This window comes from Streptomyces blastmyceticus (assembly GCF_039521185.1).
GTDB lineage: Bacteria > Actinomycetota > Actinomycetes > Streptomycetales > Streptomycetaceae > Streptomyces > Streptomyces blastmyceticus.
The window spans coordinates 1-42,618 of record NZ_BAAABW010000026.1; the positions used below are offsets into that span (position 1 = coordinate 1).

31 protein-coding genes, 1 pseudogene and 1 riboswitch are annotated in these 42,618 nt (G+C 72.5%); of the genes and pseudogenes, 18 read left to right on the plus strand and 14 right to left on the minus strand.

All coding sequences use genetic code 11. The features are described from left to right. Together ABD269_RS22900 and kdpC are read left to right on the plus strand one after the other, a co-directional pair. Window positions 1–412, plus strand: a pseudogene (locus tag ABD269_RS22900) (potassium-transporting ATPase subunit B); the annotation flags it as partial. A gap of 20 nt (window positions 413–432) precedes the next feature. Beyond that, complete coding sequence (gene kdpC / locus ABD269_RS22905; RefSeq protein ID WP_344120528.1) at window positions 433–1,083, plus strand: potassium-transporting ATPase subunit KdpC; 651 nt, start codon at window positions 433–435, stop codon at window positions 1,081–1,083. Between the two features lie 22 nt (window positions 1,084–1,105). Here the strand turns inward: kdpC and ABD269_RS22910 are convergent, their stop codons facing one another. Both ABD269_RS22910 and ABD269_RS22915 read right to left on the minus strand, forming a co-directional pair. Next, window positions 1,106–3,589, minus strand: coding sequence for a DUF4118 domain-containing protein (locus ABD269_RS22910; RefSeq protein ID WP_344120530.1), 2,484 nt, complete (start codon window positions 3,587–3,589; stop codon window positions 1,106–1,108). Window positions 3,590–3,719: 130 nt separating this feature from the next. Further along, window positions 3,720–6,323, minus strand: a complete 2,604-nt coding sequence (locus ABD269_RS22915; protein WP_344120532.1) for an MXAN_6230/SCO0854 family RING domain-containing protein — start codon at window positions 6,321–6,323, stop codon at window positions 3,720–3,722. A 338-nt stretch (window positions 6,324–6,661) separates the two neighbouring features. Here ABD269_RS22915 and ABD269_RS22920 point away from each other — a divergent pair, with 338 nt between their 5' ends. Further along, window positions 6,662–7,360, plus strand: a complete 699-nt coding sequence (locus ABD269_RS22920; RefSeq protein WP_344120534.1) for a metal-dependent hydrolase — start codon at window positions 6,662–6,664, stop codon at window positions 7,358–7,360. Between the two features lie 24 nt (window positions 7,361–7,384). On the opposite strand, the gene ABD269_RS22925 is transcribed toward ABD269_RS22920, so the two are convergent. Further along, entirely contained in the window at window positions 7,385–8,794 is a 1,410-nt protein-coding gene (locus ABD269_RS22925) for a short-chain fatty acyl-CoA regulator family protein (RefSeq protein WP_301890843.1), read from the minus strand. A gap of 270 nt (window positions 8,795–9,064) precedes the next feature. Between ABD269_RS22925 and aceA the strand changes: the two genes are divergently transcribed. Both aceA and ABD269_RS22935 read left to right on the plus strand, forming a co-directional pair. Further along, on the plus strand, window positions 9,065–10,390 hold the full coding sequence (gene aceA, locus ABD269_RS22930) for an isocitrate lyase (protein ID WP_344120539.1): 1,326 nt from the start codon (window positions 9,065–9,067) through the stop codon (window positions 10,388–10,390). Beyond that, the gene (locus ABD269_RS22935) at window positions 10,387–11,256 is read left to right on the plus strand and encodes a 3-hydroxybutyryl-CoA dehydrogenase (RefSeq protein ID WP_344122009.1); all 870 of its coding nucleotides are present in this window, start codon (window positions 10,387–10,389) and stop codon (window positions 11,254–11,256) included. Before aceA ends, ABD269_RS22935 begins: the two co-directional genes overlap by 4 nt. On the opposite strand, the gene ABD269_RS22940 is transcribed toward ABD269_RS22935, so the two are convergent. Both ABD269_RS22940 and ABD269_RS22945 read right to left on the minus strand, forming a co-directional pair. After that, window positions 11,241–11,852, minus strand: a complete 612-nt coding sequence (locus tag ABD269_RS22940; protein WP_344120541.1) for a GNAT family N-acetyltransferase — start codon at window positions 11,850–11,852, stop codon at window positions 11,241–11,243. The two genes, ABD269_RS22935 and ABD269_RS22940, sit on opposite strands and share 16 nt — an antisense overlap. After that, window positions 11,845–13,899 carry a penicillin acylase family protein gene (locus ABD269_RS22945; protein WP_344120543.1) on the minus strand — a complete coding sequence of 685 codons (2,055 nt, stop codon included), beginning with the start codon at window positions 13,897–13,899 and terminating at the stop codon, window positions 11,845–11,847. Before ABD269_RS22945 ends, ABD269_RS22940 begins: the two co-directional genes overlap by 8 nt. Before the next feature lie 217 nt (window positions 13,900–14,116). Between ABD269_RS22945 and ABD269_RS22950 the strand changes: the two genes are divergently transcribed. From ABD269_RS22950 to ABD269_RS22975, 6 genes are all read left to right on the plus strand, one after another. Continuing rightward, the gene (locus ABD269_RS22950; RefSeq protein WP_301890848.1) at window positions 14,117–15,691 is read left to right on the plus strand and encodes a pyridoxal phosphate-dependent decarboxylase family protein; all 1,575 of its coding nucleotides are present in this window, start codon (window positions 14,117–14,119) and stop codon (window positions 15,689–15,691) included. 37 nt (window positions 15,692–15,728) lie between these two features. Next, the gene (locus tag ABD269_RS22955; protein WP_344120546.1) at window positions 15,729–17,030 is read left to right on the plus strand and encodes a lysine N(6)-hydroxylase/L-ornithine N(5)-oxygenase family protein; all 1,302 of its coding nucleotides are present in this window, start codon (window positions 15,729–15,731) and stop codon (window positions 17,028–17,030) included. Continuing rightward, window positions 17,027–17,614: a GNAT family N-acetyltransferase gene (locus tag ABD269_RS22960; protein WP_344120549.1), complete on the plus strand. Its 588-nt coding sequence runs from the start codon at window positions 17,027–17,029 to the stop codon at window positions 17,612–17,614. Before ABD269_RS22955 ends, ABD269_RS22960 begins: the two co-directional genes overlap by 4 nt. Continuing rightward, window positions 17,611–19,395 (plus strand): IucA/IucC family protein, encoded by a 1,785-nt coding sequence (locus ABD269_RS22965; RefSeq protein ID WP_344120551.1) that lies wholly within the window; start codon window positions 17,611–17,613, stop codon window positions 19,393–19,395. The genes ABD269_RS22960 and ABD269_RS22965 overlap by 4 nt, the downstream gene beginning before the upstream one ends. Further along, on the plus strand, window positions 19,392–20,873 hold the full coding sequence (locus ABD269_RS22970) for an MFS transporter (RefSeq protein WP_344120553.1): 1,482 nt from the start codon (window positions 19,392–19,394) through the stop codon (window positions 20,871–20,873). Before ABD269_RS22965 ends, ABD269_RS22970 begins: the two co-directional genes overlap by 4 nt. Before the next feature lie 172 nt (window positions 20,874–21,045). Continuing rightward, window positions 21,046–22,449 carry an amino acid permease gene (locus ABD269_RS22975; RefSeq protein ID WP_344120555.1) on the plus strand — a complete coding sequence of 468 codons (1,404 nt, stop codon included), beginning with the start codon at window positions 21,046–21,048 and terminating at the stop codon, window positions 22,447–22,449. An 89-nt stretch (window positions 22,450–22,538) separates the two neighbouring features. On the opposite strand, the gene ABD269_RS22980 is transcribed toward ABD269_RS22975, so the two are convergent. Beyond that, the gene (locus ABD269_RS22980) at window positions 22,539–23,738 is read right to left on the minus strand and encodes an MFS transporter (protein WP_344120557.1); all 1,200 of its coding nucleotides are present in this window, start codon (window positions 23,736–23,738) and stop codon (window positions 22,539–22,541) included. Between the two features lie 143 nt (window positions 23,739–23,881). Here ABD269_RS22980 and ABD269_RS22985 point away from each other — a divergent pair, with 143 nt between their 5' ends. Both ABD269_RS22985 and ABD269_RS22990 read left to right on the plus strand, forming a co-directional pair. Beyond that, the gene (locus tag ABD269_RS22985) at window positions 23,882–24,358 is read left to right on the plus strand and encodes a luciferase domain-containing protein (protein WP_344120559.1); all 477 of its coding nucleotides are present in this window, start codon (window positions 23,882–23,884) and stop codon (window positions 24,356–24,358) included. Between the two features lie 216 nt (window positions 24,359–24,574). Further along, entirely contained in the window at window positions 24,575–25,468 is an 894-nt protein-coding gene (locus ABD269_RS22990; RefSeq protein WP_344120561.1) for a DMT family transporter, read from the plus strand. Window positions 25,469–25,487: 19 nt separating this feature from the next. Here ABD269_RS22990 and ABD269_RS22995 read toward each other — a convergent pair whose 3' ends face one another. After that, complete coding sequence (locus ABD269_RS22995) at window positions 25,488–25,946, minus strand: DUF4188 domain-containing protein (protein ID WP_344120562.1); 459 nt, start codon at window positions 25,944–25,946, stop codon at window positions 25,488–25,490. Between ABD269_RS22995 and ABD269_RS23000 the strand changes: the two genes are divergently transcribed. Then, window positions 25,939–26,520, plus strand: coding sequence for a transcriptional regulator (locus ABD269_RS23000; RefSeq protein WP_344120563.1), 582 nt, complete (start codon window positions 25,939–25,941; stop codon window positions 26,518–26,520). The two genes, ABD269_RS22995 and ABD269_RS23000, sit on opposite strands and share 8 nt — an antisense overlap. Window positions 26,521–26,607: 87 nt before the next feature. Here the strand turns inward: ABD269_RS23000 and ABD269_RS23005 are convergent, their stop codons facing one another. Continuing rightward, the gene (locus tag ABD269_RS23005) at window positions 26,608–28,212 is read right to left on the minus strand and encodes an ABC-F family ATP-binding cassette domain-containing protein (protein ID WP_344120565.1); all 1,605 of its coding nucleotides are present in this window, start codon (window positions 28,210–28,212) and stop codon (window positions 26,608–26,610) included. 406 nt (window positions 28,213–28,618) lie between these two features. Between ABD269_RS23005 and ABD269_RS23010 the strand changes: the two genes are divergently transcribed. After that, a complete protein-coding gene (locus tag ABD269_RS23010; RefSeq protein ID WP_425572981.1) occupies window positions 28,619–29,926 on the plus strand; it encodes a phosphatase PAP2 family protein in 1,308 nt (435 codons plus the stop codon). 19 nt (window positions 29,927–29,945) lie between these two features. On the opposite strand, the gene ABD269_RS23015 is transcribed toward ABD269_RS23010, so the two are convergent. The 5 genes from ABD269_RS23015 to ABD269_RS23035 form a co-directional block, all read right to left on the minus strand. Then, window positions 29,946–30,275 carry a hypothetical protein gene (locus ABD269_RS23015; protein WP_344120567.1) on the minus strand — a complete coding sequence of 110 codons (330 nt, stop codon included), beginning with the start codon at window positions 30,273–30,275 and terminating at the stop codon, window positions 29,946–29,948. 92 nt (window positions 30,276–30,367) lie between these two features. Further along, complete coding sequence (locus tag ABD269_RS23020; RefSeq protein ID WP_344120568.1) at window positions 30,368–32,029, minus strand: NRAMP family divalent metal transporter; 1,662 nt, start codon at window positions 32,027–32,029, stop codon at window positions 30,368–30,370. A gap of 299 nt (window positions 32,030–32,328) precedes the next feature. After that, window positions 32,329–32,502, minus strand: a riboswitch (M-box (ykoK) riboswitch). A gap of 137 nt (window positions 32,503–32,639) precedes the next feature. Next, the gene (locus tag ABD269_RS23025) at window positions 32,640–33,620 is read right to left on the minus strand and encodes an alpha/beta hydrolase (RefSeq protein ID WP_344120569.1); all 981 of its coding nucleotides are present in this window, start codon (window positions 33,618–33,620) and stop codon (window positions 32,640–32,642) included. A 283-nt stretch (window positions 33,621–33,903) separates the two neighbouring features. Then, window positions 33,904–35,373 (minus strand): serine/threonine-protein kinase, encoded by a 1,470-nt coding sequence (locus ABD269_RS23030; RefSeq protein ID WP_344120570.1) that lies wholly within the window; start codon window positions 35,371–35,373, stop codon window positions 33,904–33,906. Window positions 35,374–35,436: 63 nt separating this feature from the next. Then, window positions 35,437–36,243, minus strand: coding sequence for a serine/threonine protein kinase (locus ABD269_RS23035; RefSeq protein WP_301890866.1), 807 nt, complete (start codon window positions 36,241–36,243; stop codon window positions 35,437–35,439). Window positions 36,244–36,472: 229 nt separating this feature from the next. On the opposite strand from ABD269_RS23035, the gene ABD269_RS23040 reads away from it, so the two are divergent. Further along, entirely contained in the window at window positions 36,473–39,433 is a 2,961-nt protein-coding gene (locus ABD269_RS23040) for an AfsR/SARP family transcriptional regulator (RefSeq protein ID WP_344120573.1), read from the plus strand. Here the strand turns inward: ABD269_RS23040 and ABD269_RS23045 are convergent. Further along, window positions 39,430–40,803 carry an erythromycin esterase family protein gene (locus ABD269_RS23045; RefSeq protein ID WP_344120574.1) on the minus strand — a complete coding sequence of 458 codons (1,374 nt, stop codon included), beginning with the start codon at window positions 40,801–40,803 and terminating at the stop codon, window positions 39,430–39,432. The two genes, ABD269_RS23040 and ABD269_RS23045, sit on opposite strands and share 4 nt — an antisense overlap. A 141-nt stretch (window positions 40,804–40,944) precedes the next feature. Here ABD269_RS23045 and ABD269_RS23050 point away from each other — a divergent pair, with 141 nt between their 5' ends. Next, complete coding sequence (locus ABD269_RS23050; protein ID WP_344120576.1) at window positions 40,945–41,148, plus strand: lipase family protein; 204 nt, start codon at window positions 40,945–40,947, stop codon at window positions 41,146–41,148. A gap of 77 nt (window positions 41,149–41,225) precedes the next feature. Then, window positions 41,226–42,584: a phosphatase PAP2 family protein gene (locus ABD269_RS23055; RefSeq protein ID WP_344120578.1), complete on the plus strand. Its 1,359-nt coding sequence runs from the start codon at window positions 41,226–41,228 to the stop codon at window positions 42,582–42,584. Window positions 42,585–42,618: the final 34 nt, after the last annotated feature.

Here is a 42,618-nt window from a genome sequence, read left to right on the forward strand (position 1 = left end):
CATGGTGGACCTGGACTCCAACCCCACCAAGCTCATCGAGATCGTCGAGATCGGCAAGCAGCTCCTCATCACCCGCGGCGCACTCACCACCTTCTCGATCGCCAACGACGTCGCGAAGTACTTCGCGATCATCCCCGCGATGTTCGCGGTCGCCTACCCCGGCCTCGACAAGCTCAACATCATGAGCCTGCACAGCCCGGCCTCGGCGGTCTGCTCTGCGATTGTCTTCAACGCGCTGATCATCGTCGTGCTGATCCCGCTCGCGCTGCGCGGCGTCCGCTACCGCCCCTCGTCCGCGGCCTCGCTGCTCGGCCGGAACATCTGGGTCTACGGTCTCGGCGGCCTCGTCGCCCCGTTCATCGGCATCAAACTCATCGACCTGGCCGTCCAGTTCGTCCCCGGCTTCCGCTGACCGGAGAAGGAGAGGGATCCGTGCTCCCGCACCTCCCGCCGCTGTTGCGGCAGCACCTGTCGGCCCTGCGCATGCTCCTGGTGTTCACGGCCGTCACGGGCGTCGCCTACCCGCTGGCCGTCACCGGCATCGCGGTGGCGGCCTTCGGCCACCAGGCCGGCGGTTCCCTGATCACGGTCCACGGCACACCCGTGGCCTCCCGCCTCCTCGGCCAGAACTTCGCCCTGCCGAAGAAGAACCCCGACGACCCGCACGAGACACTCCGCCCCGACCCCATGTGGTTCCAGCCGCGCCCCTCCGCCGCCGACGCGGGCAAGGGCGCCGGGCCGTACGACCCGACGTACTCCGGCGCCTCCAACCTCGGCCCCGACAACCCCGCACTCGTCAAGGCCGTCGACGAGCGCCGCACCGCCGTGGCCGCCTTCGACGGCGTCGACGCGAGGGCGGTCCCCGTCGACGCCCTGACCGCGAGCGGCTCGGGCCTCGACCCCGACATCTCCCCCGCCTACGCGTACGAACAGGTCGCCCGCGTCGCCCGGGCCCGGGGGCTGCCGGCCCGGCGGGTCGGCGGGCTCGTCACCGGTCACGTACGCGGCCGCGACCTGGGCTTCCTGGGTCAGGAGCACGTCGACGTCGTCGAACTCAACCAGGACCTCGCGCATCTGACGTGACGGCGGGCACCGGCCGCCGGGCTCACCCCGCCGTGCCGGGTCCCGCCGTCGGGAGGGTGAGGGTCACCGAGAACCCGGCGTCGGGGGTGACCGCCGGTTCCAGGGTGCCTCCCATCGCCTCGGCGAGATCCCCGCTCAGCCTCAGGGACAGGCTCCCGGCCCGGTCACCCGGTCCTCCGGCGGAACCGCCCGCCCCGTCGGCCACGTGGACGGCCAGCCGGCCGGCGGTCACGTCGGCCGTGAGGGCGGGCGACCGGTCGGCCGGGCTGTGGCGCAGCGCGTCGGCGGCGAGGGCCGTGAGGACGCGGGTGAGGACGGCGGCATCGGCGATGACGTCGGGCAGATCCTCCGGCAGGGAGAGACGGATCGTGTGGCCGCCGGGCCCGAGGTCGTCCAGGGCCGTGGTCAGCGCCTCCCCGACGTCGACCGGCCGGAGGTAGAGGTCGAGTGCTCCGGCGTGCACGCGGCCGAGACCGTCGAGGTCCTCGACCAGCTGCTCGGCGCGGCCCACCGACGCCCGGGCAGCCGTCACCAGATGTGCCTTTTCCGGGGCGGAGGCGTCCCCGGCCCCCTCGCGCAGGCCCGCGAGGGATTCCGAGGCGGCTCCCAGGCAGGCCCGCAGATCGCGGACCGCCATGACGAGCACCGAGGCGCGCGTGCGCTCGGCGGCGGCCAGGGTGTCGTGCTCGGCGGCCTGCCGGGTGAGCCTGCCGTGGGTGTGCGCGATGCCCAGTTGGGCGGCGCACGCGGCGAGGACGCGCCGGTCGTCGGCGCTCAGTCCACGGCCCCGGGCGGCCAGGGTGAGGCTCTCGCCGACCGGGACTTCCAGATCCGCGTCGTAGGGGCGCTCCGGCGGGCGCTCCCCGGCGCCGGCCACGACGAACCAGCGCGGCTGTGTGCCGGAGTCCGGGTCCCGCTCCAGCAGGCTGACCGCGAAGAGCCCGAAGTTCTCCCGCAGTTGCTCGGCGAGCGCGGGGAGGTCCGCTCCGCGCATCATGGCCGTCGCCAGTCGGCTCAGGGCCTGCGCCTCGGCGCTCGCGCGGGCCGCCTGACGGGTGCGCCGGGCGACCGTCCCGGCCGCCGTGCCCACCAGCGCGGCGACGGTGACGAAGACGGCCAGGGCGAGGATGTCGTCGCCGCGTGCGACGTCGAGGGAGTGGGAGGGCAGGGTGAAGTAGTAGTCGGCGAGCAGTCCGGCGGCCACGGCGGTTGCGAGAGCCGGCCACAGTCCGCCGACGAGGGCGACCACCACGACGAGGAGGAGGTAGAGCGCCAGGTCGCTGGAGAGGTCGAGGTGGTCGCGCGATGCCGTCAGGACCCAGGTCAGCGCGGGCAGCGCGACGGCCGCCCCGGCGGCCGCGAGCCGGTACCGCCCGGCGCCGATGCCGCGGCCGGGGCGCGGCAGCCGGAAGGCGGCGGCACCGGCCGCTTCCTCGTGCGTGACGATGTGCACGTCGATGGGCCCGGACCCCTGGATCGTCCGCCGTCCCACTCCGGTCCGGAACAGCAAGGACAGTCTTCCCCTGCGGCTCGCGCCCAGGACGATCTGGGTGACGCTCTCCGCCCGGGCGAACTCCAGCAGGGCGTCCACGACGTCGTCGCCGGTCGTCTGGTGGTAGGTGCCGCCCAGTGACTCGACGAGCGAGCGCTGTCCGGCGAGCACCGCGGGGGCGCCGGCCGCGAATGCGTCCCCGGGGACGACGTGGAGGGCGAGCAGCTCGCTGCCCGGGGTGCGTGCGGTGATGCGCGCGGCCCGGCGGATGAGCGTCTCGCCCTCCTGGCCGCCGGTCAGGCCGACGAGAATGCGCTCCCGGGTCTCCCAGGGGGCGACGATGCCGTGTTCGGCGCGGTAGCGCTGGAGCCCCTCCTCCACCCGGTCGGCGAGCCACAGCAGCGCCAGCTCGCGGAGCGCGGTGAGGTTGCCGACGCGGAAGTAGTGCGTGAGAGCGGCCTCGATGCGGTCCGGCGGATAGATGTCGCCGTGCGTCATGCGCCGCCGCAGGACCTCGGGCGACAGATCGACCAGTTCGATCCGGTCGGCGCGCCGGGCCACCTCGTCCGGCAGCCGCTCGCGCTGCCGGACTCCCGTGATCTGCTCGACCACGTCGGTGAGCGACTCCAGGTGCTGGACGTTGAGAGTGGTGAGGACGTCGATCCCGGCGTCCAGCAGCTCCTCGACGTCCTGCCACCGCTTGGCGTGGCGGCTGCCGGGCACATTGGTGTGGGCCAGCTCGTCCACCAGGGCGACCTGGGGGCCGCGGGCCAGCACCGCGTCCAGGTCCAGCTCGGTGAACTCCGCGCCCCGGTGCACCAGGGTGCGGCGGGGCAGCGTCTCCAGGCCCTCGGCCATGGCCGCCGTCGGCCGCCGCCCGTGCGCCTCGGCGAGGGCGACGACCACGTCGGCTCCCTGGGCGCGCAGCCGCTGCCCCTCGGCGAGCATGGCGTAGGTCTTCCCCACCCCGGGGGCCGCCCCGAGGTGGATCCGCAGTCTTCCGCGCGCTGTCATCGACGGACTCCCGCCGGCCCATCGGTGTCCAGGCCGTCCCGGCATCCATGGTGCCACCGCGGTCCGGGGGGACCGGGGCGGCGCGGCGCGCGTTCTCGCACGAGGTGGCCCGCCCCGTGCGACGGTTCGCCTACGGGAGGGGCCCGAGCGCCGTCACGAGGTCGGAGGCGGTCAGGAGGCGGACGGAGGCGGCGTTCAGGCCCGCCGGGTGCAGGGCGTACGCCTCGCTTCCGGGCGGCAGGGCGAGGTCGCCGCGGAGCAGGTGTGCCAGTCGCGCCTGCGAGAGGTCCGGCGCCTCTCCCTCGTCCGTGGCCGGGGTGCCGATGCGGGCGGCGAATTCCGCGACCCCTTCGCCGGGGGCGCGCCGGTAGGTGCTCGTGGATCCGTCGAGGTGGCGTACGGCGACGGTGCCGGCGCGGGCCGCGGACCGCCAGGTGGCCAGTTCGCCCAGGGTGACCCGGGCGCCGGACGTGAACAGGCCGGTCAGGCCCCGCCCGAGGGCCGCCAGGTCGTCGCTGTGGCGGTGGACCGCGTGGTGCGTGCCGGTGACGCCCTTGACGACGTCGAGCCAGCGCATGGTGCGGCCCGCCACGTCGACGACCATCGGGACGCAGGCGTGGGCCCGGCCGGTCAGGTCGAAGCGCTGCTCGACCCGGCGCGGGTCGAACACCGGCCCGGTGCCGCCCGGTTCGTCGCGGACCATGAGCCCGGAGAACGCCTCCGCGAGGTCGTCGAAGGCCACGCTGTTGAAGGAGAAGACGACGGCCACCAGATACCGGACGCCGGCGGCGTCGAGCCGGTCCGGGTCGAGGTCGACGAACTCGCTCGCGCCCTGCGGCGCCGGGGCGCTCGTCAGGTCACCCGAGTGCACGGCCGCGTCGTGCCCGAAGCGGAGGTTCGTGTAGTCGCACGTCCCGACGTGCTCCCACTCGGCGTCGAACATGGCCAGCGACAGGTCGAGGTCGGCGCGGCCGGAGGTCTCGCTCTCCATCCAGTGGAGGAAGAGCCGTACCGTACGGCCGGCGGGCACCGGGAGCTCGCTGCCGCGCGGCAGCGTCACCAGGGAGCGCGAGGCGGTCCGCTCGGTGAACGGCGCGACGACACCGTCCAGGGCGGCGTCGATGACGGCGAGTTCCGCCTTCTCCAGGGTGCCCGCCCGGCGGAGGACCTCTCCGGTGAGGACGGCGACCGTGCGCTCCACGGCGTCGTCCGTGAGCAACACGCGCTCGTCCGGGGCGATATGGGCCTTCGCGTTGCCGCCCTTGGGGAAGAACACGCGGTCGCGCCCCTTGCGGGAGCGGGTGCGGATCTCGCCGAGCGCGGACAGCAGCACCGCGGGCGAGACCCGGGGCACGGCGGTGGCGAGCGCGGACAGCACCGTCTCCGTACTGTCCTTGTCTGCGAGGCGCAGCAGGTGGCCCAGGCGGCGCAGCAGTTCTCCGGGGCGCCGGGCGAGCAGGGCGGCCGCGGCTTCGACGTCGGCCGCGGCCAGTGCGGCCTCGACCCTGCCCGGCCAGTCGCGGACCCGGACCCTGGCGCCGGAGGCGTCGGCGGACGGCAGGCTCTCCGCTGTGGCGCGTATCCGCGCGGAGAGGCTGTCGTCGCCCAGGCGCAGGTCCCTCAACGCCGCCACGGCGAGCGCCGCGTTCGGGTAGCGCCGCGCGTACTCGAACGGGTGCAGGCGCTCCGCGGCGTGCTTCCACAGTCGCGGGTGACGGCGCATGTCCTCGGCCACCAGGGCCGAGTCGAGCCGGTCGAGGGCCGCCAGCAGGGCGCGGCGCAGCGGGCGCGGCACGGCGGACAGGCGGGGCACGTCGACGAGCCCGGCGTCGCCGCCCGAGAGCACGGCGAGCAGACGGAGCACGTCGGTCGCCGTGTCGATCAGGGCGGTGGCCGCCGGGAGCGTCACCTCGTACGCGGCCGGGTCCGCGAGCAGCCATGCCAGAACGCGGGCCTTGGTCTCGCGGCCCGGAACGGTCTCCGGCAGCCAGGAGACGTCGGTACGGTCGTGGACGGCGAGGAAGGTTTCGAGGTCGTCGGCGTCCTGCGGGCTCAGCGCGCCCGCGCGGCGGAGCAGGGTCTCCAGCTCGCGGCGGGCGTCGGCGGTACGGGCGGTGGGGTCGCCGCCGTGGGTGAGCACGCGCAGCCGGTTCGGCAGGGCCCGGTCGGTCCGGGCGGAGTCCCGGGGCCGCGCCGGGCGCAGGAACGGGTCCTCGGTGTCCACCCGGCGGTGGCAGATCGGGCAGGCGGAGAAGTCGCCGCCGTCGAAGCAGGCACCGCAGACCAGGTGGGCGCACGGCGAGACCGCGTGGGCGGTGCCCTCCGTGCCGCACAGGACGCACGGCTGCTCCGGGGCCTGGCACAGGAGGGTCAGGACGCGGTCGACGTAGAAGGCGAGGGTGTCGTCGGGGACGCTGTCCGGGAAGTCGCGGAAGAGCGGGGTGTGGTCGCGGTCCGCGCCGAGAGCCCGGTCGATGTCCGCCAGCAGGGCGGCGCCCGCCGCGGCCAGCGCCCCGGTGTCGAGCGTGGTGAGGGCCTGGCGCAGATCGCCGGCCAGCACATGGCCGCGCTCCAGCAGATCGGTCTCCAGCAGCGTGACTCCGGCGAGGCTCTCCAGCTGCGGCCGGGCGTGGGAGGCGGCGGGGAGATAGACGGCACCGCGGCGTGCCAGCAGGGCGGCATCGAGGCCGCGGCGGCCGCTGGTGGTGCCGGTCGAGATGGTCGTGGTGGTCATGGCCGTTCCTCCCGTGCCGTGCGGTGCGCTTCACCGGCTCGCTGCTTGCCGGTGTCGCGAAGCGCAGGAGAACGCCGGGTGGCGGCCGCGAAGTTGAGGGTGCGGGGCGGGAAGTGGACGCGCTGGATCTTTTACCAGAAAAAGGAGTTGAGAAGGAAGCACGTCGCGGAGCCGCCCCGCGCAAGCACCCTAACAAGCGGGTGCACGCCGACGCATCGCGTTTATCGCGTGCGATACATGCCGGCCCGTCGGGTCCCTCCGGATCTTGCTGGTAGCGTCTGCCGGGTTTGGATCGCGTCACCACCGTGGCGCCGGCACGGGAGAACACACACGCGATGATGGGCCACTCACATGCCGTCAGCGGAGCACTGCTCTTCGCAGGCACCGCCCCCTACCTGCCGCCCTTGGTGATGAACGCTCACCTGGCGCCGCAGGAGATACTGATGGGCACGGTGCTGTGCGCCGGTGCCGCGCTGCTGCCCGACCTGGACCACCACGACGGCACGATAGCCAACTTCCTCGGGCCGGTGTCCAAGACGCTGTGCCGCTTCGTCGCCTGGGCCTCGGGCGGGCACCGTCACGCCACGCATTCCCTGCTGTTCGTGGTCCTGATGACGCTCGGCAGCTGGGCGGGGGTGACGTATCTGGGCCGCCCGTTCACCCTCGGCATGACGTTCTTCCTGCTGGCCCTGGCGGTGCGGGCCCTCAACATCTGCCCACCCGGGCACGGCTTCCACGCCTGGGGCACGATCGTGGCCATGGCAGGCATCGGGACCGCCGTGATCGCCAAGTTCATCCCCTCCGCGCCGGGCTGGCTGCCGTACTCCGTAGGGCTGGGCTGCGTGGCCCACCTGCTCGGGGACTCCATCACCAAGAGGGGCGCGCCCTGGCTCTGGCCCATCAGGACCCGCTACGAAATAGTGGTCATCAAGCACAGCGGCAACAAGCTGGAGACCGAGATACTCACCCCGATCATGGGCGTGGCCACGGTCGCCCTGCTCTGGTTCACGGCGCTCTCCCCCCACGCCACCAGCTGACCGACCGGGCCTCTCGTGTGCCGGTCACACGGACCCGCTCGCGCCGTACGGCACGAACGTGCTGGTGTTCTCGTCCACGGTGAGGGCGCGGCCGAGCGGTGGTACGGCCCGTTGGGGGCAGTCGAGGCGTTCGCAGACGCGGCAGCCCATGCCGATCGGGGTCGCGGGCGCGCTCCGGCCGAGGTCGAGGCCGTCGGAGTAGACGAGGCGGGAGGCGTGGCGGATCTCGCAGCCCAGGCCGATGGCGAAGGTCTTGCCGGGTTCGCCCCAGCCTCCCCGGTGGCGGGTGACGGTGCGGGCGGTCCACAGGTGGCGCCCGCCGTCGGGCATGGCGGCGATCTGCACATGGACGCGGCCGGGGGCGGCGAACGCCTCGTAGACGTTCCACAGCGGGCAGGTGCCGCCGGCCCGGGAGAAGTGGAAGCCGGTGGCCGACTGGCGCTTGGACATGTTGCCCGCGCGGTCGACCCGTACGAAGGAGAACGGCACCCCGCGCAGCCGGGGGCGCTGGAGCGTGCTGAGCCGGTGGCAGACGGTCTCGTAGCCGAAGCCGAAGCGGTCGCTGAGCCGCTCGATGTCGTAGCGCAGTTCCTCCGCCGCGGCGTGGAACTCGCGGTACGGCAGGATCAGCGCGGCGGCGAAGTGGCTGGCGATGCCGATCCTGGTCAACGCCCAGGTCGTGGAGCCCTCTTCGTAGTCCTCGGCGGCGAGGCGTGAGAGCTCCTGGCCGTATTCGAGCAGGGCGAGCTGGGTGGCCATGCGGAAGGCCCGCTGGCCGGGGCGCAGCCGGTTCGACAGGTGCAGGACGCGCGCGGCGGGGTCGTAGTGGTGCAGCCGGTCGGCGTCGGTGGCGGTGGCGATCCGCACTCCGTGGCGTCCGGTGAGCCGGTCGGTGAGGACGCGCAGGGCGGCTCCGGGGCGGACGCCCGTCTCGGCGGCGAGTTCCTCGGCGGCGGTGTCGATGTCGTGGAGGTAGTTCTGCCTGCGGTGGAAGAACTCGCGGTTCTCCTCGTGCGGCGGGCGCGGCAGTGCCGGGTCGACGGTGCCGCGCCCGTCGGCGGCCTCGGCGAGGCGCTCGGTCAGGTCCTGGCAGCGGCGTCCGAGGCCGAGCAGGACGGTGGCGACGGCGGGCAGCCGGGAGGCGAGCTCGGACAGGTCGGAGGGCGACACCCGGCCGGCGGCGATCTCGTCGGCGAGGGCTTCCCGCAGGTCCGCCAGGACCCGGCTGGTGTCGCGCTCGGAGAAGAAGCCGGGGTCCACGCCGAACGTCTCGGTCAGGCGCAGCAGTACGGGCACGGTCAGCGGCCGTGAGTCGTGCTCCATCTGGTTGAGATAGCTGGGCGAGATGGCGAGCGCGCGGGCCAGTTCGGCCTGGCTGAGCCGCCGTTCCTCGCGCAGTCGGCGCAGTCGCGCTCCGGCGTATGTCTTGGCCACTCGCACAGCCTAGCCGTGTCCTTCGCAGAGTTGGCAGATCGGGCGGGGAAGATTCGCGGAACTTGGCATCGGGCCACGGTTGTTCGGCTCCGACCGCCCCTGGCAGAGTCGTCACCACGGCCCGCCGGAGCCCCGGCGATTCGCCTCTCCGCAGCGGCAGGGGCACGGCGGGCCGCGCTGCGACCGGAGGGTGCTTCCTCTTCGCACTCTTGGCAGACCTTTTGACGCACCATCCGATTTCACCCGATTCCACGACACCGGGAGACGCTGATGGCACGGACAGGTACGACGACGGCCGAGGAGCTGGCGCGGCGGTGGGCCACGGACCCGCGGTGGCGGGGCGTGCGGCGTACGTACGGCGCCGAGGACGTCGTACGGCTCGGGGGCAGCGTCCGCGAGGAGCACACCCTGGCCCGGCGGGGCGCCGAACGGCTGTGGCGCCAACTGCACGAGCTGGACTACGTGCACGCCCTGGGCGCGCTCACCGGCGGCCAGGCCGTGCAGATGGTGAAGGCCGGGCTGCAGGCGATCTACGTCTCCGGCTGGCAGGTCGCGGCGGATGCCAACCAGGCCGGGCACACCTACCCCGACCAGAGCCTGTACCCCGCCAACTCGGTGCCCACCGTGGTCCGCCGGATCAACAACGCGCTGCTGCGCGCCGACGAGATCGCCACCGCCGAGGGCGACGGCTCAGGGACCGACTGGCTCGCACCGATCGTGGCCGACGCCGAGGCCGGGTTCGGCGGGCCGCTCAACGCCTTCGAGCTCACCAAGGCGATGATCGCGGCGGGTGCGGCGGGCATCCACTACGAGGACCAGCTCGCCTCCGAGAAGAAGTGCGGCCACCTGGGCGGCAAGGTCCTCGTGCCCACCGCGCAGCACATCCGCACCCTCAACGCGGCCCGGCTCGCCGCCGACATCGCCGATGTGCCGACCGTCGTCGTGGCCCGTACGGACGCTCTCGCCGCGAATCTGCTGACCAGTGACGTCGACGAGCGCGACGCCCGGTTCTGCACCGGCGAGCGCACGGCCGAGGGCTTCTACCGGGTCGAGAACGGCATGGCCCCGGTCATCGCCCGCGGCCTCGCCTACGCCCCGTACGCCGACCTGCTGTGGATGGAGACGGGCACGCCGGACCTGGACCAGGCGCGGGAGTTCGCGGAGGCGATCCACGCGCAGTACCCGGACCGGCTGCTGGCCTACAACTGCTCGCCGTCCTTCAACTGGCGTGCCGCGCTGGACGACGACCGGATCGCGAAGTTCCAGCGGGAGCTGGGGGCGATGGGCTACCGCTTCCAGTTCATCACCCTGGCGGGCTTCCACTCCCTCAACCACGCGATGTTCGACCTGGCCCGGGGGTACGCGGAGCAGGGCATGACCGCGTATGTCGACCTCCAGGAGCGGGAGTTCGCGGCGCAGCGGCACGGCTTCACGGCGGTCCGCCACCAGCGGGAGGTCGGTACGGGCTATTTCGACCTGGTGAGCGCGGCCGTCAACCCGGAGGCGACGACGCTGGCCCTGCGGGGCTCGACGGAGGAAGAGCAGTTCCACTGGGCCCGGGGCGGTCCCGGACCCTCACGTGAAGGAGAACCCTGATGGCAACCATCCACCGAGTGGCAGTGATCGGCGGTGGCACCATGGGCGCCGGCATCGCCGAAGTCCTCGCCCGGGCCCGCCTCGACACCGTCGTCTGCGAGGTCGACGCCACCGCCGCGGGCCGTGCCCGCGAGCGCGTCACCCGCTCCCTGGAGCGCGCGGTCGAGCGCGGCAAGACGGACCGTCCCACCGCCGAGGGGGCGCTCGCCCGGATCGTCTTCACCGCCGATGCCGACGCCCTCGCCGACCGGCAGCTGGTCGTCGAGGCGGTCGTCGAGAACGCCGGCGTCAAGACCGAGGTCTTCGCCGCTCTCGACAAGGTCGTGGAGGATCCGGAGGCGATCCTGGCCACCAACACCTCCTCCCTCCCGGTGATGCGGCTCGGCATGGCGACCCGGCGCGCCGACCGCGTCGTGGGGCTGCACTTCTTCAATCCGGTGCCGGTGATGCCGCTGGTGGAGGTCGTCACCTCGCTGCACACGAGCGCGGGAACGGCGGCCGCCGTCGAGGAGTTCGCGACGGCGGTCCTCGGCAAGTCGGTGGTGCGGTCCCCGGACCGCGCGGGGTTCGTGGTCAACGCCCTGCTCGTCCCCTATCTCCTCGCGGCGGTCCGCATGGCGGAGTCCGGCTTCGCGACGGCCGCGGACATCGACGCCGGGATGGAGCTGGGCTGCGCCCATCCGATGGGGCCGCTGGCGCTGGCCGACCTGATCGGGCTGGACACCGTCGTCTCCATCGCGGAGTCGTTGTACGAGGAGTTCAAGGAGCCCCTCCACGCCCCGCCGCCGCTGTTGCGACGGATGGTCGAGGCGGGGCTGCTGGGGCGGAAGTCGGGGCAGGGCTTCCACTCCTACCCCCGGGGGTGAGGGTTCCCCTCGAACGTCTGCCGGTCGAGGAAGACCAGTCGTGCCCGCTTCTCGGGGAGTTCGATCTCGGGGCCGCGGACGAAGCCGGCCCCGGTGAGGCGGGCGACGGCCTTCGCGTTGCGGGCGTCCGGCTCGGCCACGATCCGCAGCCGGCCGGGGTCGGCCGCCAGGACGTAGGTGAGGAAGACGGAGAGGAGGGTGGCGGTGAAGCCCCGTTCGCTGCCGCCCGCCGGGGGGCCGATCATCAGGTGGATGCCGAAGTCCCCGGGTTGTACGTCGTAGCACTCGCCGACGGGGTCGGCCTCCGGCTCGTACGTCTGGAAGAGGGCGACGGGCCGGCCGTCCCGTTCGAGGAGATAGGCGTGGTGCGTGGGCAGGGAGTCGATATAGGTGTAGATCTCCAGGACCCGTTCACGGCCGGCGTCCCGCATACCCCAGAACCGGGCCCGCTCCTGGGTCACCCAACTGTGGATCAGCCCGGCGTCGGCTGCGGGGTCGACCGGGACGACCCGTACGGTCCCGAAGCCGTCGACCGCCTGCTCGTGCACGGCCGTCCGCGCCGGGCGGGATACGGATACAGCGGGGGAATCAGACATCGTCTCGCTCCTCGGTGAGGTTCCGCCAGTCGGTGACCACGGGGACGAGTCCGCCCCGGAGCCACAGCGGCAGCTGGTCGCGGTGGTGGGTGTCGCCGGGGACGCCCGAGGCGCCGAACGGCACCACCCAGAGGCTGTTCTCGCGGTCGGCGAGGTCCCAGACGTAGCGCGCGGCGGGCCCGCGCGCGCTGTGGTCGGTGACGCCGGGGACGCTGGAGGTGGACAGCACGCAGTCGTGGTCGCCCGACAGGCCGGGCCACTCCTCGTGCGTCTCGCCGGGCAGCGACTGCCATGGGGCGAGCCGGTGCACCTCGCCCCATGGCACGGTCGGCTCCCCCGCCGCCGTCACGTCGTCGAGCGCCGCACGGACGAGCGCGACGCGGTCCACGCCGGGCAGCAGTCCGTCCCGCAGCAGGTGTTCCAGGGCGAAGGCGATCCGGGGGGCCAGGGCGAGCCAGGGCAGGAAGATCTCGGGGTACGCGGGCGGTTCGGCCAGCCCCTCGAGCGCCGGGTGCGCCGCGAACCGGCGTACGACCGCCGTCCGCAGCGCGGCGTAGACGGTGGCGTCCGTGCTGCCGGCGTCCATCCGGCGGTCCCAGCGCAGGAGCCGGTCCCGCAGCCGTGCGGCGTCGGGGCCGAGGCCGTCCAGTCCGGCGAGCAGGTCCAGCAGGGGCCCGGCGGAGGCCAGGTGGGTGTCGGTGTGGACGGCGGCCATGTCCCCGGCGGACCACTGCCGCGACGCGTCCAGCAGGTGGCGGATGCGGTCGGCCCGGTGCGGCGGGGCGAATTCGATGCCGAGCGGTGCGGCGAGGCCCCGCTGGTTGGCCATCACCGCGGTGCCGTCGACGTCGGCGCGCGGCATCGGCGCGTGCCAGCCCTGCCAGGCGTGCCCGGGTTCCCAGGCGGGTACGACGCGCAGCCGGTTGTCGTGGTGGCGCAGCGGTACGCGTCCGGCGGCCCGGTGGAGGAGGCCGCCCGAAGTGTCGGCGGCCTGGACGACGTTGACGGGCTCGGCCCAGTGGTCGAAGGCCCGGTCGACGTCGGCGACCGTGGTGGCCCTGAGCAGCGCGGGCAGCGTGGCGAAGCCGAGGTCCTCGCTCACGCGCGGGGGGCAGCGCAGGCTGATCGCCCTCGGCTCGCCGGGGCCGCCGATCACGACGGGGCCGCGGTCGGTCTCGATGACCTCGACGTCGACCGGGTCGCCCCCGGCGACCTCGATGGTCTCGGTGTGGGCGGCGGCGGGCCGCCAGCCGTCGGGGCCGAGCGCCTCCACCGCGGTGCCGCGGCGGCGGAGCCGTTCGTCGTAGAGGTCCTGGTAGTCGGCCATGGCGTTGGTGATGGCCCAGGCCACCGTGCCGGTGTGGCCGAAGTGGGCGATGCCCGGGACGCCGGGTACGGCGAGCCCCACCACGTCGTAGTCCGGGCAGTTGAGGTGGATCTGCTGGTAGATGCCCGGGTCCTCGATGAAGCGGTGCGGGTCGCCGGCGATGACGGGGGCCCCGGTGGCGGTGCGGTCGCCGGTGACGAGCCAGCCGTTGCTCCCGGAGGTGGCGGGGCCGTCGGCGGCGAACAGCCCGATGGCCTCGGGGCCGAGCACGCGGGCGACCTCCTCGCGCCACAGCTTGGCGGGGAAGCCGGCGAAGAGGATGTGGTGGGAGAGCCAGACCCCGAGCGGGGTCCAGGGCCGCCACCGCCCGGGGGCGAGCCCCGCGGCCGCGAACTCCGGTGCGCGGCGCGCGCCCGCGGCGAGGCCGGAGTTGACCCCGTCGACGTAGGCGGTGACCCATGCCGCGGTGTCCGCGTCGAGGCCCTCGAAGCAGCGGCGGGCGGTGTCGTCCAGGCGGGACCGCCTCGCGAGCCGGTCCCAGCCGACGGCGCCGGGCCCCAGGAAGGCGGCCGTGGTGCCCTGGGAGCGGTGCCGCTCCACCTCGATCTGCCAGGCCCGGTCCAGGGCGGCGTTGCGGCCCTGGGCGCGGGCGAGTTCGTCCGGGCTTCCGGCCCGCAGGTGCGGGATGCCCCAGGCGTCCCGGTGGACCTCGATGCTCACAAAGTCTCCTTGTTCCGCGGCGGGTTGGCGCTGGTCGGGACGGGGCTTTGGGGGTGCCGTGGCGTCCCCGCCCGAGTGAAACTTAGGTTAGGTTAACCTAAGTTTCACCCCCTCCCCGCGATCACCTCCCACCCAAGCGGAGCCGACACTTCCGGTCCGTAGGTTAGGTTAGGCTCACCTAAGTTGATCGCGTCAGCGACGGAAGGACACCACGCTCATGAGTTTCCCGGGGCACATCGCCGAAGCCCCTTCGGCAGGCGACACATCGGCAGCCCCCGCGTCCGGTGCGGCACAGGCCCGGCCGCACCTGTTCAACCACCTCACGGTCGACAGCTACCGGCGCTCCCTCGCCGCCGGGATCGACCGGGTGGCGAGCCGGATAGCGGGCGCCGAACGCCCCTTCACCGGGATGTCCCCCGCCCGGCTCGCCCCGGAGATATCCGGCATCGACCTGGACCGGCCGCTGGAGGACCCCGCCGCCGCCCTCGACGAGCTGGAGGACGTCTATCTGCGGGACGCCGTCTACTTCCACCACCCGCGCTACCTCGCCCACCTCAACTGCCCCGTGGTGATCCCGGCGCTGCTCGGCGAGGCCGTCCTCACCGCCGTCAACTCCTCCCTCGACACCTGGGACCAGAGCGCGGGCGGCACCCTCATCGAGCGCCGCCTGATCGACTGGACGGCCGAGCGCATCGGACTCGGCCCGGACGCCGACGGCATCTTCACCAGCGGCGGCACCCAGTCCAACTTCCAGGCCCTGCTGCTCGCCCGCGAGGAGGCCCTGGAGCTCGCGGCCAAGAACGCCCCCACCCCGCTCGAACGGCACGAGATCCTGCCGCGGCTGCGCATCCTCACCTCCGAGGCCAGCCACTTCAGCGTCCAGAAGTCCGCCAAGCTGCTCGGCCTCGGCCGGGACGCCGTCATCGCCGTGGAGACGGGACCCGAGCGCCGCATGCGGCCCGCCGCCCTCGCCCGCGAGATCGAGCGCTGCCGCGCCGACGACCTGGTGGTCATGGCCGTCGTCGCCACGGCCGGCACCACCGACTTCGGTTCCATCGACCCGCTCCCCAAGATCGCCGACCTGTGCCGGTGGGCCGGGCTGTGGTTCCACGTGGACGCCGCGTACGGCTGCGGCCTGCTGGTCTCGCCCACCCGGCGCCACCTGCTCGACGGCATCGAGCGCGCGGACTCGGTGACGGTCGACTACCACAAGTCCTTCTTCCAGCCGGTCAGTTCCAGCGCGGTCCTGGTGCGCGACCGGGCCACGCTGCGGCACGCCACGTACTACGCCGACTACCTCAACCCGGCCCGCATGGCCGAGCAGCGCATCCCCAACCAGGTCGACAAGAGCATCCAGACCACCCGCCGCTTCGACGCGCTGAAGCTCTGGCTGACGCTGCGCATCATGGGCGCCGACGCGATCGGCTCGCTCTTCGACGAGGTCGTGGACCGCGCGGCCGAGGCGTGGGCCCTGCTGACCGAGGACCCGCGCTTCGAGGTGGTCACCAAGTCGCAGCTGAGCACCGTCGTCTTCCGCTACCTGCCCGCGGACCAGCGCGGCCGGGACCTGGCCGACGGGGCGAACCTGCACGCCCGCGAGGCGCTGGCCGCCTCCGGCGAGGCCGTGGTCGCGGGCACCAAGGTCGACGGCAGGCACTACCTGAAATTCACCCTGCTCAACCCGGAGACCTCGCTGGACGACATCGCGCACGTCCTCGACCTCCTCGCCGGGCACGCGGGCCGGTACGTGGACGAGCGGCTCACCGCCGAACTCCTCCACCGCGCCGGCTGAACCACCCCTCACCCCGCCCCTCGAACGGGAGACCTCCATGTCCACGCACGACTTCATCGCGATCGGGCTCGGGCCCTACAACCTCGGCCTCGCCTGCCTGACCGAGCCCGTCGACGAGCTCGACGGCCTCTTCCTGGAGAGCAAGCCGGACTTCGACTGGCACCCGGGGATGCTGCTGGACGCGGCCACGCTCCAGACCCCCTTCATGGCCGACCTCGTCACGCTGGCCGACCCCACCTCCCCGTACTCCTTCCTCAGCTACCTCAAGGAGTCCGGACGGCTGTACTCCTTCTACATCCGCGAGATCTTCTATCCCCTGCGCAACGAGTACAACGACTACTGCCGCTGGGCCGCCGCCAAGCTCCGCAGCGTCCGCTTCGGCCACGAGGTGACCTCCGTCGCGTACGACGAGGGCACCGGCCTCTACACCGTGCGCGCGCTGCGGACGGCCACCGGTGAGACGACCGAACACCGCGCCCGGCACCTCGTCCTCGGCACCGGCACCCCGCCCTACGTCCCCGAGGCCTGCCAGGGGCTCGGCGGCGACGTCCTGCACAACTCCCGCTACCTGGAGGGCAAGGCGGAGCTCCAGGCCAAGGACAGCATCACCGTCGTCGGCAGCGGCCAGAGCGCGGCCGAGATCTACTACGACCTGCTGGCCGACGCCGACGCCCTCGGCTACCGCCTGGACTGGGTGACCCGCTCCCCGCGGTTCTTCCCGCTGGAGTACACCAAGCTCACCCTGGAGATGACCTCCCCCGAGTACGTGGACTACTTCCACGCGCTCCCGGAGGACACCCGCTACCGCATGGAGACCGAGCAGAAGGGCCTGTTCAAGGGCATCGACGCGGAGCTCGTCAACAGCATCTTCGACCTGCTCTACCAGAAGAGCGTCACGGGCCCGGTCCCCACCCGGCTGATGACCAACACCGCGCTGGAGAGCGCCTCGTACGACGACATATCCGGGACGTACACCCTCGGCCTGCGCCAGGTCGAGCAGGAGCGGGACTTCTCGCTCACCACGCAGGGCCTCGTCCTGGCCACCGGCTACCGCTACCGCACCCCGGCCTTCCTGGAGCCCGTGCGCGACCGGATCCGCTGGGACCGGCACGGGCGCTTCGACGTCGCCCGCAACTACAGCATCGACACCACCGGCCGGGGCATCTTCCTCCAGAACGCCGGCACCCACACGCACAGCATCACCTCGCCCGACCTGGGCATGGGCCCCTACCGCAACTCGTGGATCATCCGCGAGCTGCTGGGCCGCGAGGTCTACCCGGTCGAGAAGTCCATCGCCTTCCAGCAGTTCGGCGCCCCCGAGGGCGGTGTCCTGCGATGACGGAGACCGTCTTCTCCCGCACCGACATGCACCTCGGCGAATTCAGCGTCCGCCCGCTCGACCCGGACGCCGACGCCACGATGCTGCACCGCTGGGTCACCCACCCCAAGGCGACGTTCTGGATGATGCAGGACGCCGACGTGGCCGAGGTGGCCCGCGCCTACCGCGAGATCGCCGCGCACCCGCACCACGACGCCTTCGTCGGCCTGCTGGACGGCCGTCCCGTCTTCCTGGCCGAGCGCTACGACCCCGCGCAGGTCGAGCTGGTGGGGCTGTACGAGCCGGAGGAGGGCGACGTCGGGATGCACTTCCTGTGCGCACCGGCCGACACCCCGGTCCACGGCTTCACCCGTGGTGTGATCACCACGGTCATGGCCTGGCTCTTCGCCGACCCGGCGACCCGGCGCGTCGTGGTCGAGCCCGACGTGCGCAACACCGCGGTGCACGCGCTCAACGCGGCCGTCGGCTTCGAGACCGTGCGCACCGTCGAGAAGCCCGAGAAAGAGGCGCTGCTGAGCGTCTGCACCCGCGACCGTTTTCTGCATGCGAGCGGCCCGGCCGCCACCCGAGGAGTATCCGCGTGAACCCCCGTGAAGCCGTCTCCCACCTGACCCCGGGCCACTGGGCGGCCGCCAACCGGCAGCTGATCCGCAAGGCGCTCGCGGAATTCGCCCACGAGCGGCTCCTCACCCCGGAGCCGACCGCGCCCGGCCACTACGCCGTCCGCAGCGACGACGGCACGCGGGAGTACCGGTTCGCCGCCCGCCTCCTCGCGCTCGACCACTGGCAGATCGACGCCGCGAGTATCACCCGGCACCGCGACGGGGACGAACTCCCCCTGGACGCGCTCGACTTCCTCATCGAACTGCGGGACACGCTCGGCCTGTCGGACGAGATCCTCCCGGTCTACCTGGAGGAGATCAGCTCCACCCTGTCGGGCACGGCCTACAAGCTCGCCAAGAAGCCGGTGAGCGCCGCCGAGCTCGCCGATGCGGACTTCCAGGCCGTCGAGACCGGCATGACCGAGGGCCACCCCGGATTCGTCGCCAACAACGGGCGCCTGGGCTTCGGGGTGCACGAGTACCACGCGTACGCCCCCGAGGCCGCGAGCCCCGTCCGGCTGATCTGGCTGGCCGCCCACCGCGACCACTCCACCTTCACCTCGGGCACGGACCTCGACTACGACGGCCTGATGCGCGACGAGCTGGGCGAGGAGCTGCTCGGCCGCTTCGCGGACACCATGTCCGGCCTCGGCCTCGACCTCGCCGACTACCACCTCATCCCCGTGCACCCCTGGCAGTGGTGGAACAAGCTGTCGGTCACCTTCGCCGCCGAGGTGGCACGGCAGCGGCTGGTGTGCCTCGGCCCGGGCGACGACGACTACCTCGCCCAGCAGTCGGTCCGCACCTTCTTCAACACCAGCGCACCGGCCAGGCACTATGTGAAGACCGCGCTGTCCGTGCTCAACATGGGCTTCATGCGGGGCCTGTCGGCCGCGTACATGGAGGCGACCCCGGCCATCAACGACTGGCTGGCCGACCTCGTCGCCAAGGACGACGTCCTGCGGCGGACGCGCCTGTCGATCATCCGGGAGCGGGCGGCCGTCGGCTACCACCACCGGCAGTACGAGGCGGCCACCGACCGCCACTCCCCCTACCGCAAGATGCTCGCCGCCCTGTGGCGCGAGAGCCCCGTCGCCGGGCTGGAGCCGGGCCGGCGCCTCGCCACGATGGCCTCCCTGCTCCACACCGACCACGAGGGCCGCTCCTTCGCGGCCGCGCTGATCGAGCGGTCGGGGCTGGCCCCCGAGGTGTGGCTGCGGGGCTACCTCGACGCCTACCTCACCCCGCTGCTGCACAGCTTCTACGCCTACGACCTGGCCTTCATGCCACACGGCGAGAATGTGATCATGGTGCTCGACGGCGGGGCGGTCGAGCGGGTGATCTTCAAGGACATCGCCGAGGAGATCGTCGTCATGGACCCCCTGGCGGACCTCCCCCCGGAGGTCAGGCGGGTGCGGGCGGAGGTCCCCGAGGACATGAAGCTGCTGTCGGTCTTCACCGACGTCTTCGACTGCTTCTTCCGCTATCTGAACGCGGTCCTGGTCACCGAGGGCGTCCTCGACGAGGAGGCGTTCTGGCGGACGGTCGCCGTGTGTGTGACGGACTATCAGGCGTCCGTGCCGCAGTTCGCGGACAGGTTCCGGCAGTACGACATGTTCGCCGAGGAGTTCGCGCTGTCCTGCCTCAACCGGCTCCAGCTGCGCAACAACCAGCAGATGGTCGACCTCGCCGACCCGTCGGGCGCCCTCCAGCTCGTGGGCCGCCTGCAAAACCCCATCGCGCGTTACGCCCCGCCGGCATGAGCGTGACCGCGGACGCCACCCGGGCCGGGGCCAGGCTCCCCACCCGGTGGCTGATCCTCGGCGTGATCTGTCTCGCCCAGCTCACCGTGGTGCTGGACAACACCGTCCTGAACGTGGCGGTGCCCTCCCTCACCCGGGAGCTGGACGCGACGACCTCGGACGTCCAGTGGATGATCAACGCCTACTCGCTCGTGCAGTCCGGCCTGCTGCTCGCCGGGGGCAGCGCCGCCGACCGCTACGGCCGCAGGAAGATGCTGCTGGCGGGGCTCGCCCTGTTCGGCGTCGGTTCGCTGGCGGCCGGGCTCTCCACCTCCACCGGGGAGCTGATCGCCGCCCGCGCGGGCATGGGCGTGGGCGGCGCCCTGCTGCTGACCACCACGCTCGCGGTGGTCATGCAGGTCTTCGACGCCGAGGAGCGCCTGCGGGCGATCGGGATCTGGGCGGCGGTGAACGCCCTGGGCTTCGCCGCGGGGCCGCTGATCGGCGGTGTCGTGCTCGGCCACTTCCATTGGGGCGCGATCTTCCTGATCAACATCCCCGTGGTGCTGCTCGGTCTCGTCGCGGCCTGGACCCTGGTGCCGGAGTCCAGGAACCCCGAGGGGCACCGGCCCGACCTGCTCGGCGCCCTGCTCTCCACCGTCGGCATGGCGGCGGTCGTCTTCGCGGTCGTCTCGGGGCCCGAACACGGCTGGGGCGCGGGCCGGGTGCTGCTTCCCGCGCTGGGCGGCGTGCTCGCCCTCGGGGCGTTCGCGCTCTGGGAGAGCCGGATCCCGCACCCCATGCTGGACATGGGCTTCTTCCGCGACCGCCGGTTCGTGGGGGCCGTGGTCGGGGTGGTGCTGATCACCTTCGGCAGCGCCGGCGCGCTGTTCCTGCTCTCCCAGCAGCTGCAGTTCGTCCGCGGCTACTCACCGCTGGAGGCTGGGCTGCGCACGGCGCCGTTCGCGCTCACCGTCGTCGCCCTCAACTTCACCGGGGTCTCCACCCGGCTGCTGCGGCGGCTGCGGCTGCCGCTCGCGGTCGCCGTCGGCGTCGGGCTGCTGGCGGCCGGGTTCGCGGTCGTCGCGGCCTTCGCCTCGGACGGCTACGGGGTGCTGCTGCTCGGCCTCGTCCTCATGGGCACGGGCTGCGCGCTCGCCAACCCGGCGATCGCGGAGGCGGTCATGGGGGCGATCCCGCCCGAGAAGGCCGGGGCGGGCGCCGGGGTCGACGGCACGATGGCGGAACTGGGCGGCAGCCTGGGCGTCGCCGTCCTGGGCGCCGTCATGAACTCCCGCTTCACGGCCCTGCTCCCGGCGGCGGTCACCGGCGCGGCGTCCCTCCCCACCGCCCTCGCGGGCGCCCGCACGGGAGCGGACCGGGCGGCAGTCGTGGACGCATTCGCCTCCGGCGTCCGGACCGGCCAGCTGGCGGGCGCGGCGGTGGTACTCCTCGGCGGCTGCGCGTCGGCGTGGCTGCTGCGCAGGGCGGAACGGTAACGCGAGGGGCCGGGGCCCGGAGGGGCGGTGCGGGGTCACTTCACGTCATGATCCCGCACTATCCCGGTCACCCTGCGTGAGGCGAACGTCCGAATATCGGACGACTGCGGCGGATCTTCACCGGCTTGCTCATACTCGTACCTTCGATCTCGCATATTGGACAGGTACGACCATGAGCCGGACACTCACGTCTCCTCCCCCGCTGCACGAGGATGCTCCACAGCAGGGTTCCCCGCTGTCGAACGGACTCAAGCAGCGGCACCTCTCGATGATCGCCCTCGGCGGCGTCATCGGGGCGGGCCTCTTCGTGGGTTCCGGCGCCGGCATCGCCGCGGCGGGCCCGTCGATCGTGCTGGCCTACGCCGCGTCGGGCCTGCTCGTGATGTTCGTGATGCGGATGCTCGGCGAGATGTCCGCCGCGAATCCGGCATCCGGCTCCTTCTCGGTGCACGCCGACCGCGCGATCGGCCGGTGGGCGGGCTTCACCGCCGGATGGATGTTCTGGACCCTGCTGGTGGTGGGGGTGGCGATCGAGGCGATCGGCGCGGCCCACATCGTGCAGGGCTGGCTGCCCGGCACCCCGTCGTGGCTGTGGGTGCTCGTCTTCATGGCGCTCTTCTGCGGCACCAATCTGGGCGCGGTCTCCAACTTCGGCGAGTTCGAGTTCTGGTTCGCCGCCCTGAAGATCGGCGCCATCGCCCTCTTCCTGATCCTCGGCACGCTCGCTGTCCTGGGCGTCCTGCCGGGCAGCGACTCCCCCGGCGCGGCGCACCTCGTCCACGACGGCGGTTTCCTGCCCAACGGCGCCAACGGGCTGATGATCGGGCTCCTGGCCTCGCTCGCCGCGTACGGCGGCCTGGAGACGGTGACCATCGCGGCCGCCGAGTCCGAGAACCCGGTGCGCGGCGTGGCCAAGGCCGTGCGGACGACGATGTGGCGGATCGGCATCGTCTACGTCGGCTCGATGCTGGTGATCGTCACCCTGATCCCGTGGAACGACAAGGCCGTCACGGAGCACGGCCCGTACGCCGCCGTGCTCGACCGCCTCGGTGTCCCCGGCGGCGGCCAGATCATGAACGTGGTCGTCCTGATCGCCCTGCTGTCCGCGATGAACGCCAACATCTACGGCTCCTCGCGCATGGCCTACTCGCTGGTGTCGCGCGGCCAGGGCCCCAAGGCCCTGGGCAAGGTCTCGCGCGGGGTGCCGCGCCGCGCGGTGCTCGCGTCGTCCGCGTTCGGCTTCTTCGCCGTCCTGCTCTCGTACTGGTATCCCACCACCGTCTTCGCCTGGCTGCTGAACATGGTCGGCGGGGTCGTGCTGGTGGTGTGGGGCTTCATCGCCGCCTCGCAGCTGCTGCTGCGCCGCCGACTGGAGCGCGAGGCGCCCGAGCAGCTGGTGGTGCGGATGTGGGGCTTCCCGTATCTGACGTGGGTGACGCTGGCGGGTGTGGCCGGGGCGCTGGTGCTCATGACCCTCGACGCCGACACCCGGGTGCAGCTGTACTTCACCGGTGGCCTGGCGCTGGCGCTGGCCTTGGTCGGCTACGTCCGGCAGCAGGCGACGGCGGCACACTGAGCATCCGCCGGGAACGGTGAAGGGGCGCAGGTCGGAACCGGACCTGCGCCCCTTCGCCGTTCCCGGTAGCCAGCGAGTCGGACGGGATGTCAGTCCGTCCGCGGGGGCCGGCGCAGGAGGAACACGCCCACGCCGGTCGACAGCAGGACCACGCACCCCGCGAAGACCAGGCCCGCGCCGCGCAGCCCCAGCGCCATGGTGAGGGCCCCGACCCCGACCACCGGCAAGGAGATCCCGACGTAGGCGACGACGAAGAAGGCCGAGATCGTCGCGCCGCGGTGCTCGTCCGGGGCCACCGCGCTCACGCCGGTCAGGGCCGCGCGGAAGGCCAGGCCCTGGCCGAGGCCCCCGACCACGGCGCCCACGACGAGCACCGGCAGGGACTCCATCAGGAGTGAGGACGCCACGAGGGCCATTCCGGCCGTGAGTACCAGGCAGCCGGCGGGCAGGGCGCGTCGCACGCCCACCCGGCCCATCAGGAACTGGCCGGCCGTCGAGGAGCAGAACACCGTGAAGACGACCGCGCCGGAGACGGCCAGATTGTGCACCCCGAGGGTCCGCGAGACGAAGCTCGGCGCCACCGCGGTGAACAGCCCCAGCAGGGAGAAGCCGGCGAACGCGGCGAGCCCGGCCGGCACGAACGCTCCGCGCACCTCCTGCGGCACGACCATGCCCTGAGGGCGCAGCGGCGGACGGGGCGTGCGGCGCGTCACCGTCTCCGGCAGCGCGCGGGTGACGGCGAGCGCGGCCACGAGCAGCGCGATGTGTACGAGGAACGGCAGCCGGAGCGGCCACGGCGCGTACTGCGCCAGGACCCCCGACAGCAGCGGGCCGCAGCCCAGGCCGCCCATGTTGGCGGCCGTGGCGGCGAACCCCGCCCGCCCGCGCGGGTCCGGGGGCGCGAGCTCCAGTACGGCGGCTGTGGCGGCCCCGCTGAAGAGCCCCGCGGAGAATCCGGAGAGCAGCCGTCCCAGGAACAGCAGCGGCAGCCCGCTCTCGCACAGGAAGCACACCGCGCTCAGGACCGACAGCCCCAGGGCGGCCAGCAGCACGGGGCGCCGGCCCAGCACGTCGGAGAAGTCGCCGGCGACCAGCAGCGCGGCGATCACGCCGAGCGCGTAGACGGCGAAGACGACCGTCACCGTCAGGTCGGAGAAGCCGATCCGTTCCCGGTAGAGGCCGTACAGCGGTGTCGGCAGCGTGGTCCCCGCCATGCCGACGGCGAACACCCCGGCGGCCGCGAGGTATGGGCCACGGGTACGACGTTCCCCTTCGCCTTGAACGATCATGCTCCCAACCTAGCTGCCTGTACTGTCACAGCGAGGGCGAATCGAGCACGCTTGCGGCAACTCCCCGTTGACCGCCGCGCACATGCCCGGAACGCGATGCCCGGGCTGGTCCCGGGCGGGGCGAGCACGTAAGGATGGGAGCCATGACCGCGGCTCACCGTGCCATGGACCGGCTGGAGACCTGGCCGGACCTCGCGCGTGGCACACCCAGCTGCCGCGTCGGTGAGGCCCTGCGCACGGCGGAGTCCGAGGTCTTGCACTTCCACTCCGGGCGCGAGGCGGACCTCCACCTCACCCGCGCCGTCCTGGGCGATCTCCTGCCCGTGCTCCGGCAGAGCAGTGCGATCCGGCCGTTTCCGGGGGCGGCGTGGGTCACCGTCCTTCTGGAGTGCGACGCGGACGTGGACCTCCTGATCAGTCTGGTCAGCGTCGCGCTCAAGGCACTTGTCGACACGTGGCCGCATCCGGCGCCGCAGCCCTGCAACAGATTCCGCGTTCTGCTCCTGCCCGGTGAACGGGCCCCGGTGGAGGCCGCGCCGCCGACGCTCGCGGCACGGCTCGGGTCCGTACGGAAGGCCGTAAGCAGGCGGCCGGTGCCCCGCCTGCGGCCGTCGGCCTGACGGCCCCGCGCCCGGCCCACCGACGGACACGGGAAGTTCGCTCACCCCATCGCGCCCCTTCGGGTGAATCGGTCCGGCGGGATGCCCGTTCGGGTGATCACCATTTCCCGTCAGGGGTCCTGGCGGGGCAGAGTCCACTGCGGTTGCGCGGTGCCCCGCCCCGACCGGGTTCCAGGCAGCCTGCCGGCCTCACGACGACGCACCGGGAGGCGGCACGTGGACACGGCAGCGGCTCTGTTCTTCGCGTTGCTGACCACCGCGAGCAATGCGCTGGCGACGGTGCTGCAGCGCAAGGCGGCCAGTCAAGTGCCCGCGGCCGACGGCCTGCGGTGGAGCCTGATCGCCCGCCTGGCGCGGCAGCGGGTCTGGCTTGCGGGGATCGCGGCGGTCCCCGCCGCGGCCTGCTTCCAGGCGCTGGCGCTGGGGTACGGGCCGCTGTCCGTGGTGCAGCCGGTGTTCGTGCTGGAACTCCCGGCGGCGCTGCTGCTCGCCGGGGTGATCCTCAGCCGGCGCCCGCCCGCCGGGGTGTGGTGGGCGGCGGCGTGCATCACGGCCGGGCTGGGGATCGCGCTGTGGGCGGCCGCTCCGGACGCCGGGCACGCGGCGGTGCCGCCGGGCCGCTGGCCGCTGGTCCTGGGCTGCTGCCTGTCCGCGGTCGCCGTCCTGGTCGCCGTCGCGGCGGTGCGGGCGCCCGGACCCGTCCGGGCCTCCTGCTTCGCGACGGCCGCCGCGATCTGCTATGCGCTGACGGCGGCTCTGCTCAAGACGTCGGTCCTGCGGTGGGAGGCGTCGGGTGCGGGCGGTTTCTTCTCCGCCTGGCAGACGTACGGCTTCGCCGCGGCGGGCGTCGCCGCGCTCTTCCTGCTGCAGAACGCGTTGCAGTCCGGTTCCCTGGTCTTCTCCCAGCCGGCCCTGACCCTGGGCGACGCCGGTACGAGCGTGGCGCTGGGTGTCGCCCTGTACGGGGAGCGGATCCGCGGCGGCTGGTGGACCGTGGCCGAACTGGCGGGCGCGGCGCTGATCCTCACCGGACTCGTCCTGCTCAGCCGCTCACCCCTGGCCCGCGAACTCACCGGACCGGCCGGGCAGTCAGGCGCGCGGAACCGGTGAGGCGCCGCCCCGCCGGCGGTCACCCCGTGGATGCCGGGGATCCGCCGGAGGCCCGCGCGGCTCCGTATGCGTAGCGGTCGGCCGCGTATCGGCCGCGGCTCTCGACGGGCAGTACACCGGTGGCGGCGGCCAGTCCGTGGGTCGGCATGTCGGCGTAGACCGACTCGTACGACCCCTCGGGCACGATGTACGCCTCGTGCCACAGCCCCACGTGCTGCCGCGTCTTCGACTTGCGCTCCTTGCGGTTCATCATCGCCCACGCCCGGTGGTGGAACATGTCCGGTGCGGCGGCGTACGCGTAGAGCTTCTCCTTGGACTCCCAGTACTGGACCACGTAGTACGTGCGCGGCGATCCGGTCAGCAGCCTGTGTCCCAGCAGCCCCCGGCTCCTGTCCCCGGCCAGTTCGCGAAGCATGCGCGGCATGGCCAGGAGCACCGGCGCCCAGTGGTGGACCGCCCAGAAATGATTGATGCGCATTCCGATCAGCAGTACCACCACGTCCCCTTCGGCCGCCGCGGTGGTGCGGCCCGAGAGCCACCTGCGCCGCCTGCGCCTGGTACGCGCGCTGATCGAGGTCGGCCGGCTCCCCGTGGCGGCGGCCAAGGAGGTGCTCGGACACGTCGACGACGACTCGCTGGGGCGGACGATCCGCCTGGGCGCCGCCCTGTGGGCGCTGCCGCACGGGCCCGACCCGGACGACACGGACGAGTGCGTGGCCACCGCCCGCCGCGAGGTCGACGAACTCCTCCGGGTCGTGGGCTGGTCGACCGCCCACGAACTCGGCGAACTGTCCCCCGACCACCGCTCACTGGTGGTGGCGGTGGCCACCCTCATCCGGCTCGGCCACCCATGGGACGCCGAACGGATGACGCCGTACGCCCGGCTCATGCACCAAGTGGCCGTCCACGACCTGGACTTCGTGGAGAGCCACCCGTCCGATGCGGAGAAGGCCGAGAGCGCCGTCGCGGCGACGATCCTCTTCGAACCGGTGCTGAGCGCGCTGCGCCGACTGGCCCAGGAGGAGGAATCGGCCCGGCGGTACGGGCTGTAGGCCCGCCGCTCCGTCTTTACGGCGCCGCGGCCCCCGCCCGGCCGGTGCGGCGGAACGCGCGCGGTCCGGGCGGGCAGGGGTGAGCGGTCAGGCGAGGGTGACCAGGTCGCGGTAGTCCTCGCTCCACAGGTCCTCGTCCGCGTCCGGCAGCAGCAGGACGCGGTCGGGGCGCAGGGCGTCGATGGCGCCCGCGTCGTGGGTGACCATCACGATGGCGCCGGGGTAGGAGCCGACCGCGGCCAGGACCTCGCCACGGGAGGCGGGGTCGAGGTTGTTGGTCGGCTCGTCCAGCAACAGCACGTTCGCACCGGAGTGGACCAGCCCGGCGAGCGCCAGGCGGGTCTTCTCCCCGCCGGAGAGCACTCCCGCGGGCTTGTCCGCGTCGTCCCCGGTGAACAGGAAAGCGCCCAGCACGCGCCGCACCTCACCGTCCGTCAGATGCGGGGCGGCACCGGCCAGGTTCTCCCGGACCGAGCGTTCCCGGGCGAGGGTGTCGTGCTCCTGGGCGAAGTAGCCCAGCCGCAGCCCGTGCCCGTGCACCACCCGCCCGGAGTCCGGTTCCTGCTCGCCGGCCAGGATGCGCAGCAGGGTGGTCTTCCCGGCGCCGTTGAGGCCGAGGACCACCAGGCGGCTGCCCCGGTCCACGGCCAGGTCCACCCCGTCGAGGACCTGGTGGCCGCCGTAGGACTTGGTCAGGGCGACCGCGCCGAGCGGCATCCGCCCGCACGGCTGCGGTTCGGGCAGCCGGATCCTCGCGACCTTCTCCGTGCGGCGGGCCGGTTCCAGCTCGGCCAGCATTCGGTCGGCGCGCCGGGCCATGCTCTTGGCCACCACGGCGGTGGCCACCCGGGCCTTCATCCTGTCGGCCTGTGCGTGCAAGGCCGCGGCCTTGCGTTCGGCGTTGGCCCGCTCCCGGGAGCGGCGCCGCTCGTCCGCCCGCCGCTGGTCCAGATACGTCTGCCAGCCGGTGTTGTGGATGTCGATCGTGGCGCGGCCGGCGTCGAGGTGGAAGACGCGGTTGACGACGTCGGCGAGCAGGTCCGTGTCGTGGCTGATCACCACCAGGCCGCCCCGGTGCCCCTGGAGGAAGGTGCGCAGCCAGGCGACGGAGTCGGCGTCGAGGTGGTTGGTGGGCTCGTCGAGCAGCAGGGTGCCGTCGTGCCCGGCGAACAGGATCCGTGCCAGCTCCGCCCGGCGCCGCTGCCCGCCGGAGAGGGTCCCGACGGGTTGGCCGAGCACCCGGTCGGGCAGCCCGAGTCCGGCCGCGACACGGGCGGCCTCGGCCTCGGCGGCGTATCCGCCGCCCGCCTGGAAGACGGCCTCGGCGCGGGCGTAGGCGTTCATCGCCCGCTCCAGCGCGGCGGGCCCGCCGGCGCCCGCCATGGCGGCCTCGGCCGCGCGCAGGTGTCGCAGGGCCCGGTCCAGGCCGCGGGCGGAGAGGATGCGGTCGGTGACGGTGACGGCCGGGTCGGCCGCGCGGGAGTCCTGGGCGAGGAACCCGGCCGGCCCGGTCCGCGTGACCGTCCCGGCCGCGGGCCGGGCCCGCCCGGCGAGGGCGGTCATCAGGGTGGTCTTGCCGGCACCGTTGCGGCCGACCAGGCCGATGCGGTCGCCGGGAGAGACAGTGAAGGAGATGTCGGACAGCAGCAGGCGGGCGCCCGCGCGCAGCTCGACACCACGAACGGTGATCATGGGATGACGCTCCGAAATAGCGAAAGGACACACTTCTGGCGTGGAAGCGGGTCCTCGGCTAGGAAATTCGGGGCGTAGACATGCGGCCACCGTAACCGACGCCCCGCGCGCGGCGCAGCTCCATTTCTCCGCCACATCGGAGCGACGGCGGTGCGGACCGCCGGCGCGGCCGGAGAGCTCGCCCGCGCACTGGCCCCGTGGCCGCGCCCGTCGGCCCAGGGCACCCGCAAAGCCCGCTCACAGCGCTTCGATAGCATGATCGGGCTCATGACGAGCACCCCCATCGCCCGCCCCGCACCGGAAACCCATCCGGCACGAAGAGTGAATCAGCCAACCAATACCTAACAAATCGGCCAAACAATTGATATCTATAGCGTCACGGGTGTTTTCGCGAATAAATTGCAGAATTACGCTCGCCGAATTGCGTAAACCACGGGCAATTCTCTGGGCCACGGCGGGTGCGGTGGCCCTCGGATTCCTTATCGCATTGGAGATCACCGCACGTCACTACGGCCTGCCGGGGCCGATCACCAACCAGGCGCGAGAGGTGGTATTCGCCCCCAAATCGGGGCCGCTGCTGTACGCCGGTATGGCGTTGATGATGGTGGTGCTCACCTGGCGGCAACGGTTCGTCGCGGCCGGGATCGCGGTCGGCATCGACATCGTTTTCTTTCTGGTGCGGTGGGCGTTCGACGCCAAGATGATGTTCGGCAACGGCGCGTTGTGGGTGGTGCTCGGCTGTGCGGTCATCGCCGTCACGCGCCGTACCGGCCGGGAACGTGCCCTGCTGCTGAAGGGTGTCGGGCTGGGTCTGCTGCTGGTGACCGGCCGTAAGACCGGAGACACCTGGCTGCTGATCACCGCGAAGGCCCGCCCGATGGTGCTCGACCAGTACGTGGCGACCGCCGATCACGCGCTGGGCGATCCGTCGTGGCTGGTGGGCCGGATGGTCAGGGCCACCGGCCCGATCGGCACCCACATTCTCGACTACGTCTACATCCAGCTCGCGGTGGCCGCGGTCGTCGTCGCGCTGTACCAGCTGCGCGACGTGGCGTCCGAGCGCCGCTTCCCGGGCCATCACCTGGTGCGCACCTTCCTGGTGATAGGCCTCCTCGGGCCGGGCATCTACATGATCTTCCCGGTGGTCGGACCGATCTTCGCCTACGGCGCTGCCGACGGCGGGCACTGGGCGGTGGCCGACCTGTGGCCCCACACGCCGCCGGTGGGCGTGCCGCACCATATGCCGTTCAACGAGATCACCCCGCGCAACTGCATGCCCAGCCTGCACACGGCGTGGGCCACTGCGATCTTCCTCCATTCCCGCAAGGCCCCCAGAATTCTGCAATTCTTCGGCGCGTTCTGGCTGATCGCCACGCTCGGCGCGACGCTGGGATTCGGCTACCACTACGGCACGGACATCATCGCCGGCGTGGTGTTCACGCTCACGATCGAGGCGGGACTGCGCTCGCTCGACCGCGGCTGGGACCGGTCGGGAATCCAGCTGGTCGCCTACGGCACGACCGTCTTCGCCGCACTCCTGGTGGCATATCGCTACCTGCCGGTGGAAATGGCCGACCACCCGTGGGTGTTCGGTCCGCTTCTCATCCTGGCGATGGCCTCGGTGATCCACCTCTACATACGCACCACCAAACTGTGGGAGCCGAAGGCCGCACACCCGGTGCGGCAGCCGGAACCCCAACCCGAACTGGTCTGAGTCATGTCGCGCCCGACGGTCAGGCGTGGGCCAGGGCCGCGGCTTCGACGATGCGGTGCGCGGCGGGCAGCGGCAGGTCGGTGAAGCGGGCGAGCCAGTGGGCGTCGTGGCCCTGCCGGGCGAGGATGTAGGCCAGGTGCACGCGCGGGTCGTAGACGGCGTGCGCGGTGCCAGGCCGGGGGCAGGTGCCCGGGTCGTCGAGCAGGTAGTCCCGCCCGGCCCCGCCGGACAGGGACAAGTGCACGCGCGGACAGGCGTGTTCGGCAGTGTGCGGCCGGCCTCCGCCGGAGGCGTGCAGGTGCCTCTGGGCCGGTGCGGTGAGCTTGGTGAGGTGTGGAAGGAGGCGCACGGTGCCCTCCCTTCTCCCGGAGGGGAGTCGGTGGTGGGTCCGGTCGCGGGGGGGGGGGGGGGGGNNNNCCCCCGCCACCGGAGGCGGAACGGTCAGTGGCCGAGCGCGAGCTGCACGATGCGGACGATCACCAGGACCATCGCGACGAACAGGTACGTGCGCAGGGCGGACAGCCCGACCTTGCGGCCGGTGGAGATGACGGGTTTGGGCAGCTGGTCCAGCGGGGGCATCCGCCAGTCGTGCTTGCCCGTGCGGTCGACGGGACCGGCCAGGGACCAGCCCTTGCGCCGGCGGCGGAGTTCCGCGTAGCCGAGGGCGAGGATGCCCGCGACGCCGCAGACGGCCATGATGTCGAGAATCGCGGTGGTGGTGATGCCGGGGAAGAGGACGGCCGCCGTCAGGATGACGGAGAGGGTGACGAGGACCGCGACGACGACGGAGGTGAAGACGTTCATGGCCCGGCCGTTGACCCATGGACCCAGCACCGTACGGTCGTTGCACAGCAGCAGGAGGAAGACCGAGGCCGAGGGCAGCAGCACGCCGGCCAGGGTCTGGACGCCCTCGGTGAGCAGGCCGAGCGGTGAGCCGGGAATGATCACGATGACCGCGGCGGCCAGGACGACGCCGGCGAAGATCGCGTAGAAGGCCTTGGCGCCGGCCACGCCCCGGTGCAGGGAGTGCTTGAGGCCGAGGACGTCGCCCAGGGCGTATGCCGTGGACAGCGACACGGCGGAGGCGCCGATGATCGAGGCGTCGAGCAGCGCGACGGCGAACAGGGCTCCCGCGACCTTGCCCGCGCTCGCCTCCAGGCCGTGGGCGATCCCCGCGGCGTCGTCGAAGTTGCCGTAGCCACTGGTGCCGGTGAACGCGGCGGCGGCGAAGCCCATCATCGCCGCCGCTCCGACGATCACGATGACGATGCCGAGCCACAGGTCGGCCTTCTCGTAGCGCATGAAGCGCGGGGTGATGCGCTTGTCGATGACGTAGGACTGCTGGAAGAACAGCTGCCATGGGGCGACGGTCGTGCCGACGATCGCGATGATCAGCAGCATCACGTCGGAGAGCTGCGAGCCGTGCGGCATGCCGGGGACGACGAGGTCGTGCGCCATCGTTCCGGCGCTCGGGTGGATGATGAAGTAGATCGGTACGAGCAGCAGCGAGCCCAGGCAGAGGAAGACCGCGGTGCGCTCGAAGCGGCGGAACGACCCGGTCGAGGCGGCGGCGATGACCACGGCCGCGGCGACGAGCACGCTCACCGTCTTCGGCAGCCCGAGGTAGCCGACCGCGAGGGTGACGCCGATGAACTCGGTGACGATGGTCAGGGCGTTGAGCAGGAACAGGTCGATGACCGAGAACGCGCCCCAGAACTTCCCGAACCGCTCCAGGATCAGTCGGGCGTGCCCGACGCCGGTCACGGCGCCGAGGCGCAGCACCATCTCCTGGTTGACGTACAGCACGGGGACGAGCAGGAGCAGGGTCCACAGCAGGCGGGTGCCGTAGTTCTGTCCGGCCTGGCCGTAGGTGGCGAAGGCGCCGGCGTCGTTGTCGCCGACCATCACGATCAAACCCGGACCGATGATGGCCAGGAGCGTCTTCAACTTGGCGGGTATGCCGTTGCGCGGGGCGGTGTCGCCCTGCTTGATGGTGCCGAGCGCGCCGCGGATGTCGCCGACGTGGGCGTCGTCCAGGACCGCGGTGCGCGGCTCGGGGGCAGGCGTGGGAGCGGTGGAGTCGATGAGTGCGGTGTCGGTCATGGTGGACCTCCCGGCCCCCCGGCAGGGGGAGGTGGTGGGGCACGCGGCAGCAATCCCCCCTGCGAGCGCGCAGCCCGACGGCCCGGGGCGGCATCAGGCCGCACGGGTGTCGTGGCGATCGCGCGAGTGCGCGCAGAGAAGGTGGTTACCGCATGCCGGGCAGAGGCGAGGAAGGACGGGGACGGGGCCGATGACGACCCGGACTACTGTGACTGCGGTCCATCTCTCTCGCCTCCTCCCGGCCGTGGCGCGCGTGGGCGCCGTACCACTCGGCAACGAGCGGACCGGCCCCTGCGGCCGGCTCACCCCTACTCGTCAGAGCTTTGGCACTGCACGGCGTAATCCCCTTTGCGGGGAAGCCACTTGGGATCACCCCTTAGGCCGGGGAGATCTGTCCTGAACCTGGGCGTCTCTCGACGTCGTGGGGTCAGTGGCCTGTGTCCGTGCAGACGCCTCACCGAACGAGGTGTCTTCTTCAAACGTCTAGCAGTCTGCCCTGTACTTGCGCATCGACGCAACTACTTGACCCAACCTTGACACCGCCGGTCCGCTCCGGACACACCGCAAGGCGCGGGGACGCCGGGTCCCCGCGCCTTGCGCACAGCCGGTGCTACGCCTTGCGGAGGCGGCCGATGATGCCGTCCAGGTCCTGCCTGAAGCGCTCCGGGCGGACCCAGTGGCCGCCGCTCTCCTCATACGCCTCGTACGGAATGCCGGCCCGGTCGAGAAGGCCGCGGAACTCCCGCTGGCCGCTGAGCACATGGGTCTCGTTGACCCAGTTCCAGATGCCCTGGGGACTGGTGCCGGCGACCATGAAGATCCGCTTGTTCCGGTAGCTCTCGATACGCTCGCACGGGTTGTCGTCCCTGACCCTGTTCTGGTCCCACGGCACGCCGTAGACGGTGCCGCCGCCCAGGTCCAGGGCAGAGGTCGCGTTGGCCCAGTGGACGACCGCACCGCCGCTGCCGCGCAGGCTGCCCGGGCCGGAATGGGCGCTGACCGAGGCGAAGTGACCCCAGTACTTGGCGGCGTACTTCAGCGCGCCGAAACCACCCATCGAGAATCCCGAGACGGCGCGCCCGTCGTACTCGGCGAACGTCCGGAAGTTCGCGTCGACCCACGGGATCAACTGGTTGATGTGGAAGGACTCCCAGTTCCTGGGGCCCACGTTGGAGCTGACCGGGTTGGAGTACCAGCCCGTGTGCCCGCCGTCGGGCATCACGACGATCATGGGCTTCCCGGCGGTCCACGCGCGGATGCCGCCCTCGGGCAGGCGGTCGAACTCGATGAAATCGCCCCCGCCGCCGTGGAGCAGGTACAGAACGGGGTAGGTGCGCCCGCTGGTGTGGTAGTCGTCGGGGAGCAGGACGTTGACGGCGGGCTGCCAGCCGATCTCGGCGGTCTGGAAGCGGTACCACCACATGCGGGGGTCGGCCTCACCGCGGTCCACGATGCGCAGCCCGAAGCCGTCGCCCGCCGCACTGGCCGACGTCGCCGACGCAAGGACTCCCCCGGCGCCCAGGGCCATCGCCGCGGACAACCCGCCGACGGCCTTCAAGACACCTCTGCGGGTGGGACGGTGCTCGCTCAAAATGGCCTCCTGGTCGGTAAGTGAGCGGTAGCTCGACGGCGCGGTCCGGGACCGACGGCCCGCAAGGTAGCCGCAGGGCGCCGCGGCACGGCATCCGGAACGCTCCGGAGTGACGGCGCCCGACGATCCCCGGTAGAACTTGCCGTGCCGTGAATCCCGGCATCCGCCGCCGAGTCGAGGGAGAGGCGTGCGCGTCGCGCAGTGTGCCCGGACCCGTGCCACAGCCCGCCCGGCCGCGGCACGGCGCAGGCATGACGGTGGGTCCGGTGGCCCGGAGGCCCGCTCACCGTACGGGCGTGGGACGCGGGCACTGCGGGATCTCGGGGCGGTCCTTCGTGCGCACGGCGGGCAGCCACGCGGTGGGCCGTGCGGAGCCGAGCGGGAGCCGGATGCGGAACCACTCCTCGGACCACGTGCCCACCTCGTCGACGATGGGCACCCCATGGGGGAGCCGGCAGTCGACGGCGAGGACGTCGCCGTGCCACACGCGTGTCGGTACGACGTTGTCGATGGTGTAGGGCCGCAGGGGGTCGATCGCCAGGCCGAGGCTGCACTGCGGGTCCCGGTCCGTACGGCCGGCGCAGCGCTGCTCGGTGTTGAACACCCGGATCCGGCCCGCGGCATCGGCCATCGTGCCGGCCGATGCCGTGGCGGGCTCGCGGGATCCGGCGGGCGCGGCGGATCCGCCGTCGCGCACGGCGTACGACAAGCCCGCCGCGACCGCCCCGCACACCGCGACGGCCACGAGCGCGGCACGGATCCTTCCGCGCCGCTTCGCCGCCTGCCGCGCGGGCTCGCCCGCTTCCTCGGCAGGCTCCGGTTCCGTGTCCTGCCGGGTGGTGGCGATGCGCGCCAGCAGGCTCTCCGCGGTGTGCGCGGCCCGCGCGGCGTGGGTGGGTGCCAGGCAGTCGGCGGCCAGCGCGCGCCAGAACGGCGGTACCGCGTTGTCCATGCGCAGCGGTGCGCGTCCGTCGGCGTACTCCTGTGTCGCGGCGGCGCGCGAGACAGGAGTGGCACCGGGGAACGGCGAGGCGCCGGAGGCGAACACTTCGTGGATCATGATGCCCAGGGCCCAGATGTCGGCGCTCGGCCGGACCCGTACGCCCTGGTCACCGAGCGGGGCCTTCCAGCGCTCGGGCGGGAGGTAGTCGAAGGTGCCCATCGGGGGCGCGTATCCGTGGGTGCCCGTCAGTTCCGTGGCGAGCCCGAAGTCCGAGAGTTTGACCGAACCGTCCGCCATGAGCAGGACGTTGTCCGGTTTGAGGTCGCCGTGCACCCAGCCGGCGCCGTGCAGGAAGGCCAGGCCCTCGCAGACCTCGGTGATCAGCCGGGCGCCCTCGGCCTCGGTCACTCCGGCGTCGAGGCGGTCGCGCAGGCTGCACTCGGCCCGCTCCATGACCAGGACGATCGCGCCGTCCAGGAGTGGGTGGCCCGGTTCGCCGAGCACGACGGAGTCCAGCAGGCGGATCAGCCTCGGGTGGCGGGTCCGCCGGCCGAACTCCACTTCGCGCCGGGCGGTTTCCGCGACCATGCGGGCCTGACGCGGTGCGAGCCCCTCGGTCAGTAGGAACTTGAGCGCGACGCCCTCCCGGCCCTCGGTCCCGCCCGGGCCTTCGCTAATCGGCCGTCCGGCATGGACCGTTGCCCAGCCGCCGGCCGCGATCGGCCCGGTGACCTCCCAGTCACCGACGCGGTAGCCACGCGGGAGCGCTTCCAGGGGGTCACTTCCCGAGGTGTCTCCAGGACCCTGCACCGTCCCCTCCTCCGGTCCTCCGGCCGTGCCGGGACAAGCCGCCGCTCCTCGTGGGTCTGCGGCTCATCTCGCCGTCTCCCGCTCCTGTGTGCCCGCTCCGGCCCGGGGCGGCAGCAGCGCGAGGTGCTCCTCCCGTACGAGGCCGAACCGCAGCGCGAGTCCGACGATCGCCTCCCGCTTGCCGTTGCGGCGGGCCTCCCTGCGGGGTTCGCCCCCGGCCGGATCGCCGATCCGCATCTTCTCCTCGGCGAGGTAGTCGATGTGCGAGCTGACGGCCCGGGCCGTCAGCCGGCCTCCGGCGGGGTGGCCCCTGAGCCGTTCGACGATCTGGGGAGTGGTCGGCACCGCGACCGGCGACTCGTCGCGCAGCCGCGGTTCGCAGAGCGCGACGAGGACGAGGAAGTACGTGGCCGTCTCGTCCAGGGAATACGCGGTGACCGTGCGGCTCCCCCACTGGCCGCCCACGCCGTCCGGGTCGAGGTAGACGTGGTCGGGCGCGAACACCTGGAAGGCGACCGTGGCGCTGCCGCGGGTGGGCAGCACCACCCGGGAGAACTCGAAGGGGATGGGCGCCCCGGCCCGTCGTGGCGGCACCCTCAGGTACTCCCCCGCCCCCTCCGGGTTCTCCACCAGATAGCTCTGGGTCGCGCTGTGGTTGGTGAGCTGCCAATGATCGTCGGTGACCCGGATCTCCCCCGCCAGCCGGGAGATCGCCGCGTCGGCGAGGCGGAGTTCGACCGGCGTCCTCGCGGACCCCCGCCCGAAGCGGGCCGCCTCCCCCGGGCCGAGCCGCAGCGTCACCGCGTCGCCGCACGGCTCCCCGCCGGCATCGCCGCCCGCCTGCGGCAGATAGATCACTATCCCGCTCACGTCCCCCTCCTCACACCCCCGTCAACGGCCGTCACACACGGCGAACGTTACACATCCCTTACGGGAATGTCCTTCGCCGTCCTGCCGGCCCGACGGGACGGCATGCCGTCGAAGTTCGCCCGGGGCGACGGACGGCGCCGGCGCTCCCCCTCGGGGCCGGACGCGCCCTATGATCATCAACCAATCCGTCGGGGTAGGGGAGACGTCGCAATTGCCCACGCTGCACGAGGTGACTCGCATCCGCCTGCTCGGTCCCGTCCAGTTCGTCTCGGTTCACGGGGTGGCCACCCGCCCCGGAGCACCGGGGCCGCAGGCCGTACTGGCGGCCCTGGCGCTGCGCGCGGGAAACCTGGTGACCATGGACGAGTTGATCGACGGGCTGTACGACGATCCGCCGTCCTCCGCCCGGCGCGTGGTCGTGAACTACGTGCACCGGCTGCGGACCCACTTCGACCGGGCGGACGCGGACCGCGGCGAGAACCCGTCGTCGCTCATCACGACCACGGCCGACGGGTATGTGCTGCGACTCGCCGAGGAGTGCGTCGACGCGCTGCGGTTCGGCCTGCTCGCCGCACGGGCCAGGCAGCGGGCCCGGGGCGGCGACCCGCTGACCGCCGTGGCCTGTCTCGAGGAGGCGCTCGGGATGTGGCGCGGCCCCGCCCTGGCGGGCCTGCCCGGGCCCGGTGCCGAGGACCAGCGCCGCGCGCTGACCGAGCAGCGCGCGTCCGCGGTGGAGCACCGCCTGGAGCTGCTGCTGGAGTGCGGGCGGAACGCGGAGCTGGTGCCGGACATCCTGCGCGCCCTGGAGGCGTACCCGTACCGGGAGCGGCTGCACGGCGCGCTGATGCTGGCGCTCTACCGCTCCGGGCGCGGCGCCGAGGCGCTGCTGGCCTATGACAACGCCCGTCGGGTGCTCGCGGACGAGCTGGGCATCGACGCGGGTCCGGCCCTCCGGGAGCTGCACGCCGCCATCCTGGCGGAGGACCGGACGCTCCTCGCCGCCCCTCGCGCGGTGGACGCGGGGGCACCGCCGCGGGCCGAGCGGGTGCGGCCGGGCGTCCAGGGCCCGCGGGAGCCGGCTCAGCTGCCGCCCGTGCCCTGCGACTTCACCGGCCGTCAGGAGCAGATATCGGCGCTGGTCTCCGCGCTCACCCGCGGTGCCGAGCACGCCGTCGCGGTCATCACGGGGATGGGCGGGGTCGGCAAGACCGCACTGGCCCTGCGCGCGGCGCACGCCGTCGCCGGGACGTATCCCGACGGGCAGCTGTACGCGAATCTGCGCGGGCCCGACGGGGCTCCGTGCGACCCGGCCGGGATCCTGACGGGCTTCCTGACGGCACTGGGCGTTCCGCACGAGCGCTTCCCGGGGTCGCTCGCCGACCGCACGGCGCTGTTCCGCACGCTGCTGTCGCAACGGGCCGTGCTGGTCGTGCTGGACAACGCCACCAGCGTGGCGCAGGTCGAACCGTTGCTGCCGGGCGCGGCCCGGTGCGCCGTGCTGGTCACGGCCCGGGCCCTGGCGGCGATGCCCGCCACCCTCACCGTGCCCCTGGTGGGTCTGGGCCCCGACGACGCCATGGAGCTGATCGGCAAGGTCGCGGGGGCGCGGCGGCCGGCGGAGGAGCCGGATGCAGTAGCCGCGCTGGCGGCGGCCTGCGGGTACCTGCCGCTCGCGCTGCGCGCGGCCGGGGCCCGCCTCGCGGCCCGGCCCGCGTGGACGGTCGCCACGCTGCTGGAACGCGTGTCGGACCAGGCGCGGCTGCTCGGAGAGCTCCGGGTGGGAGAGCTGACGGTGGAGGCGGTCTTCGAACTGTCGGCCTCTCAGCTGACTCCCCGCCAGGCCCATGCGTTCATGGCGCTGTCCATCCCGCACTGCGCGGAGTTCGACGTCATGGGCGCGGCCGCCGTTCTCGAACTGCCGGAGCAGGACACCGAGACGGTGCTGGAGGCACTGGTCGACGCCGTGCTCCTGGAGACCCGCGCACCGGGCCGCTACCACTTCCACGACCTGGTCGGCGCGTACGCGCGGGCGAAGGCGCAGACGGAGCTGACCGAGCGGGAACGCCGCACGGTGGTGCGCAACGCGGCCGACTACATGTGTGCCAGCGTCGTGGCCGCGGTCCGGGCCTCCCAGCCGCTGGCCGGGCCGCTGACCGCGGAGATCCACCCGCGGCGGTCGGCAGGCGCGGATGTGGGCACCGGGCTCCATGCCATGGTGTGGATGCGGGACGCGCTGCCCACGGTGGCCGCGGTCGTCGAGCAGGCGGCGGCCAGCGGCGACCCCGACGCGGTGGCGCTGGCCGTGGACATCGTCACGCTCGTGCCGTGCTTCGAGGAGATCGTGCCGCTGGGACCGCTCATGAAGGCCGCGACCGCCCTGGTCCCGGCCGCCCTGGCACTGTGCGGCCGGGACATCGCCGCCACCGCCTACTACGCGGCGGGGGTGATCCTCAAGAAGCACTCCTCCCCCGAGTCCCTCCACCGCTCACGGACCCACCTGGCGCAGGTCCTGGAGATCATCGGGGACGCCCACGCGCCGGGCGGCGGACCGCGGCCGTTCCTGCTGGTGCTGTTCACTCTGGCGATGCTCTCCCAAGTGGAGCTCCAGTTCGGCAACTTCGCGGCGGCCCGCGCCTATGCGGAGCGGTCGGTGGCCCTGGCGGCGGCCAGCGGCGACCGGGAGCTGGTCGCGCGGCGGCGCACCATCCTGCTCCAGATCGAGGTCGAGGATCCGGACCGGCGGTTGGACCTGGACCTCATCGCGGCACAGTGCCGGGAGCTGACGGGGGTCTTCACCCGGAGCGAGGACGAGAAGTGGCTCATCAGGGTGCTGATGACGGAGGCGGACAGTCTGCTGCGCGGCGGCAGCCACGCGGCGGCGGCGCGGTTGTACCGCCGGGTGCTGGAACGCGCCCGGTTCAGCTGCCATGCCCGCAACGAAACGGAGTGTCTGTTCCGGCTCGCCGAGGCGCTCCTGGCGACCGGGGACACCGAGGCCGCCGTCGACACCGCGCGGGATGCCCTGGCCGGCGCCCGGCTGACCCAGGAACCGCTGCTGATAGCGCGTAGCCACCAGGCGCTCGGCAGAGCACTGCGGGCGGTGCGCGAGGACGCGGGCGCCGACGCGCACCTGGCGCAGGCCGAGGAGCTGTTCCGGGGTCTGCGGGAGCCCTGTCCGGCCTCCCGCTAGCGGGTCGTGACCGGGTCCGCCGGTGGCACCGGGACGGATGCGTGCACCTTGTGCAGGTGGACCAGGACGTCGAAGGCGCGGCCCAGCGCCAGCGGCGGTGTGGGCCGGTTCGGGTACCGCCCGGGGATGACGAACGTCGAACGTGCCGTGTTCAGCCAGTCCCGCACGGCCGGATCCCGGCCCGCCGCACGCAGGTCGACGTAGAAGTCGCGGTGGCGGACCTTGTCGAGGGTGTACTCGTTGCTGCCCGGTGCGGCGGGTCCGACGGAGAAGGTCCCCGCAGCACTCGCCGACGTCCGGGCGCGGTAGTCGCCTTCGTAGAGAGACGTGCCGACGGCCAGGTACTTGCCGCCGATGAGTTCGCGCAGGACCGCGCCCGTCGTGACGGGGTAGTACGCGGGCATCACCGTCTCGTAGGAGACGTGGCCGTCATGGGCCGACAGGACGACGCGGTCACCTGTCTGACGCTGCCACCACACGGCGATCTCCGCCATGGTCCGGTCGCGTTGCCGGCCGGCTGCGGCCAGCTGGGCCGGGTCGTCCGTGTCGAAGGTGTACGACTCGGCCATCCGGAAGATGATCCAGGCCTCCTGGAGCACCCGGGGATCCTGCCTGCCGGCCCGGGCCAGCAACTGATAGGCGGCCTCGGCGTCCTCCGCGATGACCTTCCGTCCGGCGAGCGGCAGCGCGTTGTACGCGGCCAGGCGCGTGGCGACCCCGCCGGGCAGGGCGCGCAGCGCCGTGTAGTGGCGGCGCAGTTCGGGGACGAGGGCGGGTTCATTGGTGCCCGCCCAGGCGAGGATGCGCTCGTACTGCTCCGGACCGGCGTCGGAGACGTCCATGCCCACGATCCGGACCTTGTGCGTGCTGGTGCGGTTGTGTTCCCTGATCCAGCCGAACATCCGCAGGAGTTCCTCGGTGTCGAGCAGGGAGTACCCGTCCTGGAGCTCCTCGCGCATGATCTGCCGCGGATCGCCCTCGCCGGTGAGGACGTAGGTGTCCAGCCGGGCCGCCGCGGACCAGCTCATCTCCGTGGCGAGGGCGGAGAACCCCTCCCGTTCGACCAGGTGCCTGAACAACCGGTCCTTCACGGTGAACAGTTCCTTCGAGCCGTGCGAGGCCTCGCCGAGGCCGACGACCGTCGCGCCCCGGGTCATCGAGGCGAACGCGGCCAGGTCCGCCCCGGACCCGCCGGGCTCCGTGCTGCGCAGCGGGTGGGCGGACCGCTGCAGTCCGGCCACCACGGCACGGTCCGGAGCCGAGGCCGGGGAGGACGGGGCGGCCGCCGCGTCGGCGACGGCCGGGATCAGGAGCGCTGCCAGGGAGAGCGCCAGGGCCGCCGAGCGGCGCCGTAAAGTCACATGCTTCATGCACGCGTTATATCCGGTGGCGAAGCCCGGAGATCCAGGCCCCTACCCGATCGGCGCGCCCGCGACGAACTATCGTGCGGCACAGCCGGAAGAACCCGTCGACTTGACCGTTCGCTTCGCCAGACCGCAAGGAGCACCGTCGTGTCCAACGCCCCGGTCAGCCCGTCCTTCCTCCTCGTCCACGGCGCCTGGCGCCAGCCCACGTGCTGGAGCGCCCTGCAGGACGCCCTCGCCGCCGACGGCCTACAGTCCCGTACGGCCGACCTGCCCAGCTCCGGCCCGCAGCGCACGCCCACGGCCGAACTGGCCGCCCTCCTCGGCAAGATCGCTGCCACCGAAACTTGACTGGCCGGAACAAAATGGACCATTTTGTAAGAATCCAACAAATAGGTGTTACCTAATTGACACCTATAGTGTGGCGGGTGCTTTCGCGAATAAACGCCAGAATTACGTTCGCCACGTGGCGTCGGCCACGGGCGATCCTGTGGGCCGCGGCGGGCGTGGTGACCCTCGGGTTCCTCGTCGCGCTGGAGATCGCCGCGCGTCGCTACGGCGGCGTGCCGGGGCCGATGGCCACCCTGGCGGAAGGGGTGGTCTTCGCCCCCAAACCGGGGCCGCTGTACGGCGGTCTGGCGTTGACGATGGTGGTGCTCACCTGGCGGCAGCGGTTCATCGCGGCCGGTGTCGCGGTCGGCATCGACGTCGTCTTCGTGCTGGTGCGGTGGGCGGTCGGTGCCAAGGTGCCCGAGGGGCATTTCTTCGGCAATGGCGCGTTGTGGGTGATGCTGGGCTGTGCGGTCATCGCCGTCACACGCCGCACCGGCCCGGAACGTGCCCTGCTGCTGAAGGGCGTCGGGCTGGGGCTGCTGCTGGTGGCCGGCCGCAAGATCGGAGACACCTGGCTGCTCATCACGGCGAAGACCCGGCCCATGGTGCTCGACCAGTACGTGGCGACCGCCGATCACGCGCTGGGCAACCCGTCGTGGCTGGCGGGCCGGATGCTCAAGGCCACCGCGCCGGTCGGCACCCACCTTCTCGACCTGGTCTACGCGCAGCTCGCGGTGGCCGCGATCGTCGTCGCGCTGTACCAGCTGCGCAACGTGGCGGCCGAGCGCCGCTTCCCGCGCCATCATCTGGTGCGCACCTTTCTGGTGATCGGCCTGCTCGGGCCGGCCATCTACATGATCTTCCCGGTGGTCGGACCGGTCTTCGCCTACGGCCCGGGCACCTCGGGCACCGGCGGCGTGCAGTGGGCGGTGGCCGACCTGTGGCCTCACACGCTGCCGCCGGTCTCCGCCCCGCACCCGGTGCTGTACGACGGGATCACCCCTCGCAACTGCATGCCCAGCCTGCACACGGCGTGGGCCACCGCGATCTTCATCCATACCCGCAAGGGCTCCCGGATCGTGCGATACGCGGGGGCGTTCTGGCTGATCGCCACCCTCAGCGCGACGCTGGGCTTCGGCTACCACTACGGCTCGGATCTCGTGGCCGGCGTGGTGTTCACGCTCACGATCGAGGCAGGGCTGCGCTCGCTCGACCGCGGCTGGGACCGGTCGGGAATCCGGCTGGTCGCCTACGGCACGACGGTCTTCGCCGCACTCCTGCTGGCATACCGCTATCTGCCGATGGAGATGGCCGACCACCCGTGGGTGTTCGGCCCGCTTCTCATTCTGGCGTTGGCCTCGGTGATCCTCCTCTACGTGCGGACCACCAAACTGTGGGAGCCGAAGGCCGCACACCCGGTGCGGCAGCCGGAACCCCAACCCGAACTGGTCTGAGTCATGTCGCGCCCGACGGTCAGGCGTGGGCCAG

What these genes read in the sequence shown, in the direction of transcription:
- ABD269_RS23000 (WP_344120563.1), top strand. Translation starts at nt 25,939, where the DNA reads ATGCGCATTCCGATCAGCAGTACCACCACGTCCCCTTCGGCCGCCGCG.
- ABD269_RS23005 (WP_344120565.1), bottom strand. Translation starts at nt 28,212, where the DNA reads ATGATCACCGTTCGTGGTGTCGAGCTGCGCGCGGGCGCCCGCCTGCTG.
- ABD269_RS22985 (WP_344120559.1), top strand. Translation starts at nt 23,882, where the DNA reads ATGACCGCGGCTCACCGTGCCATGGACCGGCTGGAGACCTGGCCGGAC.
- ABD269_RS22960 (WP_344120549.1), top strand. Translation starts at nt 17,027, where the DNA reads ATGACGGAGACCGTCTTCTCCCGCACCGACATGCACCTCGGCGAATTC.
- ABD269_RS22995 (WP_344120562.1), bottom strand. Translation starts at nt 25,946, where the DNA reads ATGCGCATCAATCATTTCTGGGCGGTCCACCACTGGGCGCCGGTGCTC.
- ABD269_RS22950 (WP_301890848.1), top strand. Translation starts at nt 14,117, where the DNA reads ATGAGTTTCCCGGGGCACATCGCCGAAGCCCCTTCGGCAGGCGACACA.
- ABD269_RS22940 (WP_344120541.1), bottom strand. Translation starts at nt 11,852, where the DNA reads ATGTCTGATTCCCCCGCTGTATCCGTATCCCGCCCGGCGCGGACGGCC.
- ABD269_RS22910 (WP_344120530.1), bottom strand. Translation starts at nt 3,589, where the DNA reads ATGACAGCGCGCGGAAGACTGCGGATCCACCTCGGGGCGGCCCCCGGG.
- aceA (WP_344120539.1), top strand. Translation starts at nt 9,065, where the DNA reads ATGGCACGGACAGGTACGACGACGGCCGAGGAGCTGGCGCGGCGGTGG.
- ABD269_RS22915 (WP_344120532.1), bottom strand. Translation starts at nt 6,323, where the DNA reads ATGACCACCACGACCATCTCGACCGGCACCACCAGCGGCCGCCGCGGC.
- ABD269_RS22975 (WP_344120555.1), top strand. Translation starts at nt 21,046, where the DNA reads ATGAGCCGGACACTCACGTCTCCTCCCCCGCTGCACGAGGATGCTCCA.
- ABD269_RS22955 (WP_344120546.1), top strand. Translation starts at nt 15,729, where the DNA reads ATGTCCACGCACGACTTCATCGCGATCGGGCTCGGGCCCTACAACCTC.
- ABD269_RS22920 (WP_344120534.1), top strand. Translation starts at nt 6,662, where the DNA reads ATGGGCCACTCACATGCCGTCAGCGGAGCACTGCTCTTCGCAGGCACC.
- ABD269_RS23045 (WP_344120574.1), bottom strand. Translation starts at nt 40,803, where the DNA reads ATGAAGCATGTGACTTTACGGCGCCGCTCGGCGGCCCTGGCGCTCTCC.
- ABD269_RS22970 (WP_344120553.1), top strand. Translation starts at nt 19,392, where the DNA reads ATGAGCGTGACCGCGGACGCCACCCGGGCCGGGGCCAGGCTCCCCACC.
- ABD269_RS23020 (WP_344120568.1), bottom strand. Translation starts at nt 32,029, where the DNA reads ATGACCGACACCGCACTCATCGACTCCACCGCTCCCACGCCTGCCCCC.
- ABD269_RS22980 (WP_344120557.1), bottom strand. Translation starts at nt 23,738, where the DNA reads ATGATCGTTCAAGGCGAAGGGGAACGTCGTACCCGTGGCCCATACCTC.